At 59.7% G+C, this 57,119-nt stretch carries 52 protein-coding genes and 3 pseudogenes (1 of these 55 running past the window's edge); 34 read left to right on the top strand and 21 right to left on the bottom strand.

What is annotated here, in order from left to right; genetic code table 11:
• Positions 1-1,475: the 5' portion of an ATP-binding cassette domain-containing protein gene (locus KGB06_RS17335; protein ID WP_223517782.1), read on the bottom strand. It extends 436 nt beyond the left edge of the window; 1,475 of the gene's 1,911 nt are visible here — the first part of the coding sequence; it begins with the start codon at positions 1,473-1,475; its stop codon lies off the left edge, out of view.
• 50 nt (positions 1,476-1,525) lie between these two features.
• Here KGB06_RS17335 and KGB06_RS17330 point away from each other — a divergent pair, with 50 nt between their 5' ends.
• Complete coding sequence (locus KGB06_RS17330; protein ID WP_223517781.1) at positions 1,526-1,990, top strand: TIGR02444 family protein; 465 nt, start codon at positions 1,526-1,528, stop codon at positions 1,988-1,990.
• Here KGB06_RS17330 and KGB06_RS17325 read toward each other — a convergent pair.
• Positions 1,987-3,123 carry an AlgP family protein gene (locus KGB06_RS17325; RefSeq protein ID WP_223517780.1) on the bottom strand — a complete coding sequence of 379 codons (1,137 nt, stop codon included), beginning with the start codon at positions 3,121-3,123 and terminating at the stop codon, positions 1,987-1,989. The two genes, KGB06_RS17330 and KGB06_RS17325, sit on opposite strands and share 4 nt — an antisense overlap.
• A 192-nt stretch (positions 3,124-3,315) precedes the next feature.
• On the opposite strand from KGB06_RS17325, the gene KGB06_RS17320 reads away from it, so the two are divergent.
• Positions 3,316-3,981 (top strand): FKBP-type peptidyl-prolyl cis-trans isomerase, encoded by a 666-nt coding sequence (locus tag KGB06_RS17320; RefSeq protein ID WP_223517778.1) that lies wholly within the window; start codon positions 3,316-3,318, stop codon positions 3,979-3,981.
• 58 nt (positions 3,982-4,039) lie between these two features.
• Here KGB06_RS17320 and rsd read toward each other — a convergent pair whose 3' ends face one another.
• From rsd to KGB06_RS30120, 8 genes and pseudogenes are all read right to left on the bottom strand, one after another.
• Positions 4,040-4,498 (bottom strand): sigma D regulator, encoded by a 459-nt coding sequence (rsd, locus tag KGB06_RS17315; RefSeq protein WP_223518192.1) that lies wholly within the window; start codon positions 4,496-4,498, stop codon positions 4,040-4,042.
• Between the two features lie 177 nt (positions 4,499-4,675).
• Positions 4,676-5,227 carry a disulfide bond formation protein B gene (locus KGB06_RS17310; RefSeq protein WP_223517777.1) on the bottom strand — a complete coding sequence of 184 codons (552 nt, stop codon included), beginning with the start codon at positions 5,225-5,227 and terminating at the stop codon, positions 4,676-4,678.
• Between the two features lie 228 nt (positions 5,228-5,455).
• A complete protein-coding gene (locus KGB06_RS17305) occupies positions 5,456-6,694 on the bottom strand; it encodes a heme biosynthesis protein HemY (protein WP_223517776.1) in 1,239 nt (412 codons plus the stop codon).
• Entirely contained in the window at positions 6,691-7,845 is a 1,155-nt protein-coding gene (locus KGB06_RS17300) for a uroporphyrinogen-III C-methyltransferase (protein WP_223517775.1), read from the bottom strand. The genes KGB06_RS17305 and KGB06_RS17300 overlap by 4 nt, the downstream gene beginning before the upstream one ends.
• A gap of 16 nt (positions 7,846-7,861) precedes the next feature.
• Positions 7,862-8,629, bottom strand: coding sequence for a uroporphyrinogen-III synthase (locus KGB06_RS17295; RefSeq protein WP_223517774.1), 768 nt, complete (start codon positions 8,627-8,629; stop codon positions 7,862-7,864).
• A complete protein-coding gene (hemC, locus tag KGB06_RS17290) occupies positions 8,626-9,567 on the bottom strand; it encodes a hydroxymethylbilane synthase (RefSeq protein ID WP_223517773.1) in 942 nt (313 codons plus the stop codon). Before hemC ends, KGB06_RS17295 begins: the two co-directional genes overlap by 4 nt.
• Before the next feature lie 137 nt (positions 9,568-9,704).
• Entirely contained in the window at positions 9,705-10,451 is a 747-nt protein-coding gene (locus KGB06_RS17285) for a LytR/AlgR family response regulator transcription factor (protein ID WP_007942384.1), read from the bottom strand.
• Positions 10,448-10,564 (bottom strand): annotated as a pseudogene (locus KGB06_RS30120) (sensor histidine kinase); the annotation flags it as partial. The pseudogene KGB06_RS30120 and the gene KGB06_RS17285, both read right to left, overlap by 4 nt.
• 346 nt (positions 10,565-10,910) lie before the next feature.
• Between KGB06_RS30120 and argH the strand changes: the two are divergent.
• Complete coding sequence (gene argH / locus KGB06_RS17280; protein ID WP_223517772.1) at positions 10,911-12,305, top strand: argininosuccinate lyase; 1,395 nt, start codon at positions 10,911-10,913, stop codon at positions 12,303-12,305.
• A 136-nt stretch (positions 12,306-12,441) separates the two neighbouring features.
• Here the strand turns inward: argH and KGB06_RS17275 are convergent, their stop codons facing one another.
• The gene (locus tag KGB06_RS17275; protein ID WP_223517770.1) at positions 12,442-13,101 is read right to left on the bottom strand and encodes a glutathione S-transferase family protein; all 660 of its coding nucleotides are present in this window, start codon (positions 13,099-13,101) and stop codon (positions 12,442-12,444) included.
• A 124-nt stretch (positions 13,102-13,225) separates the two neighbouring features.
• On the opposite strand from KGB06_RS17275, the gene KGB06_RS17270 reads away from it, so the two are divergent.
• The 3 genes from KGB06_RS17270 to KGB06_RS17260 all read left to right on the top strand — a co-directional run bounded on the left by KGB06_RS17270 (position 13,226) and on the right by KGB06_RS17260 (position 17,039).
• Positions 13,226-13,522, top strand: a complete 297-nt coding sequence (locus KGB06_RS17270; protein WP_223517769.1) for a hypothetical protein — start codon at positions 13,226-13,228, stop codon at positions 13,520-13,522.
• A 235-nt stretch (positions 13,523-13,757) separates the two neighbouring features.
• Positions 13,758-14,003, top strand: coding sequence for a TIGR02647 family protein (locus KGB06_RS17265; RefSeq protein ID WP_223517767.1), 246 nt, complete (start codon positions 13,758-13,760; stop codon positions 14,001-14,003).
• 192 nt (positions 14,004-14,195) lie between these two features.
• The gene (locus tag KGB06_RS17260; protein ID WP_223517766.1) at positions 14,196-17,039 is read left to right on the top strand and encodes a class I adenylate cyclase; all 2,844 of its coding nucleotides are present in this window, start codon (positions 14,196-14,198) and stop codon (positions 17,037-17,039) included.
• Positions 17,040-17,045: 6 nt separating this feature from the next.
• Here the strand turns inward: KGB06_RS17260 and rnk are convergent, their stop codons facing one another.
• From rnk to cyaY, 3 genes are all read right to left on the bottom strand, one after another.
• On the bottom strand, positions 17,046-17,456 hold the full coding sequence (gene rnk, locus KGB06_RS17255) for a nucleoside diphosphate kinase regulator (protein WP_223517765.1): 411 nt from the start codon (positions 17,454-17,456) through the stop codon (positions 17,046-17,048).
• 220 nt (positions 17,457-17,676) lie between these two features.
• Positions 17,677-17,895 carry a DUF1289 domain-containing protein gene (locus KGB06_RS17250; RefSeq protein WP_223517764.1) on the bottom strand — a complete coding sequence of 73 codons (219 nt, stop codon included), beginning with the start codon at positions 17,893-17,895 and terminating at the stop codon, positions 17,677-17,679.
• A gap of 4 nt (positions 17,896-17,899) precedes the next feature.
• Entirely contained in the window at positions 17,900-18,232 is a 333-nt protein-coding gene (gene cyaY / locus KGB06_RS17245) for an iron donor protein CyaY (RefSeq protein WP_223517763.1), read from the bottom strand.
• A gap of 329 nt (positions 18,233-18,561) precedes the next feature.
• Here cyaY and lptM point away from each other — a divergent pair, with 329 nt between their 5' ends.
• From lptM to KGB06_RS17215, 6 genes are read left to right on the top strand one after another with little or no spacing between them, the layout of a single operon-like run.
• The gene (lptM, locus tag KGB06_RS17240; protein ID WP_223517756.1) at positions 18,562-18,747 is read left to right on the top strand and encodes an LPS translocon maturation chaperone LptM; all 186 of its coding nucleotides are present in this window, start codon (positions 18,562-18,564) and stop codon (positions 18,745-18,747) included.
• Positions 18,748-18,756: 9 nt separating this feature from the next.
• Positions 18,757-20,004: a diaminopimelate decarboxylase gene (lysA, locus tag KGB06_RS17235; RefSeq protein ID WP_223517755.1), complete on the top strand. Its 1,248-nt coding sequence runs from the start codon at positions 18,757-18,759 to the stop codon at positions 20,002-20,004.
• Between the two features lie 4 nt (positions 20,005-20,008).
• Positions 20,009-20,839, top strand: a complete 831-nt coding sequence (dapF, locus tag KGB06_RS17230) for a diaminopimelate epimerase (protein ID WP_223517754.1) — start codon at positions 20,009-20,011, stop codon at positions 20,837-20,839.
• Positions 20,840-20,852: 13 nt separating this feature from the next.
• A complete protein-coding gene (locus KGB06_RS17225; RefSeq protein WP_223517753.1) occupies positions 20,853-21,578 on the top strand; it encodes a DUF484 family protein in 726 nt (241 codons plus the stop codon).
• A 2-nt stretch (positions 21,579-21,580) separates the two neighbouring features.
• Positions 21,581-22,480 carry a tyrosine recombinase XerC gene (gene xerC / locus KGB06_RS17220; protein ID WP_223517751.1) on the top strand — a complete coding sequence of 300 codons (900 nt, stop codon included), beginning with the start codon at positions 21,581-21,583 and terminating at the stop codon, positions 22,478-22,480.
• Entirely contained in the window at positions 22,477-23,181 is a 705-nt protein-coding gene (locus tag KGB06_RS17215; protein ID WP_223517749.1) for an HAD family hydrolase, read from the top strand. Before xerC ends, KGB06_RS17215 begins: the two co-directional genes overlap by 4 nt.
• Positions 23,182-23,396: 215 nt before the next feature.
• Here the strand turns inward: KGB06_RS17215 and sutA are convergent, their stop codons facing one another.
• The 4 genes from sutA to glnK form a co-directional block, all read right to left on the bottom strand.
• A complete protein-coding gene (gene sutA, locus KGB06_RS17210; RefSeq protein ID WP_007942370.1) occupies positions 23,397-23,720 on the bottom strand; it encodes a transcriptional regulator SutA in 324 nt (107 codons plus the stop codon).
• Positions 23,721-23,821: 101 nt separating this feature from the next.
• On the bottom strand, positions 23,822-24,247 hold the full coding sequence (locus tag KGB06_RS17205; RefSeq protein WP_008030499.1) for a secondary thiamine-phosphate synthase enzyme YjbQ: 426 nt from the start codon (positions 24,245-24,247) through the stop codon (positions 23,822-23,824).
• A gap of 213 nt (positions 24,248-24,460) precedes the next feature.
• Positions 24,461-25,798 carry an ammonium transporter gene (locus tag KGB06_RS17200; protein WP_223517748.1) on the bottom strand — a complete coding sequence of 446 codons (1,338 nt, stop codon included), beginning with the start codon at positions 25,796-25,798 and terminating at the stop codon, positions 24,461-24,463.
• Between the two features lie 35 nt (positions 25,799-25,833).
• Positions 25,834-26,172, bottom strand: coding sequence for a P-II family nitrogen regulator (gene glnK, locus KGB06_RS17195; protein WP_002555808.1), 339 nt, complete (start codon positions 26,170-26,172; stop codon positions 25,834-25,836).
• 422 nt (positions 26,173-26,594) lie between these two features.
• Between glnK and KGB06_RS17190 the strand changes: the two genes are divergently transcribed.
• Positions 26,595-26,855, top strand: coding sequence for an accessory factor UbiK family protein (locus tag KGB06_RS17190; protein ID WP_033060695.1), 261 nt, complete (start codon positions 26,595-26,597; stop codon positions 26,853-26,855).
• Positions 26,856-27,024: 169 nt separating this feature from the next.
• On the opposite strand, the gene KGB06_RS17185 is transcribed toward KGB06_RS17190, so the two are convergent.
• Positions 27,025-27,480, bottom strand: coding sequence for a winged helix-turn-helix transcriptional regulator (locus KGB06_RS17185; RefSeq protein ID WP_223517747.1), 456 nt, complete (start codon positions 27,478-27,480; stop codon positions 27,025-27,027).
• 151 nt (positions 27,481-27,631) lie between these two features.
• Here KGB06_RS17185 and KGB06_RS17180 point away from each other — a divergent pair, with 151 nt between their 5' ends.
• The 9 genes from KGB06_RS17180 (at position 27,632) to KGB06_RS17140 (ending at position 37,717) form a co-directional block, all read left to right on the top strand.
• On the top strand, positions 27,632-28,891 hold the full coding sequence (locus tag KGB06_RS17180; protein WP_223517745.1) for an MFS transporter: 1,260 nt from the start codon (positions 27,632-27,634) through the stop codon (positions 28,889-28,891).
• Positions 28,892-28,986: 95 nt separating this feature from the next.
• Positions 28,987-29,283 (top strand): 2Fe-2S iron-sulfur cluster-binding protein, encoded by a 297-nt coding sequence (locus tag KGB06_RS17175; protein ID WP_223517744.1) that lies wholly within the window; start codon positions 28,987-28,989, stop codon positions 29,281-29,283.
• 65 nt (positions 29,284-29,348) lie between these two features.
• A complete protein-coding gene (locus KGB06_RS17170; RefSeq protein ID WP_223517743.1) occupies positions 29,349-30,101 on the top strand; it encodes a hypothetical protein in 753 nt (250 codons plus the stop codon).
• Between the two features lie 15 nt (positions 30,102-30,116).
• Positions 30,117-31,457 carry an acetyl-CoA carboxylase biotin carboxylase subunit family protein gene (locus tag KGB06_RS17165; protein WP_223517742.1) on the top strand — a complete coding sequence of 447 codons (1,341 nt, stop codon included), beginning with the start codon at positions 30,117-30,119 and terminating at the stop codon, positions 31,455-31,457.
• A 66-nt stretch (positions 31,458-31,523) separates the two neighbouring features.
• Positions 31,524-32,855 carry an acetyl-CoA carboxylase biotin carboxylase subunit family protein gene (locus KGB06_RS17160; protein WP_223517740.1) on the top strand — a complete coding sequence of 444 codons (1,332 nt, stop codon included), beginning with the start codon at positions 31,524-31,526 and terminating at the stop codon, positions 32,853-32,855.
• 31 nt (positions 32,856-32,886) lie between these two features.
• Complete coding sequence (locus tag KGB06_RS17155) at positions 32,887-34,116, top strand: acetyl-CoA carboxylase biotin carboxylase subunit family protein (RefSeq protein WP_223517738.1); 1,230 nt, start codon at positions 32,887-32,889, stop codon at positions 34,114-34,116.
• A gap of 31 nt (positions 34,117-34,147) precedes the next feature.
• Positions 34,148-35,044, top strand: a complete 897-nt coding sequence (locus KGB06_RS17150) for an EamA family transporter (protein WP_223517736.1) — start codon at positions 34,148-34,150, stop codon at positions 35,042-35,044.
• A 17-nt stretch (positions 35,045-35,061) separates the two neighbouring features.
• Positions 35,062-36,411: an aminotransferase class V-fold PLP-dependent enzyme gene (locus tag KGB06_RS17145; RefSeq protein ID WP_223517734.1), complete on the top strand. Its 1,350-nt coding sequence runs from the start codon at positions 35,062-35,064 to the stop codon at positions 36,409-36,411.
• A gap of 112 nt (positions 36,412-36,523) precedes the next feature.
• Positions 36,524-37,717, top strand: coding sequence for an MFS transporter (locus KGB06_RS17140; protein WP_223517732.1), 1,194 nt, complete (start codon positions 36,524-36,526; stop codon positions 37,715-37,717).
• 119 nt (positions 37,718-37,836) lie between these two features.
• On the opposite strand, the pseudogene KGB06_RS17135 reads toward KGB06_RS17140, so the two are convergent.
• A pseudogene (locus KGB06_RS17135) lies at positions 37,837-38,075 on the bottom strand (HigA family addiction module antitoxin).
• A 300-nt stretch (positions 38,076-38,375) separates the two neighbouring features.
• Between KGB06_RS17135 and KGB06_RS17130 the strand changes: the two are divergent.
• Entirely contained in the window at positions 38,376-39,869 is a 1,494-nt protein-coding gene (locus tag KGB06_RS17130) for a YifB family Mg chelatase-like AAA ATPase (RefSeq protein WP_223517730.1), read from the top strand.
• Positions 39,870-39,875: 6 nt separating this feature from the next.
• On the opposite strand, the gene KGB06_RS17125 is transcribed toward KGB06_RS17130, so the two are convergent.
• On the bottom strand, positions 39,876-41,087 hold the full coding sequence (locus tag KGB06_RS17125; RefSeq protein WP_223517728.1) for an aldose 1-epimerase family protein: 1,212 nt from the start codon (positions 41,085-41,087) through the stop codon (positions 39,876-39,878).
• A 267-nt stretch (positions 41,088-41,354) separates the two neighbouring features.
• Here KGB06_RS17125 and KGB06_RS17120 point away from each other — a divergent pair, with 267 nt between their 5' ends.
• The 11 genes and pseudogenes from KGB06_RS17120 to KGB06_RS17070 form a co-directional block, all read left to right on the top strand.
• Positions 41,355-42,722, top strand: coding sequence for an SrfA family protein (locus tag KGB06_RS17120; protein WP_223517726.1), 1,368 nt, complete (start codon positions 41,355-41,357; stop codon positions 42,720-42,722).
• A gap of 17 nt (positions 42,723-42,739) precedes the next feature.
• The gene (locus tag KGB06_RS17115; protein WP_223517724.1) at positions 42,740-45,805 is read left to right on the top strand and encodes a virulence factor SrfB; all 3,066 of its coding nucleotides are present in this window, start codon (positions 42,740-42,742) and stop codon (positions 45,803-45,805) included.
• Positions 45,802-48,513, top strand: coding sequence for a putative virulence factor (locus KGB06_RS17110; protein WP_223517722.1), 2,712 nt, complete (start codon positions 45,802-45,804; stop codon positions 48,511-48,513). Before KGB06_RS17115 ends, KGB06_RS17110 begins: the two co-directional genes overlap by 4 nt.
• 3 nt (positions 48,514-48,516) lie before the next feature.
• Positions 48,517-49,539 carry a hypothetical protein gene (locus KGB06_RS17105; RefSeq protein WP_223517720.1) on the top strand — a complete coding sequence of 341 codons (1,023 nt, stop codon included), beginning with the start codon at positions 48,517-48,519 and terminating at the stop codon, positions 49,537-49,539.
• An 11-nt stretch (positions 49,540-49,550) separates the two neighbouring features.
• On the top strand, positions 49,551-51,530 hold the full coding sequence (locus KGB06_RS17100) for a vWA domain-containing protein (RefSeq protein ID WP_411741855.1): 1,980 nt from the start codon (positions 49,551-49,553) through the stop codon (positions 51,528-51,530).
• Positions 51,531-51,540: 10 nt separating this feature from the next.
• On the top strand, positions 51,541-52,242 hold the full coding sequence (locus KGB06_RS17095) for an ABC transporter ATP-binding protein (protein ID WP_223517719.1): 702 nt from the start codon (positions 51,541-51,543) through the stop codon (positions 52,240-52,242).
• On the top strand, positions 52,226-53,449 hold the full coding sequence (locus tag KGB06_RS17090) for an ABC transporter permease (protein ID WP_223517717.1): 1,224 nt from the start codon (positions 52,226-52,228) through the stop codon (positions 53,447-53,449). The genes KGB06_RS17095 and KGB06_RS17090 overlap by 17 nt, the downstream gene beginning before the upstream one ends.
• On the top strand, positions 53,439-54,983 hold the full coding sequence (locus KGB06_RS17085) for an SUMF1/EgtB/PvdO family nonheme iron enzyme (protein WP_223517716.1): 1,545 nt from the start codon (positions 53,439-53,441) through the stop codon (positions 54,981-54,983). Before KGB06_RS17090 ends, KGB06_RS17085 begins: the two co-directional genes overlap by 11 nt.
• A gap of 34 nt (positions 54,984-55,017) precedes the next feature.
• A complete protein-coding gene (locus KGB06_RS17080; RefSeq protein WP_223517715.1) occupies positions 55,018-55,749 on the top strand; it encodes a hypothetical protein in 732 nt (243 codons plus the stop codon).
• A gap of 4 nt (positions 55,750-55,753) precedes the next feature.
• A complete protein-coding gene (locus tag KGB06_RS17075) occupies positions 55,754-56,260 on the top strand; it encodes a hypothetical protein (protein ID WP_223517713.1) in 507 nt (168 codons plus the stop codon).
• A gap of 57 nt (positions 56,261-56,317) precedes the next feature.
• A pseudogene (locus KGB06_RS17070) lies at positions 56,318-57,119 on the top strand (hypothetical protein); the annotation flags it as partial.

Here is a 57,119-nt window from a genome sequence, read left to right as displayed (position 1 = left end):
CTTTTGAGCAAATGACGATCGTGGGAGACCACCAGAACTGCACCACTGAACTCCTGCAGCGCCATGGTCAATGCCAAGCGCATTTCCAGGTCCAGGTGGTTGGTCGGTTCGTCGAGCAGCAGCAGGTTCGGCCGATCCCAAGCGATCAACGCCAGGGCCAGACGCGCCTTTTCGCCACCGGAGAAGTTCAGTACCGGCTCATCGATACGCGCACCCCGGAAGTCAAAACCGCCGAGGAAGTCGCGCAGGGTCTGCTCACGCTCGGTCGGGGCCAGACGCTGCAAGTGCAGCAACGGGCTGGCCTTGGAGTCGAGAGAGTCCAACTGATGCTGGGCGAAGTAACCCACCACGGTATTTTCGCCACGGGTCAGGCGACCGGCCAACGGCTCGAGCTCACCGGCGAGGTTTTTGATCAGCGTCGATTTACCCGCGCCGTTCGGGCCAAGCAAACCGATGCGCGCGCCAGGGGTCAGTTGCAGCTTGACCTTCTCCAGCACGGCTTTGTCGCCATAACCCAAACGGGCATCGGACAGGTCGATCAGCGGGCTGGAGATTTTCTGCGATTCACGGAAAACGAAATCGAACGGCGAATCAACGTGGGCGGCGGACAGTTCTTCCATCCGCTCCAGCGCCTTGATCCGGCTCTGGGCCTGACGGGCCTTGGTGGCCTGGGCCTTGAAGCGGGCGATGTAGCTTTCCATGTGCGCACGTTGCGCCTGCTGCTTCTCGTAAGCCTGCTGTTGCTGGGCCAGACGCTCGGCGCGGGCGCGTTCGAAGGCGCTATAACCACCGCGATACAGCGTGATCTTGCGTTGATCGACGTGAGCCACGTGATCGACCACGGCATCGAGGAAGTCCCGATCGTGGGAAATCAGCAACAAAGTGCCGGGGTAACTTTTAAGCCACTCTTCGAGCCAGATGATGGCGTCGAGGTCCAAGTGGTTGGTCGGTTCGTCGAGCAGCAGCAGGTCCGAGGGGCACATCAAAGCCTGCGCCAGGTTCAGACGCATCCGCCAGCCACCGGAGAAATCTCCTACCGGGCGATCCATCTGCTCGTTGGTGAACCCAAGGCCGGCCAGCAGCTTGCGGGCCCGGGCGTCGGCGGTGTAACCGTCAGCGCTGTCGAGTTCCGAGTGCAGGCGGGCCTGAGCGGCACCGTCATGCACCGCTTCGGCTGCGGCGAGGTCGCGTTGCACCTCACGCAGTCGCAGGTCGCCATCGAGCACGTAGTCGACCGCCAGGCGTTCGAGCGTCTCGATTTCCTGGCGCATGTGGGCGATGCGCCAGTCGGCCGGCAGAAAGCAGTCACCCGAGTCCGGGTGCAGTTCGCCCCGGATCAAGGCGAACAGGCTCGATTTGCCGGCGCCGTTGGCACCGATGAGGCCGGCTTTGTGGCCGGCGTGCAGGGTCAGCTCAGCGTCTTCTAGCAGACGTTGAGGGCCACGCTGTAAAGTCAGGTTCTGAAGTCGAATCATAATGGCGGCGGAGTCTACCAGCTTCGCTCGCAACTGGCGCGAGTAGCACTATGTCCTCTGACCTGTGGAGCTTTTCCCTGACGACTTACGCCCGTCCCGGCGTTGAACGCGCTTGCCTGCAATTGCAGTCGGCAGGCGTCAATGTGTGTTTGCTGCTCTGTGGATCGTGGTTGGGACAACGTGGCGTCGCCTGCAATGAACAGCGATTACAGCGGCTACGCGACGAAGCACAACCTTGGGATGCGGATGTTGTGCAACCGCTGCGCGCATTGCGTATGCAATGGAAAGCCTGCGCGACTGAGGATGCAGAATTGAAAAAGTTGCGCGAACAAGTGAAGGCACTGGAGCTGGAAGCCGAGCGGCATCTGTTGTTGCGACTGGAGCGAACGGCACAGAGTTGGCCGCAGGGTGAGGCGACCGATCTAACGGCCTGGCTGGAAGGTGTGGCGGCAGGCGCCGCCAACCTGGACCGCGACGCGCTGCATCAGCTGCGCGTCGCGGTAACCGGCACTTAGGAAGCGCTGGTTGGGGTGGTGCTGGTGCTCGACGGTGCGGCTGGCGTTGGCGCAGTCGTGGCTGTCGAGGTGGTTGCTGCCGGTGCAGCCGATGCGACTGGCGCTGGAGCCACTGGCTTGGCAGCGGGCGCAGGGGTCGGCTTGGCAAAAGCAGGTTTGGCAGCAGCAGGTTTGGCTACAGGCTTGGTTGCTGGTTTTGCAGCTGGTTTTGCTGCAGCCGGTTTAACGGCTGGTTTCGCTGCGGCAGGTTTGGCGGCGGTGGCCGGCTTGGCGGCAACAGCGGGTTTCGCAGCAGCAGTTCTGGCAGCCGGTTTAGCAGCAGGTTTGGCTGCAGCTTTTACAGCCGGTTTCGCGGCTGGCTTGACCGCAGCTTTTACAGCCGGTTTTGCGGCTGGCTTGGCCGCAGCTTTTACAGCCGGTTTTGCGGCTGGCTTGGCTGCAACTTTTACAGCTGGTTTCGCGGCTGGCTTGGCAGTGGCAGTTCTCGCGGCGGCTGGTTTCGCAGCTGCAGTTTTAGCGGCCGGTTTGGCAGCGGGTTTGGCTGCTGCGGTTCTTGCTGCAGCGGGCTTGGCAGCAGGCGATTTTGCAGCGGGCTTGGCAGCAGCGGTTCTCGCAGCGGCTGGCTTGGCGGCAGGTTTCGCAGCAACTGTTTTAGCGGCAGGTTTAGCCGGTGCTTTTGCAGCAGCGGGTTTGGCAGCGGCTTTCTTGGCAGGTGCCGCAGCAGGCTTGGCCGCGCGCAGGGACAATGCCTTGCCGACAGCCTCTTGGACACGACCGACGCCCTGGGCCAGTTTCAGGCTTTCTTGAGCATCGCGCTTGAGTTGCAGAATGTAGCTGCGGGTTTGCGACTGACGATCTTTGAGGGCATCGAGCAATTCCTCAAGTTCACTCACCGCGCCCTTGGCTTTGGCTTGTGCCTTGGCCTTGCCAGCCGCCGCGGCGTCCTGCAATTTGGTACGGGACTTGTGCAATTTTTCTTGCGCTTTTCCGCGCTGCTTTTCCAGTTTGGCGAGCAGTTTTTCAGCATCAGCCAAAGCTTGTGAACAAGCGTTTTCCAAATGATCGAGCAGGCTGCCCGACAGTTGTTGGAGTAAGTGCAACGGGGTATTTACAGGCTTCTTGGTGGCCGACATGGTTTACCTCCTGGCTGACGTGGGTGCGGCTCATACTAGACCTCTGCTGCTACCGCCGCTAGGGCATGTTGACAGTATCGAAAGCGCTGCGTTGCAACGGATCGACAATCTTCTGCGCTTGCGCAAAACCAGTTCACCTTTGTGCGCATTCACACTGGCATAATCCAGCGCATCTCAGGCTGGAGAGTGCCCATGTCGCGCTACCTTTTTTTATCGCTGTGCGTGTTTTTTTCGGTGGCTCAGGCCGACGAAAAAACTTCCGCAAATAACGCTCACGATCTTGCCTACAGCCTGGGGGCGAGCCTCGGTGAACGCCTGCGCCAGGAGGTTCCCGACCTGCAACTTCAGGCACTGCTGGAAGGCTTGCAACAAGCGTATCAAGGCAAGCCGCTGGCATTGAAAGACGAGCAGATCGAGCAGATCCTGGCCGAGCATGAAGCCCGGATCGCCGAGCAACCGGCACTCCCGCAAAGCGAAGCCGCACTCGAAAAAGAGCAGCGTTTTCTCACTGAAGAAAAAGCCAGGCCGGGCGTTCGCGAATTAGCGGATGGTGTATTGCTGACCGAGCTGACTCCCGGTACGGGGGCCAAGGCTGGCCCTGACGGTAAGGTCCAGGTTTTGTATGTCGGGCGCCTGCCGGATGGCACGGTGTTCGATCAGAACAGTCAGCCGCAGTGGTTCAGTCTCGACAGCGTGATCAGCGGCTGGCGCAGTGCACTGCAAAACATGCCGGTCGGTGCGAAATGGCGGCTGGTGATTCCATCGTCTCAGGCCTATGGCGCGGAGGGTGCCGGCGACCTGATCGCACCGTTCACACCACTCGTGTTTGAAGTCGAATTGCGCGGCGCCACCAGCTGAATCGCAGACACAAAAAACGGCGCGCATAGCGCACCGTTTTTAGCTTGCAGGAAGAGATTCAGGCCTGAACCGAGTCTTCTTGCTTGTGAGCTGTGTGCAGCACTTCGATCAGGCAGTCTTCCAGTTCAAAGCGCTCATGTAACAGTCCGCCGAGTTTCTGGAACTCTTCGGCGACACACTTTCCTGCATCACACAGGTCATTGAACGCCAGCAGCTTCTCGGTGATGACATCGATGCGCGGGTAGATGGTCTCGGCCAGTTCCAGACCACGCTTGTCGTTGAAGGCCTTGGCCTCCCCCGTCAACTGCTCGTAGATCTCGAAGTGTCCGGCAGACACGTAATCGACCAGCACGCCGCAGAACTCCTGCAACGGCTTGCGGTTGTCGCCGAGAGCCTCTGGCTTGGCGCCGAGAGCATCATAGGCTCGAACCAGCTCGTGACGTTCCTGCAACCAACGATCGATCAGCAGATGCACTCCACCCCAACGTTCCTGAGCATTCTGACAACTTTCGAGCATGGTGATCTCTCTTCCCTTGTGGGTCATGCTGCCCTACACCTGTCGCACACTTGAAGGTCAAGTACCGGTCAGGCAGAGCGTCATCGAGCAACATAATTCCAATGACACGTGCGGGCCAGATTATGCCCGCGCGGCTGTGGCTTCAAGGTACGCAGCAGATAAAGTTCATACAAGTGTTTAATCGCTCAATTGCACCCGGTGCGACGACTCGCCGCTGAGCGGTCGCTCACACGCAAGCCAGACGATGTGCAGCAACTGATAAATCCCCAGAATCGTCATCGCTACAAAGAGCAACAGACTCCATTCCGGAACGCTCAGATCGAATAACGTCCAGGAAATCTCGGCACAATCGGCGTCCCCTTGGAACATCTGCGTGACCTGGCATAACCAGGGCATGTTCTCGTACGCCGCTTCCAGGTTGGGCGGACATGTCGATAACTCATGCAAAGGATCACTCTGCAACAAAATCTGCCGCCACGCCGTAATCGTTCCCGCGAGGCTGCAGAAAAATCCGAGCAACCAATACAGGAATGATCCAAAACGCCCGGGCCCTTGCACGGAGGCCGTCAGGCAAACACCCGTTAGTAACACCAGGCAAAGACGCTGCAAAAGGCACAAGCCGCAAGGTCTGAGTCCGACCGCATATTCCAGGTAAAAGGAAACACCCAAGGCCAGGGAGCCTGTAATGAAAATCATGAAAAACAAGGAGCGTGAGCAGGCCAAAGACATGGCTTTTCCGTACCAGTAGAGACAGGTGGTTACGGTAGAGGAAAGCGCGCCAGCCTTTCAAGGCAGGCCGGCACGGACACTTCACCAGAAGTGTAGGGAATTCCCGACAGCGTCGAGAGGAATTGATGTAGTCCACTGTAGGACGATGCCGACAAGGGACTACAAAGCTAAACACGCGGCGACTTTTAAGCCTTCGGAGCGCCCTTTGAGCGCCCCTTGCTCAGCACTTCACGCGTGAGCCAGCGCCGGAAGCGGTGCCGCCAGCAGGCGCTCGTCAAGCATCCCGAGCCCTTCTTGAAACAGCTGATTACTGCGTTCAGTGTCACCCAGTTGCGCCAGCAATCGCGCCAATTCTGCACAGGCTTCCGGATTGCGTTGAACCCGCAGGCTGCTTTCCAGATAATCTCGCGCCTTGCCCCACAAACTGTTTTGCAGACACAAGCGGCCCAATGTCAGCAACAGGCTTGGGTCGCCCGGATGACCTTTGAGCCAGCCCTCGGCAGTCTGTAGCTGCCGAGCCGGATCGCTGCCGCGAACCAGCCCATACAGACGCGCCAGATGGCTGTCGTAATTGCGCTTGAGGGCGGTGCGCAACACCTCTTCCGCTTCGACCTGCGCGCCCAGCTGCCGCAGCTGCTCGGCATAGGCCAGCACCAGTTGAGGCTCCTGGCGCTGAGCCGAGGTGAGCTGCTGCCAAGCGCGACCGAGTGATTGCAAACCGACCTTGCCGTCCTCTTCCTGATGCGCCGCCAGAGACAGGTTTTCGCCCCACGCACGGCGCTCCAGTTCGGCCAGTTCGGCGGGCGGCAGGACTTTATCCTTGCGCAGCTCGGGCAACAGGCGAATCACCGCCGACCAGTCACCCCGCTGCTGCAGCAGGCGCTGTAACTGGCGCAACATCTGGGCGTTATGGGGATGACGTTCATGCATGACCTGAAGCGTTGCCAAGGCGCTGTCGGTGTCGCCACGGTCGGTCTGCAATTGAGCGTGATTCAAGGCAATCGCCAATTCAGCCTGCGGCTGGCGCTCGAGTGCACGCTCCAGCAAGTTGTCGCTTTCTTCGTAATGACCTTGTTCGTTTGCGGCACGAGCAGCGCCCAGGTAAAAGAGCAATGGTTGACGCTCGGCTTCGGCAGCCCGCTGCAAATGACGCTGCGCACTCGCCCAGCGACCTTCTGCCAAATCCAACTGACCGTGCTCGATTGCCACTTGCACCCGACGGCTGCGATTACGGCGCGACCAGGGATTGACCACGCCGCTGGAGGTCATCACCAGCTCAATCAACACCTTGATGCCCCAGAACACCAGCCACAATACCGCGACCAACGCCAGGGTCGCCCACAGGCTCGATTCGTAACGAAAGCTCTTGTAGGCAATCAGCACGTAACCTGCATGCTCGGCAATCGCCAATCCCAGCGCAGCAGCAGCGGCGATCACCAGGAACACGACCACATAGAGGCGTTTCATGGCGTTGCCTCCTGAACGGTATCTGCAGCCGGTTTAGCCATCGGCTTGATCGAGTCTTCGGCGTTGACGTTACGTCGCTCCAGATAACCCTGGACAGCGCTTAGCGTACCGGTCAGATCCGGCGTCACGACCGTGACCCGTTGTTTGCTCAATTCACCCACCTGCTCGAGCATCACTTTGCTCTGGGGATTGTCCGGGTTGAAGTTGCCGGTCAACACATCCCGTGCTTCCGCCAGCGACTGGGTGTAAACCGCTGCCTGGCCATTGAGCGCGGCCCATTGCGCCTGCTCCAGTGCCAGGCTCAGGGCAAGACGCACCTGGCTCAGGCTCTGCCCGGCCAACAGTGGCCGAACATTTTTGTCAGCGTTGAAGTCGATGCGGATGTAGCGAGAGATCTGATCCCACCACTGCGCCCAACGACTGGCACCGTCGCCATCGGCAGTCAGGCCCAGCAGCGAATCACCCCGGTCCTTGTACTCGGGCGCAAGCTCGGTCAGGTCGATCACCTGATCACGCAAAGCGCCCAGTCGCAGGAACAACCCGGTGCGATCCGGCTGCTCGGTGCTGCGCAACGCCACCAGGGTTTTGGCTACTTGCTCGCGAGCGGCGAAGGAGCCCGGATCGTTTTGGTCACGGAGAATTTCGTCGGCACCCTGCACCAGCGCCTGGGCGCTGCTGATGTCCTGCAATGCCGACAGACGCAGGCTGGCCAGCCGCAGCAAGTGCTCGGCCTCGGCCAGACGCCAGTCCTTGCGGCTGGCACCGAGGACGGTTTCCAGGCGCTGGTTCAGGCGCTGTTGATCGCCCTGCAACTGTGTCACCAGACGGGCGCGCGCTTCCAGTTCATCAACGGCAGGCAACTGCTCCAGGCGTGCGCTAATGCGTTGCTCATTGAGCTTGAGGTTTTGCGCCTGATCGTTCAGCGCCTGTACCTGAGCCAGTTGCTGCTGGTTATAGGCCTGCAGGTGACGCACCTGCCAGACGCCCCAACCACCCACCGCAACACCGGCAGCGCCGAGCAACAGCGCGACGATTGCCAGCCCATTGCCTGGGCGCTGCACGGCGGCAGGCGGTGCAGTTTCAACCGGTGCTTCAACCGGCGCATCGAGTACCGACCGGGCGTCATCTTTAGGCAAGGCAGTTTCGCTCACGTATCCATCCTTTGCGTTAGAGAACGGGTTCGGGATGCTCCCGCAACGCCGTCAGCAATGCCGCGGCGCTGGCGCCACGACAATCCACAACTGTTTGGGCCCCGGCAGCACGTGCCAGCTCGGCGACCCTGGGGCTTGGAACAAACAACGGCAACCGCGCCAATTGTGGCCAGGCAGCGCCGGCCAGTTGATGCAGATACTCAAAACCTTGCCCACTGCTGACCACCAGCGCGTTCAAGCGTTCCGCTTCGATCCGGTCAGGCAGTGCCGCCAGCGGGTAGTGAGGCAGGCCGCGGCGGTACAACTCCAGATACTCGACACTAGCACCAAGCTCGCGCAAACGCTCAGCCAGGAGTTCGCGCCCGCCCTCCCCGCGCATGATCAACACTCGCGGATCGGGCCGGATGATAGCCTCGCGCAACTGCGCAAGCTCAAGCAATGCTTCGCTGTCATCACCTTCGGCTGGACAGATCACGTCCAGCCCGCCGTCTTCAAGGATTTGCGCGGTGGCGGCGCCTACACTGAACCACTTCAGCGCAGGGGGATTCGGCCAATACTGGCTGACCAGTTCGACGCCGATTCTGGCCGCGGGTTTACTGACCACGATCACCGCGCAAAAACGATCCAGCCTCTGAATCGCCGCGCACATTGTGTCAGAGACTGGAATCGGCTCGATTTCCAAAAGCGGCAAGCAACTGCTGAATATCCCCGCTTGCGCAAGAATATCGCTCAGTGCCGCGGACTCATCCGCAGGGCGCGTCAGCAGCAAGCGCCAACCCGTCACTCGTGACCTGCCTCGCCATAAACCGCTTTCAGAATATCGTCAGCGCCCTGGCTCAAAAGGTCTTCGGCCACTTGTATGCCCAAGGATTCGGCGTCGGCGCGTGGCGCGCGGGCCTCGGCACTGAGCAACAGACCGCCACTTGGGTCACCGACCAGACCACGCAACCAGATCTGGTCGCCTTCCAGCACGGCATAGCAGGCGATCGGCACCTGGCAACCGCCATTCAAATGTTTGTTAAGCGCACGTTCGGCGGTCACGCGAGTGGCGGTGTCCTGATGATGCAACGGCGCCAACAAGGCATGAATTTCGCTGTCCGCCGTGCGGCATTCGATACCGACTGCGCCCTGGCCACCGGCCGGCAAGCTGTCGTCAACGCTGATCGCCGACGTAATGCGGTCTTCGAAGCCCAGGCGAATCAGGCCAGCGGCGGCGAGGATGATGGCGTCGTATTCACCGGCATCGAGCTTGGCCAGGCGCGTATTGACGTTGCCACGCAGGAAACGGATTTCCAGATCCGGACGGTGGGTCAGCAACTGTGCCTGACGACGCAGGCTGGAGGTACCGACGATGCTGCCCTTTGGCAATTCGTCCAGGCTGGCGTAGGTGTTGGAGACGAAAGCATCGCGCGGGTCTTCACGCTCGCAGATGCAAAACAGGCCGAGGTTTTCGGGGAAGTCCATCGGCACATCTTTCATGGAGTGCACAGCGATGTCGGCTTCGTTGTCCAGCAGCGCGGTTTCCAGTTCTTTGACGAACAGGCCCTTGCCGCCGATTTTCGACAGTGGCGAGTCCAGCAGCTTGTCGCCGCGACTGACCATGGGTACCAACGTCACGAGCAGACCGGGATGGGCCTCTTCCAGACGGGCTTTGACGTGCTCGGCCTGCCATAGGGCCAGGGCACTTTTGCGGGTGGCGATGCGGATTTCGCGAGTGGACATGGATCAATCCGTACTGAATAGATACGGCGGATAATAACAGCTCAGCCAAATCCACTTTGACTTGTATCAGAAACTGCGTGGCCTCCCTGGCCTTGACGTCCTGCAAGCGGGTGTAAAATTCGCCGGTAAATGGCGGTTTAAAGCTGCTGCATCATCTTGCGCACGCCGGCCACATGCCGCCGGCTGACGATCAATGCGTCACCGTTCAAGCCTTTAAGGAACAGCTGGAAATGCCCCAGAGGCGTGCGCTGCAGGCGTTCGATGCGCTCGCGGGCGACCAGAGCGTTGCGGTGGATACGCACGAATCGGTCGCCAAACTCATCCTCAAGGGCCTTCAGCGGCTCATCCAGCAACACTTCGCCGCCTTCGTGGCGCAAGGTCACGTATTTGTGATCGGCAATGAAGTACACCACCTGATCCAACGGGATCAGCTCGATCCCCTTGCGGGTTCGCGCGCTAATGTGGCTACGGGGACCGCTGCCACTTTCGGCGGCGGGGCGTGTCAGGGCAGCGAGCTGGATACGGTTGGGTCGCTCGGCTTTCTTTAATGCTTCGTGAAGATGTTCAGTACGCACTGGTTTCACCACATAGCCTACGGCGCTGGCCTGTAAGGCTTCCACGGCAAATTCATCGGGTCCTGCACAAAACACCACCGCGGGCGGAGTTTCGCGTTCACACAACCGCGCAGCCACTTGCAGGCCATCGAGGCCTGGCATGCGGATATCGAGCAGCACGATATCCGGCTTGTGACTGTCGATAAGAGCCAACGCCTCTTCGCCGTTCGTGGCGCTGGGCTCCAGGACACTGTATCCCTCGAGTTCGCCGACCATTCGGCTCAGGCGCTCGCGGGCCAAGGGTTCGTCATCAACGATCAGGACATTCATATTGCGCTGGATTCCTGCGTGAGTCTCGCACAAGGATAGCGTAGACAGGTGAAGTGACGTCCGTCACCGCGATCCACGCTAAGACTAGCGCGAGGGCCAAAAAGTGCCGCGTAATCGGCGGCTAAATTTTCAACTGCCGCGTGATCGGAGGCTCTGGCCCGCGTTAGCGAGGGATCGCCGTAGGGTTTGCCGATACACAATATGAACACCCCCTCTTCTTATAGTCGGTTGTTGCACCAAGAAGTGCGCGGATACTACTGTCCAACTGTAGACGGTTGCCGGGACGATATTGCTCAATTGACAAATATCGTTGCGCAATTTCGCAAAGACTTACCTTGAGTATGGACCGAGGTATAAGAAAAAAACGTATCGACCAGTGTCAGCGACAGGATTGGCAACCCTGTTATTATCCGCGACAGCTTTCAACGTCACTTTTCTCCAGCCGATACGAGCGAATTCATGAGCACTGACAAGACCAATCAGTCCTGGGGCGGCCGCTTCAGTGAACCCGTCGACGCCTTCGTCGCCCGCTTCACCGCCTCCGTCACTTTCGACCAGCGCCTGTATCGCCACGACATCATGGGCTCGATCGCCCACGCCAGCATGCTGGCCAAGGTCGGCGTGCTGACCGATGCCGAGCGCGACAGCATCATCGATGGCCTGAACACCATCCAGGGTGAAATCGAGGCCGGTCAATTCGACTGGCGCATCGACCTCGAAGACGTGCACATGAACATCGAGGCGCGCCTGACCGATCGCATCGGCGTCACCGGTAAGAAGCTGCACACCGGCCGCAGTCGTAACGATCAGGTTGCCACCGACATTCGCCTGTGGCTGCGTGACGAGATCGACCTGATCCTGGGCGAAATTACCCGCCTGCAAAAAGGCTTGCTGGAGCAGGCCGAGCGCGAAGCCGGTAGCATCATGCCCGGTTTCACCCACCTGCAAACCGCGCAGCCCGTGACCTTCGGGCACCACATGCTGGCCTGGTTCGAAATGCTCAGCCGCGACTACGAGCGTCTGGTCGACTGCCGCAAGCGCACCAACCGCATGCCATTGGGCAGCGCCGCGCTCGCCGGTACCACCTACCCGATCGACCGCGAATACACCGCGCAGCTGCTGGGCTTCGACGCCGTCGGCGGCAACTCGCTGGACAACGTGTCCGATCGTGACTTCGCCATCGAGTTCTGCTCGGCGGCAAGCATCGCGATGATGCACCTGTCGCGCTTCTCCGAAGAACTGGTGCTGTGGACCAGCGCGCAGTTCCAGTTCATCGATCTGCCAGACCGTTTCTGCACCGGCAGCTCGATCATGCCGCAAAAGAAAAACCCCGACGTGCCAGAACTGGTTCGCGGCAAGTCCGGCCGTGTCTTCGGCGCGCTGATGGGCTTGCTGACCTTGATGAAGGGTCAGCCGCTGGCCTACAACAAGGACAACCAGGAAGACAAAGAGCCGCTGTTCGACGCCGCTGATACCTTGCGCGACTCGTTGCGGGCCTTTGCCGACATGATCCCGGCGATCAAACCCAAGCACGCGATGATGCGTGAAGCAGCGCTACGCGGGTTCTCCACCGCCACCGACCTGGCCGACTACCTGGTGCGCCGTGGCCTGCCGTTTCGTGACTGCCACGAAATCGTTGGTCATGCCGTGAAGTACGGTGTGGAAAGTGGTAAAGATCTGGCGGAAATGAGCCTGGAAGAGCTGCGCAAATTCAGCGACCAGATTGATCAGGACGTGTTTGCCGTGCTGACCCTGGAAGGTTCGGTCAATGCGCGCAACCATATCGGCGGCACTGCGCCGGCACAGGTCAAGCTGGCAGTGGTTCGCGGCCAGGCTTTGCTCGCCAGCCGCTAAAAGCTTCGCGAGCAGGCTCGCTCCCACAGGGGATCTTTGGTGTTCACAAAATCTGTGCTCACTGGAGATCTAATGTGGGAGCAAGCCGGCTCCGGGCGGCGTTCCGACGATGACTGACTTCAGAACACTATAAAACCTACTTTTTGGACGCGATCATCGCCATAAACGCTGGCATCGCCGCTTCCTTGTCCGCCGCAATCCGCTGCACATTCGGATTCTCTCCCAGACGCTCCAACAGCGCCTTGGCCGCTGGCATCTCGGCCAACAAATCCAGGCCAAACAGTTTCTGCCCCACCGCACACGCCAACGGCACGCTATATAGGAAATAAACGTCGGCAATGCTCAGGCTGTCGCCCGCCACATAAGGGGCGAACTTGCCGTGCCGGGCCAACGAGGCAAACCCCAGCAGCAACTCGGTTTGGGTCCTTTCCTTGATCGCCTCCGGCACCTGCATGCCAAAAAACGCCTCGCCGTAGCACATGCGTCCCGGTAACTCGATGTACAGCTCGATTTCCTTGGCCAGCGCCAGCACCTGGGCACGCTCGAAATGATCGCTCGGCAACAGCGGCGTGCCTTGCTGGCTTTGTTCGATGTATTCAAGAATCACCGCGGTTTCGTTGATGAAACCTTGCTCGGTGTGCAGCACTGGCACCTTGCCGCGCGGGCTGACGGCCAGTGCTTGCGGGGTGGTGCCGCCATAAAACGGCACCTCTTCGAACGACAGCCCCTTCTCCAGCAGTGCCAGTTTCACCATGTTGTAGTAGTTGCTGACGCAAAATCCATAAAGCTTGAGCATCACATAGCCTCCAGGCCGTGCGGGGTTGGCAGTCCTGTTTTATAGAACGCCCGGGCGATTCTTGCCAGCAGCATCACAGCGCTGAATGCAGGTAAACTGGCCGCCTTAACTTGAGGAGCCTGCCATGAGCGAGCCAACCCCCGGCATCAACAACGACGAAATCGACGAAGAAGAGTTCGCCGAAAACACCCTGATCGAAGCCATCGAAAACCAGATCGAAAGCGACAATCCGCCTGCGGCCAAGGCAACTTTCAACAAGCTGACGCTGGTCGGTTACGAGCGCGAGGAAATCCTCAACCTGATGGCCCACGTTTTAGCGGTAGAAATCGACGCGATCCTCGAAGAAGACCGCGCGTTCAATACTGAATGGTACGAAACTGCGCTGCGTGCGCTGCCGGAATTGCCACCGGAAAAGAAGTAAGCCAGAAGCCGGCAGGAGCAAGGCTTGCCTACGATGAACGATGACACGATTCATCTGACAGATCGCGGTGCGACAATCGCGGGCAAGCCTTGCTCCTACAGCACCCCGCTGCCGCACCACTGCCGGGGAATGCTTCCCGAGGTGAAAAAACCCTGATGCAGGCACTGGACATGCCGCACAAGTGGGCTCACCTTAGAGGCGCTGTCGTCCAATTCCTAGAAAGTCTGGAGTCCTTATGTCGCTTACCCCTGAGTTGGTTGCCGAACTGGAAGTCCTCGCACTCTTCAACCTGGACAGTTCCCAGGAAGGTTTGAAAATTCATCAGACCGCTGCCCCGAAACACATCGCCGCTGCCAAACGCCTTTTCGAAAAAGACCTGATCGACCAGCCCGATGGCGGTTATCTGACCAGCCTGGGGCGTGACGCCGCGCAAAATGTGCAAACAGTGCTGACCATCCTGAGCGTCGAAGAAACTGCCTGAAGTTCACCGCATCGCCCACGGAAACCCCAGCGACGGGATTTCCGCGGGCAAACCCGGTGACCCGCCGTCGACCCTCGATATAAATCTGACGTCAAAATCCAAATTCAGCTTAAAAGTGCCAGGCCCGAGGCGCTAAACTGCCCCTCATCTGCCGACCCCACTTCCGAGCCTCGCGAGCCGGTTTGAGCTGACATGACCCGCACCCATGAAATCCGCCCTGATCTGGACGAGGGAATCGACCGCAAGGTTCTCAGCCAACTGCGTGCACGCTTTCTAAAGCTTAATGAAGGTCGCATGGCCCGGGCCATGGAAGGGTTGTCGACCCGCCAGCAAACGGTGCTGACACTGCTACCGCTGTTTTTCCACGTTAATCATCCGTTATTGCCGGGGTATGTTTCCGGCAGCACGCCGGCCGGGCTGTCGAACTTCGAGCCGGATGCCAATGCCCTCGCTGAAGCGCAACGCCTGACCCGCTCGTTCTCTTACAAACCGCGCCACGGCAGCAATCCGCCGCGACCGATCCACGGCCTGTTCCTGATGGGTAGCCTTGGCACGCTGGCTCAAGCCGATCAAAGCGACATGGACGTTTGGGTCTGTCATGCGCCGGACCTCAGCGAAAGCGAACTCGCCGAGCTGCGTAAAAAGTGCCAGCTACTGGAGATCTGGGCCGCCAGCCAGGGTGCCGAGGCGCATTTCTTCCTGATCGACCCAACGCGCTTCGTTCTTGGCGAGCGTGACTCCCGGTTGAGTTCCGAAGACTGCGGCACCACCCAGCACTACTTGCTGCTGGACGAGTTCTACCGCACCGCCATCTGGCTGGCGGGCCGCACACCCATCTGGTGGCTAGTGCCGGTCTACGAAGAATCAGCCTACGACCGATATACCCACACGCTCCTGTCCAAACGCTTCATTCGTGCCGATGAAAGCCTGGACCTGGGGCATCTGGCCTACATTCCTCCCGGCGAATTCATCGGCGCCGGGCTCTGGCAGTTGTTCAAGGGCATCGAGTCGCCCTACAAGTCGGTGCTCAAACTGCTGCTGACCGAGGTCTACGCCAGCGAACACCCGAAGGTTCATTGCCTGAGCCTGCGTTTCAAGCAAGCCGTATTCGCCAATCAACTGGACCTCGACGAGCTGGACCCTTACATCGTGGTCTACCGGCGCATCGAGGAATACCTCATGACTCGGGGCGAACCGGAACGGCTGGAATTGGTGCGCCGCGCGCTGTACTTGAAGGTCAATCGCAAACTCACCGGCAACAGCCGCACTCAAAGTTGGCAACGCTCATTGCTTGAGCGGCTGGCTCAGGAATGGGGCTGGGATCAACGGCAACTGGCGCTGCTCGATAGCCGCAGCCAATGGAAAGTGCGCCAGGTCAGCGCCGAACGCCGCGCGCTGGTCAACGAACTGAATTACAGCTACCGCTTCCTGACCCAGTTCGCCCGCACTGAACGCACCGCCAGCCTGATCAACAAGCGCGACCTCAACGTGTTGGGTCGCCGGCTGTATGCGGCTTTTGAGCGCAAGGCCGACAAGGTCGAATTCATCAACCCGGGCATCGCCCCGGACCTGGCCGAAGACACGCTGACGCTGGTGCAGGCACCCAACAAGAAAGAGCCGGGGCAAACCCAATGGGGTTTGTACAACGGCAGCCTGACTGCTCAGGAGTGGGAGCATTTCGCGCCGATCAAGCGCAGCCGCCAACTACTGGAACTCCTGACCTGGTGCCACCGCAATGGCGTGATCGACAGCAGCACGCGGCTCGCCCTGCACCCCGGAACCAGCGACCTGAGCGAGTTCGAACTGTTCAACCTCCTCGGCAGCCTGCAACAGAGCATCGCGCTACCCCTGCCTACCGTCGCAGAGGAGCCTTTGCTGCGCGCCAGCGTACCGAGCGAGGTGCTGATTCTGGTGAACGTTGGCGTCGATCCGCTCAAGCACCATCGCGACTTGAACATCCTGATGACCACCGAGCGCACCGACTCCCTGAGCTATGCCGGGGTCCGCGAGAACCTGGTGCTGACACTGGACCAGGTCACGCTCAACAGCTGGAACGAAGTGCTGGTCAGCCGCTACGACGGCCCTCACGCATTGCTCGACTGCCTGAGCGCTTATCTCAACAATCTGCCGAGCAGACCACAGCAGCCCAAACTACGGGTTCGCTGTTTCTGCCATAACCGTGCGCAGTTCATTGCCCGACGGGTTGAAGAGGTGATCGACACCGCGCAGAACCTGCTGCTGAGCAACCTCAATCACCGTTACCTGATACAGGTCCAACAGCACTATCACGTGCTGGAGTTGGTGCCAGGCCAGGTTCATCACGTCGCCATCGCCACCTTGCCGGCGCTGATCGATTACCTGGGGGAGGAACTGGCAGAGTACAGCCCGCTGCACCTGGACCCGATGGCGCTGGAAGACCACGACCTCGCGCTGATCCTGCCGATGGGTCAGCCCGAGTGCATTCAGGTGTTCTACAGAATCAACGAGGATCAGGCCGACCTCTACGTTCTGGATGAATTCAATGCGCTGTGGCAACAACGCTTGCCCTATCACGACGAACAAAGTCTGTTGGTGCCGCTGCAACGTTTCCTGCAATCGATCCAATATCGGCGCGATGCCTTGTTGCCGATGGACGCCGCGCAGCCCTTGAGCCTGGACACGCTGTATTACCAACTGCTGCCGTCCGGCCCCGGGCGGGCGCGCCGGGTTGAAGTGCGGCCAGCGCCGCAAACGCCAGTCAACAAGCCGTTCTACGACGTGCAGGCGATCATCGGCAAAGCCGCACCGGGCAAGGTGCAGGTAACGTTGTATTGCAATCAGCGAGAGTTTTCAGAGCTGGAGCATGGCGACCAACTGTTCAGCGTGGTCGCGCAAGAAATCGTCGAGCAGCGTCGCGAAACGGAACGTTATCGCTGCTACATCACCGACCTGGACCTCTCGGGCCTGATCGGTGACGGTCAGAGTTCCAGCAATCTGTACCTGCGCTATAAGGCCGACCTGGAGCGCTCGTTAAACGAGGCGCTCGAACAGGTCTGAGGAGCGTTATTCCGGGAAATCGCCGCCATTGGCCGGCTGTGATTCGACTTCCAGCAACGTCAGCTTGAGAGTCTTGCCGCCCGGAGCCGGCCAGTCGATGTGCTGACCGACCTTGAGACCCAGCAACGCACTGCCGACCGGCGCCAGAATGGAAATCTTGCCTTCGTCGGCGTTGGCATTCTTGGGATAAACCAAGGTCAAGTGATAGTCCTTGCCACTGCTTTCTTCACGGCAATGCACACGGGAGTTCATGGTCACGACATCGGCAGGCACTTCGTCGTGACCGACCACGGCATCGGCGCGATCCAGTTCGGTTTGCAGCGCAATAACGCCCGGCAGCGTGTCATCCAGGCTGTCGATAAGGCGCTCCAGACGTTGCACGTCCAGACGAGTAAGGGTGATGGAAGGTGCGGTCATGATTGAGGCAGACTCCTTTCTTCTGCGCAGAAAAAGCAAAACCCCGCCAGAAAAAGACGGGGTTTTCACGGAGCCTCGATGGGTTGAGGCGTTTCTGGACACTATCACAGCTCAATAAATATACAAGTCAGGCGCGACCACGGTGCCGACAGGTGGAAATTGTAAATGACACAGAGAGACCTTGTGGGAGCGAGCCTGCTCGCTCCCACAAGGTTATGCGTCAGACGCAAGATTTGCGCTGGACCGCCTGCGCACAAATAACGCGCCGCCGTTCATCATCCGCCGAGCGCCATTCGCGGATGTCTTCGACATGGCGAAAACACCCCAGGCAAACCTTTTGCTCGTCCAGCCGGCACACACCGCTGCACGGCGAAGGCACCGCCGGGCTGACATTGCTGTAGAGCGGCTTGGGCGGGCGAACGACGGCAGGCTCGGTCACGATCTCACAGACCTTCGAAATCGAGTTCGACGTCAGCTTGCTGCTTGACGATGCGCTCCAGCATTTCGCCCAGTTGCTCTTCGCTCTTGTCGCACATCCAGCGCTCGCTCTCTTCGTCATAGTCGAAGTGGAAACCACCGGACACAGCTGCCAGCCACAGCTGACGCAGCGGTTCCTGTCGACTGAAGATCAACTGGCTGCCGTTTTCGAATTTCACGCTCAGCACACCGGCCGAGCTCTCCAGATCAATATCCAGGCCACTTTCGTCGAAAATATCTTCCAGCGTCTGCTGGGTGGCATCGACCAGATCGTGGAAACGGGCTTCGGTCAAACTCATTGCGGCAACCTCAAAAAGTGTCTGTTCTCGCTCAAGCGCCGCAAGATACGGGCGAGCCCCAGTGATTGCAAAGGATAACGACCCAGCGTCGATATCGATACGGTAAGCACTGTACTTGTGGGAGCGAGCCTGCTCGCGAAGAGGCCGGCACATTCAATATCTTTGTTGACTGAACTATCGCTTTCGCGGGCAAGCCCGCTCCTACAGGGATTGTGCATGGCTGACCAGCATCGTGCGAAGCCCCGCCGGACGGGAGCCCCATCGCATAGGCAAGCTGTCGGGTGGCCGGTATACTCCGGCGCAATTAACGCATTTTCAAGGATTTCGCCATGAAGCGCCTGATCTCGTCCTTTGCTGCGCTCGCTTCGCTCGTCGCTTTTGCCTGCTTATTATCGGCCTGTGGTCAAAAAGGCCCGCTGTATTTGCCAGACGAAAACCTGGACCCTGTCGAGCAGGCCAAGTCGTCGCAGCAGCAGCCTGCATCCAAAGCACACAAGCACGACGTCTACCAATAAGGGAACGACATGGACGCTTTTAATTACCGTGGCGGTGAGCTGTTCGCGGAAGGTGTGGCCCTGTCTGCCATCGCCGAACGTTTCGGCACACCGACCTACGTCTACTCCCGCGCGCACATCGAAGCTCAGTATCTGGCATACGCCGATGCACTGACCGGCATGCCGCATCTGGTTTGCTTTGCAGTCAAGGCCAACTCCAACCTGGGTGTGCTGAATGTCCTGGCGCGTTTGGGTGCCGGTTTTGACATCGTCTCCCGCGGCGAGCTGGAGCGTGTTCTGGCCGCTGGCGGCAGCGCTGACAAGATCGTGTTCTCCGGTGTCGGCAAGACCCGTGACGACATGCGTCGCGCCCTGGAAGTCGGCGTGCACTGCTTTAACGTCGAATCCACCGATGAGCTGGAACGCCTGCAAGTGGTTGCCGCCGAGCTGGGCGTTCGCGCACCGATCTCGCTGCGCGTGAACCCGGACGTTGATGCCGGCACGCACCCGTACATTTCCACCGGTCTCAAAGAGAACAAGTTCGGCATCGCCATTGCTGACGCGGAAGACGTGTACATCCGTGCCGCGCAGTTGCCGAACCTGGAAATCGTCGGCGTCGATTGCCACATCGGTTCGCAACTGACCACCCTGCCCCCGTTCATCGATGCCCTCGACCGCCTGCTGGGCCTGGTCGACCGCCTCGGCGATTGCGGCATCTACCTGCGCCACATCGATCTCGGTGGTGGTTTGGGCGTGCGTTACCGTGATGAGGAGCCGCCATTGGCTGGCGACTACATCAAGGCTGTGCGCGAGCGTCTCGACGGGCGTGACCTGGCGCTGGTGTTTGAACCGGGTCGCTTCATCGTGGCCAACGCCGGCGTGCTGCTGACGCAAGTCGAATACCTCAAGCACACCGAACACAAAGACTTCGCCATCGTCGACGCGGCCATGAACGACTTGATCCGCCCGGCGCTGTATCAGGCCTGGATGGACGTCACCGCTGTGCGCCCGCGTGATACGGCGGCTCGTGCCTACGACATCGTCGGCCCGATCTGCGAAACCGGCGACTTCCTGGCCAAGGACCGTCAGCTGGCCCTGGAAGAAGGCGATCTGCTGGCTGTGCATTCGGCCGGCGCCTATGGGTTTGTCATGAGTTCCAACTACAACACCCGCGGCCGCGCCGCTGAAGTGTTGGTGGACGGTGATCAGGCAGTTGAAGTGCGTCGCCGTGAGACGGTAGCCGAGTTGTTTGCTGGCGAAAGCCTGCTGCCGGAGTAACCCCATGCTGCTGCGTTTTACCAAGATGCACGGCCTGGGCAATGACTTCATGGTCCTCGACCTGGTCAGCCAGCACGCGCATATTCTGCCCAAGCACGCCAAGCAATGGGGCGACCGGCACACTGGTATCGGTTTTGACCAGCTGCTGATCGTCGAAGCGCCGAGCAACCCGGACGTGGATTTCCGTTATCGGATCTTCAATTCCGACGGCTCCGAAGTGGAACAGTGCGGCAACGGTGCGCGCTGTTTCGCCCGCTTCGTACTCGACAAACGCCTGACCGCAAAACGGCAGATACGCGTCGAAACCAAAAGCGGCATCATCGAACTCGATGTGCGTAGCGACGGCCAGATCAGCGTCAACATGGGCGCACCGCGCCTGGTGCCGGCCGACATTCCGTTTGTTGCCCCGGAACAGGCACTGAGCTATCCGGTTGACGTCGATGGCACCCCGGTCGAACTGGCCGCCGTGTCCATGGGCAACCCCCATGCCGTGCTGCGGGTCAGCGACATCAACAATGCGCCGGTGCATGAACTGGGTCCAAAAATCGAACACCACCCGCGCTTCCCGGCGCGGGTCAATGTCGGTTTTCTCCAGGTCATCGACCGGAGCCGTGCGCAGTTGCGCGTCTGGGAACGCGGTGCCGGGGAAACCCAGGCCTGCGGAACCGGTGCCTGTGCAGCCGCAGTGGCCGCAATCAGCCAGGGGTGGATGGATTCGCCGCTATTGATCGACCTGCCTGGCGGGCGTTTGTCCATTGAGTGGGCAGGCCCAGGCCAACCGGTCATGATGACCGGCCCGGCAGTACGCGTGTATGAAGGACAAGTGCGTCTTTAAGTGAGCGAAATCCATGACCGATAAGCCCCAGGTTCCCGCCCTGCAGCCCGACGAAGCCCCTTGCGAAAGCCTTGAGGCGGCGGCGATTGCCGCGTACCTGGAGGCTCATCCGGATTTCTTCATCGACCACGAAGAACTGCTCCCGGCCATGCGTATTCCGCACCGTCGAGGTGACACCATTTCGCTGGTCGAACGGCAGATGACCATCCTGCGCGACCGCAACATTGAGCTGCGTCATCGCCTCTCGCACTTGATGGACGTGGCCCGCGATAACGACCGACTTTTCGATAAGACCCGCCGCCTTATTCTCGCGCTGATGGACGCCACCAGCCTGGAAGACGTGGTGATCAGCGTCGAAGACAGCTTGCGCCAGGACTTTCAGGTGCCCTTTGTCAGCCTGATTCTGCTGGGTGACAACCCGATGCCGGTGGGTCGCTGGGCCACTCACGCCGAAGCGCAAACGGCCATCGGCGGCTTGCTTACGGAAGACAAAAGCATCAGCGGCAGCCTGCGTGAACACGAACTGGACTTCCTGTTCGGCGAAGAACAGCGCAAGCAAATCGGCTCCACCGCCGTCGTCGCGATCAGCCACCAAGGTATTCACGGCATCCTGGCCATCGCCAGCCGTGATCCGCAACACTACAAAAGCTCGGTCGGCACCCTGTTCCTGAGTTACATCGCCGAAGTCATGGGCCGCGTGCTGCCACGGGTCAACACCTCCCTGCGCTCGGTACGCTGAGCATGGAACGGCAACTGGACGCTTACTGCGAACACCTGCGCAGTGAGCGACAGGTGTCGCCTCACACGCTGTACGCCTACCGCCGCGACCTCGACAAGGTGCTGGGCTGGTGCGCCAAACAGAACATCGACAGCTGGGCCGCCCTGGACATCCAGCGCCTGCGCAGCCTGATAGCCCGCCTGCATTCACAAGGTCAATCATCCCGCAGCCTCGCGCGGCTGCTATCGGCGGTGCGCGGGCTTTATCACTATCTGAATCGCGAAGGTCTGTGCGACCACGACCCGGCCAATGGCCTGGCGCCGCCCAAGGGTGAGCGTCGCCTGCCGAAAACCCTCGACACCGACCGCGCACTGCAACTGCTGGAAGGCGCAGTCGAGGATGATTTCCTGGCGCGGCGGGATCAGGCGATTCTGGAGTTGTTCTACTCCTCTGGCCTGCGCCTTTCAGAACTGACCGGGCTCAATCTGGATCAGTTGGATCTGGCCGACGGCATGGTTCAAGTGCTGGGCAAGGGCAGCAAAACCCGTCTGCTGCCGGTTGGCAAAAAGGCGCGCGAAGCGCTGGAACTGTGGTTACCGCTGCGGGCCATGACCAACCCGGCGGACGACGCCGTGTTCGTCAGCCAGCAAGGCCGGCGCCTCGGCCCACGAGCCATTCAGGTGCGGGTCAAGTCTGCGGGTGAGCGCGAGCTGGGGCAAAATCTGCACCCGCACATGCTGCGGCACTCCTTTGCCAGTCACTTGCTGGAATCCTCGCAAGACTTGCGCGCGGTGCAGGAATTGCTCGGCCACTCAGACATCAAGACCACCCAGATCTACACCCACCTGGACTTCCAGCACCTGGCCACGGTTTACGACAGCGCCCATCCACGGGCCAAACGCATTAAAGGCGATGACTCATGACCATCCAATTGATCACCTTCGACCTCGACGACACCCTGTGGGACACCGCCCCGGTGATCCTCAGCGCCGAAGCCGTACTGCGTGAATGGCTGACCGAGCATGCGCCGAACCTTGGGGGCGTGCCTGTAGAGCATTTGTGGGCCATTCGAGAGCGGATCCTGAGCAGCGAGCCGGGTCTCAAGCACCGCATCAGCGCGTTGCGCCGTCGGGTGTTGTTCCATGCGCTGGAAGAGGCCGGTTACGACCACGGCCAGGCAACCGAACTCGCCGAAAAAAGCTTTGAAGTGTTTTTGCATGCGCGGCATCAGATCGAAGTGTTCCCCGAAGTCGAGCCGACCCTGATAACACTGGCCAAGCACTACGCCTTGGGCGTGATCACCAACGGCAACGCCGATGTACGCCGGTTAGGGCTGGCGGATTACTTCAAGTTTGCGCTGTGCGCCGAAGATATCGGCATCGCCAAACCGGACGCACGCTTGTTTCATGAGGCGTTGCAACGGGGTGGGGCGACGGCGGAAACGGCCGTGCACATCGGCGATCATCCGGGCGATGACATTGCCGGGGCGCAGCAGGCAGGGTTGCGGGCGGTCTGGTTTAACCCGCAAGGCAAGTTGTGGGAAGCTGATCGCCTGCCTGACGCGGAGATTCGCAGCCTGACCGAATTGCCGGCGTTGTTGGCCCTCTGGAATTCCCAGCACTGACCGCAATCCACACACCGCCCGTGTAGGAGCCGAGCTTGCTCGCGATGGCTGCATAACATTCAGAATTTATATCGACTGGCGCACCACAATCGTCGGAACGCCGCCCGGAGCAAGCTCAGCTCCTACAGGGTTGCGTCAGGCCCCAAGGCTTTTGTTCCGCCCATGAAAAAGCCCGCAGCGACGGCGGGCTTTTTCAGCAAGCAAGTGGCAGGCGCTTAGATAGGCCGGCTGCCGTACTTGTTATCAGGCTTCTTGGGAGGGTCGGCGACCACATTGGCCTCCACTTCCTGCACCTTACCGCCTTTGGCCAAAAACTCTTCCATGGCCCGCGCGAGTGCATCGCGTTCCTTGTTCTTGGCTTCAACGCTCGGCAGCTCATCGACCGACACCGCAGCCTTGGCTTTGCCTTTGGCGGTCGGAACAGGCGCTTCACCACCATCGTCTTCAGCGACGTCTTCGGCCGCTGCTTCCAGACCTTCTTCGGTTTCGTCGTCGTCGCCTACTTCGAGGTCGTCGTTTTCCAGATCATCGTCGCTCATGTTCTACCTCATGACTTGCGAAAAGCAGATTAGTTATAGCCCAGCTTCACCGTCTGTCGACAGTCGCCGGAAAAATTCAATAACCGCCGGTGACCAGCGGTTCATGCCTCTTCACCGTGCACGGTGGCGAGGACTTTACGGGCACCGCCAAAATCACGGTGCTCGCCCAGATAAACACCTTGCCAGGTCCCCAGCGCCAGTCGGCCTGCCGAGATCGGCAAACTGAGCTGACAGCCAAGCACGCTGGCCTTGAAGTGCGCCGGGAGGTCGTCCAGGCCTTCGTCGTTATGCTCATAGCCGTCTGTTCCTTGTGGGATCAGACGATTGAAAAATCGTTCGAAGTCGCGACGTACCGCCGGATCGGCGTTCTCGTTGATGGTCAACGACGCCGAGGTATGCTGCAGCCACAAATGCAACAGACCGACCCGACACGCCTTGAGTTCAGGCAAGCCGGCGAGTAACTCGTCCGTTACCAGATGAAAGCCCCGGGGCCGAGCCCGCAGGGTAATCAGAGTCTGTTGCCACATACAGTTCTCCGCACCTTCGGGGCGCATTCTAGCGCGCTCTGGGAAAAAACAAAGGCCCTAATATTCCTTCAATGATGTAAGCCATTGGCCGCAGAAAAACGCCCGTCGTAAACGCCCCTGAACGTGTACGAAAAAACCTTTCAGCAGTTCCTTCACTGACAAACACCAGACAAAAAAATGCCCGGCAAGCCGGGCAAGTTTTTTATGCGCGTCTTACAAGTTGTAGCCGCGCTCGTTATGAAGTGCCAGGTCGATGCCGACAGCCTCTTCTTCTTCCGTGATCCGCAGGCCCATGACGGCGTCCAGGACCTTGAGAATGATGAAGGTGACGATCGCGGTGTAGATCACCGTGAAGCCCACGCCTTTGCACTGGATCCAGACTTGTGCGGCAATGTCGGTGACGGTGCCGAAGCCACCCAGGGATGGCGCAGCGAACACGCCAGTCAGGATCGCGCCGAGGATACCGCCGATACCGTGTACACCGAACGCGTCCAGGGAATCGTCATAACCGAGTTTGCGTTTCAGGGTCGTGGCGCAGAAGAAGCACACCACGCCGGCCGCCAGGCCGATGACCAGCGCGCCCATCGGGCCCACGGTGCCAGCGGCTGGCGTGATTGCCACCAGACCGGCGACAACACCCGAGGCGATACCCAGTGCACTTGGTTTGCCGTGAGTGATCCACTCGGCGAACATCCAGCCCAGTGCCGCAGCGCCGGTTGCGATCTGGGTCACCAGCATCGCCATGCCGGCCGTGCCGTTGGCCGCAGCAGCGGAGCCGGCGTTGAAGCCGAACCAGCCGACCCACAACATCGCGGCGCCCATCAGGGTGTAACCGAGGTTGTGCGGAGCCATCGGGGTGGTCGGGAAGCCTTTGCGCTTGCCCAGTACCAGGCAGGCAATCAGTCCGGCCACACCGGCGTTGATGTGCACCACGGTGCCGCCGGCGAAGTCGAGCACGCCCCAGTCCCACAACAGGCCGCCGTTACCGGACCAGACCATGTGTGCAATCGGTGCGTAAACCAGGGTGAACCACACGCCCATGAAGATCAGCATGGCGGAGAACTTCATCCGCTCGGCGAAGGCACCGACGATCAGCGCAGGGGTGATGATGGCGAAGGTCATCTGGAAGGTGATGAACACCGCCTCAGGGAACAGCGCCGCAGGACCGGTCAGGCTCGATGGCGTGACGCCGGCGAGGAATGCCTTGCCCATGCCGCCGACGAACGAATTGAAGTTGACGACGCCCTGCTCCATGCCAGTCGTGTCGAACGCGATGCTGTAGCCATAAATGACCCACAGGACGCTGATCAGACCAGTAATGGCGAAGCACTGCATCATCACGGAAAGAATGTTTTTGGACCGCACCATGCCGCCGTAGAACAGCGCGAGGCCAGGAATGGTCATGAACAGCACAAGGGCTGTCGAGGTCATCATCCAGGCGGTATCGCCGGAGTTTAGGACTGGGGCCGCCACTTCGTCTGCCGCCATAGCCAAGCCGGGCATTACGAGGGACAACAGGGCTCCTAGCCCTGCGAATTTACGCAGAGTCATATTGTTTTCTCCTGGGGCGTTGGGTTTGTGGCGGCTTAGATTGCGTCGGTATCGGTTTCGCCGGTACGGATGCGAATCGCCTGTTCCAGATTGACCACGAAGATCTTGCCGTCACCGATCTTGCCGGTGTTGGCCGCCTTGGTTATCGCCTCGATAACCCGATCCAGATCCTTGTCGTCAATGGCGACATCGATCTTCACCTTAGGCAGAAAATCGACCACGTATTCCGCGCCGCGATACAGCTCGGTGTGACCCTTCTGCCGACCGAAGCCTTTGACTTCAGTAACAGTAATGCCCTGCACGCCGATCTCGGACAGCGACTCGCGCACGTCGTCCAGTTTGAACGGCTTGATGATGGCAGTGACTAGCTTCATGAAAACTCTCTCCCGAATTGGTGGACTTGCCCCAGGAAAACAAACCCGTCTCAAGTCTAAGCGCAGTGCCTGGCTTTGTAACGCATCGTCGGCCTTGAATGCCCGTCCGACTCCAGCTAACCACCCCGTACGAAACACTTCCCCCCTGTTTCGCCTGGCGCACTGCATTCGACACAGCGACTGCATCAGTGCATGGGTTGATAGTCACTAAGCAGAAAGCTTGCCATCTCAACAAAACCCATTGAATTCAATCTCTTGGCCAATACCACAAGCCACCGCCCTGAATTACCCGGGAACTAACGCACAACAACGGTGCGCCGCCGTCCGTCCGCATGCGCGAAAAACGTGCACTAGCTGGCTACCGGAATTGACTATAGACACTGCGTGATACACTGCCCGCCAATGTTTCCAGGACCTTTCCCATGCTCGCGCCCAAAGACTTCCTAGACGCCCTGACGGGCACCGCCTCCCGCCTCTTCAGCGGCGAAACCCCGCTGCCGAAAAGCGAAATCGAAAGCCAGTTCAAGGCGCTGTTGCAGAGCGGCTTCAGCAAGCTCGACCTGGTGAGCCGTGAAGAGTTTGATAGCCAGATGGTCGTGCTCGCACGCACCCGGGCACGACTGGAGAGTCTTGAGGCGAAGGTGGCAGAGCTGGAAGCGAAGCTCAATCCGCCAACCGAGTAACACCACCGCTCCCACTTTGAAACCCGATCTAATGTGGGATCGGTGGTGCGGCGATCCGACTTGCCGCATGTTCAAGAGCTGATGACGCGATCTCGATACCCTCGCGGCACATCGCTGTACCGCGAGCACAATCGACAGTCACCCGCAGTCCAGTACCCAGCCGCGACTATCAAGCATCGCGCTTGACCACGCGCCGGTGGCAATCTGCCGGGGTCAATATCTTGCCCGCTCTGGAACGAACCGTGATGATCTCGACCGGTTCCGACAGATCGTTGTCCAGCAGCACCGAATAACGCTCGCCCTTGCTGAAGAGGAAGCGCTCACCCCACTGGCGCATGCTGACCACTATGGGAAACACGGCGCGCCCCATCTCGCTCAAAACATACTCCTTGTAGGCACTGCCGTCGGATGCCGGCTGGATTTCGAATACGCCCAACTCGACCAACATCTTGAGTTTTACCGTAAGGATGTTTCTGGCGAGGCCAAGACGCTTCTGGAATTCACTGAAGCGGCGAACATCATCGAAAGCGTCGCGGATGATCATCAGCACCCAACGATCTCCGATAGCTTCAAGCGTGCGGGCCACAGGGCATTCACTTTGTGCCAGTAGCTGCTGTCTGGCCATGTCTCTCCAAATTTGAGGGATAGATCGTTTAAAAAAAGTCCTAACGTCAGACGAAAATATTTTGTAAAAGTAGTTGTAGATTAAAACTAGTTTTGTTAAAAATCAACGCATCGGTTTTGTTTAGAAACCACTTGGTTCCAAGGATGGAATGATGTCGCTGAACCCTCTAAAGCCTTCGAAAATGGGCGTAGAAGCCGAAATATCAGCTGGCGGAGGCACCACCCTGCCCCCTCAGGGACGTGCAGCCACCGGCTTAAGTCGTTACCAGACATTTCTCTTCGCCATCACCTGCGCCATGGCCGTGGCCAATGTCTATTTCGCACAACCGTTGCTGGAGTCCATGGCAGCCAGCCTCTCGGTTGCACCCGGCACTATTGGCGTGGTGGTCACTGCTACTCAAGCCGGATATGCGGTGGGGCTGCTTTTCATCGTCCCTCTGGGCGATCTGCTGAACCGCAAGAGACTGATTCTGACGCAGATGCTGCTGTCGTCCGTGGCTTTGTGCGCAGTAGGACTGGCCCAGGATTGGGGCATGCTGCTCGGCGCAATGGTGCTGGTCGGCTTGATGGCCGTCGTGGTTCAAGTGGTGGTCGCCTACGCTGCCACACTGGCGAGCCCGGACCAGCGCGGTCAAGCCATCGGAACGGTGACCAGTGGGGTAGTGCTGGGCATTCTGCTCGCCCGCTTCGTCTCCGGCGCGGTGGCCGACCTGGCCGGGTGGCGAGGCGTGTACTTCATGTCGGCAGCCTTGATGATCGGCATGGCGTTGGTGCTGTATCGAACCATGCCGGCATCGACAACGCCGCCAGCCAAAGGCAGCTACTGGCAGTTACTGCGTTCGGTCTTCCAGTTGTATCTGACCGAACCCACGCTACGAGTCAGAGGCACCTTCGCCCTGCTCATATTCGCTGCATTCAGCGTGTTGTGGACCGCAATGGTCCTTCCGCTTAGCGCGCCTCCGCTATCGCTGTCACATACCCAGATCGGCCTGTTCGGTCTCGCGGGAGTGGCGGGCGCACTAGCAGCGGCACGGGCCGGACGACTGGCCGACCAAGGCTTCGGCAATCGCACGACAGGCATTGCTCTGGCGTTATTGACTTTGTCCTGGCTGCCAACCGCGTTTGTTGAAAGCTCATTGCTGGCCATGGTGGTAGGAGTGGTACTGCTGGACTTCGCCGTGCAAGCGGTGCATGTGACCAACCAAAGCCTGATCTTCGCCGCACGGCCCGATGCACAAAGCCGCCTGGTGGGCGCCTATATGTGCTTCTACTCGGTGGGTAGCGGTGCGGGCGCCATAGCTGCAACTTACACTTATGCCAACTTTGGCTGGGTGAGCGTTTGCCTGTTGGGGGCTGCCATTAGTGGAATAGCGTTGTTGTATTGGTTGTATCTTGAGCTGACTCACCGATAACTTCAAAATTAACCAAGCCCCTCTCCATAGTTTATAAACTCTGGCGTAAAACTGTGTGCCTGCCACACGAATTTTAATATTGACATGAGGCATGTATGGCACTGCACACATTAACAATTACTTCGCATCAACTTGAATTCCAGCTACCGGTCAATGCGCCCTTCACGGACATAGAGTACGAAGCCGGAGGGAAAAACGTGATTCCTCTGGGGTGTCGCGTAGGGGCGTGTGGCGCCTGTCTGATCAGGGTTACATCAGGTATCGAGGCGTTGAATCCTCGGGATGACGATGAAGAGGCTTTTATCGAGGTTCTGGGTTACAGCGGCGAAGAATACCGGCTGGCCTGTCAATGCTTGATAAGAGGTGAAGTGGCCATTGATGTTATGGGCTAACCGTTGCAATTGAACTGTGGTTGTAATTAAAGCGTTTTAAACAAACTAAAAATAGAGGCTTGATTATGCTTAACCGTGTAAAGAATGTTGGCTATGGTGATCGCACTCCTTTTCTCAACGCCGCTGGCTCGGTGAATCTGCGCGCAGAAATCGACAAGATCATCGACGGGCAAGTAGAGCAATGGTACGAAACCGTACCTCAAGCCGCTCACCTGGAAGGCAAGGACGTAAACAGCCTGTACTACAAGCGTCATCTGATCGAAACCGCATGGCGTATCCGTCTGCTGCGGGTTGCCGAAGCAAAAGCGCTAGTGGAAGTGGCTAAGGTCAGCCCGGAAGCTGCGCAGATCTGGGCTCACTACGAGCAGGAAGAGATGCTCCACGACGACTTGTTCATTCAGGACCTGGAGCGTGTAGGCGTCAGCCGCGAGGAGTTCCTCGCCACCGAACCTTACCTGTCCACCAAACTGCTGGCCGGTTTCTTCTCTTACCTGCTGGACCATGAAGGACCGCTCGGCGTGGTCGCTTATTCCTACCTGGTCGAGTACGTCAACGTGAAGCTTGAACCGCGCAAGCTCGAAGCGCTCAAGTCTTCGATCGGCGAGACCAAGATTGTTGGCCAGGTTTCCCACTCGCATACCGACATCAATGATGACCACCCGGGTGAAGTCTGGGCGGCACTGCGCTTCCTGATCAAGGGCGAGCAGGACATCAATGCGCTGAAACGCTACCTCGAAGAGCACCAGAAGATCCTCGCGATGTACTTCAGCGAGCTGTACATCAACACCCTGGCCAAGCCGCAAGACAAGGCAGCTTAAGCCATGGAGCAGGCAATGAATTCAAACCGACCCGGTGTTCTGATCCTGAGCCACTGCGGCTTTTCTTTCCTGGAGGACTTGAAGGAGGAGCTGCATCGACGGCAGCTCCGGTGTTTCGTGCTGTCTTCATTGCCGCTCCCAGAACATGTGCCGTCCAGGCTGGAACAGATTCAGACCTGGACGGACCGGCTTTACACCACCGACTCTCACCAGTTGAGGCTCGAGGATGTACAGAATGCACTGCAGACCCTGCGCAAGTCGGGCGAGCAGGTCACGTGCTGCATCAGTGTATGGGAAGGCTATCGCCACCTGATGGCGGCGGCCAACGCTTCGCTCGGGACTTATGACATTGATGCCGGGCAGGCACTGGCACTGCGTAACAAGCTCAATGTGCGCAACCGACTCGCCGAGGCGGGCTTGTCGCAGGCTAACGCCCACGCGCTGACTGCACCTGTGCTGGAATTGCTGAAGGCGCAGGATCAGCGCTATTTCATCAAACCGATTCATGGGATTGCTTCCTACGCTGCATTTCCCATGCGCGAAGACACTACGTGGAATGCACTCGAAGCTCTGCGTCTGGCCTCTGCCGAAGACACGGTGTACGCGTCTGCGTTCAACGATGGACTGGCGTTCATGGCGGAGAATTACATCCCCGGCCACGAATTCAGTTTCGAGACTCTGCTGGTCGATGGTCAGGTCCATGTCGTGGCCATCCATGAAAAATACGAAGTGACCGAGACCGCCGAGACGGTGCTGGAGGACAGTTGCACCACGCCCCCGGTAAGCCTCGACCAGGCCCAGATCGTTGCAGGTCTGCACTGGCTCGAAAATGTACTGGGCTGCATGGAGCTCAAGTGGGGCTGCTATCACGTGGAAGCGCGCTTCACCGGGGAGCACTGGGACCTGATCGAAATCAATCCGCGAGTCGGCGGCAGCCTGATTTCTCACAGCGTCGAGGCTGTCACCCTCGGTCACAGCATGCTTTCACTGTGGTTGGACCTTCTGCTGGCCAGCCAGGACGATGCGCAGCCACGCAAAGAACTCGTGCAGCGCCTGGCTCAGTATGGCTGGCGTGCGGATGGCACCAGCGCACAGTCCGTGGCGACATTCTTTCGGGTGTATTTCGCGAAGCCGGGAACGCTGAGTTCAGTGACGTTGAACGAGTTGCCGCTCGCCCCGGTCGTGAAGCACATCCTTTTGAAAGCAGGCGATGTGATTCCTGCGCATGCCCGTGAAGTGTTCCTGGGTCAATTGTTGTGGACGTTCGAACGTGCCAGTCAGGCATCGGAGCTTAAACACCTGGCCAGCATTTCCGCTACAGCGCTGGATATCCGGTATCAGGCCCAAAGCCATTAAAAAATCGGCGAGCAATCGCCTGGAACATCACTGCTGTCCATGCCCCCCCGGATGAGGATGACGAACATGCCGCTGCGAGCGCCTGTATTGCTAATTGTGGACTACAACCTGAGCCGGATCGGCGATGTCCTGCACATGCGCGACTATGCGCGCAAACAGTGGGGTGCGCAGACCTGGCTGGTCAGGGCCAACCCCCAGGACCATGACAAGGACATCAGCGACAGAGTGATCGATGCCGATCCGCTGGATCCTGATTTCATCAGTCATGCACTGAGACAGCTGGGCGATGACGCTGCCAGGATCACAGCTGGAATGGTCTTTTCCGACAACGCGGTGGCCAGCGGTGCAGCGCTGCTTGAACGGCTCGGGCTGCCAGTGGACGAGGCAGAACTTGCGCTTGGAGCGTTTGACAAACTGGTGTACCGCATCGCCGAAAATCGCATCCGTCCCCTGCTGAACCAGCAGGGGGTGATGTTGCCGGACTTCGTGCGGATCGATTGTTTGAACGATGTGCGCAATTTTGCCGTCCGCCAGGAGCGCGGTTTCGTGATCAAACCCGCTTGCGAAGGCAACAACCGCGGCGTGGTGATGGTAGCGCCGGGAGGTGACTGTGAGCAGGCCTTTTCGGAAGTGGCGCCTTATCTTGACAAGGGCGTGCTGGCAGAGGCTTTCATCACGTTCACTCGCGAATACTCCTATGACGGGCTGGGGAGTCTGTGGTTCGTCACGGAGAAAGTCAGCGCTACCGGGCGCTACCCCGTGGAAGTGGCGCAGATCCTGCCTGCCCGCCTGAGCGAGGAAGAGCAACGTGCCATTCGAGTGGCGGGCGAGCACGTCAATCGACTGGTCGGCCAGCGCATCGGTCCGTTTCACAACGAAATCAAGCTCAGCGATACCGGCTACAAGACTGCAGTGATCGAGCCGAACCGTCGTCCCGGCGGCATGAAGATCTGGACGCTGGCGCAAGCCGTTCATGGTCTTGACCTGTATGCGGCCTGGGTTGACTCGGTCTTTGCCGGGCAAGTGCCGGATGTGCTGCCAGCCGCCACCTGCAGCGCCGCGACGGTGATGTTCGGTGTGCCTCGCGATGTGACGATCGACGTGGCCGAGCTGGGCGATATACAGGCACTGGTCCACCACGCGCTGGCCCTGGCGGCGCGGGCGTTGATCCTGACGAAGGAAAATATCGCCCTCATCGAGTGCGCGTGGATCGCTAGCGAGTCACGGCTGATCCATGCAATCCCCCGAGACAACAGCGACTTCGTGGCCCACGCATGCGTCGCGCTGCATGACCCGAGCGTCGACATCCGCGATCTGGTGAAGGTGCTGCGCGAGCAGTGGCTGGTCGTACTGGACCGCAGCCTGGCGTCCGAGCGTCTGTTCAAGGTTGCGTCCTGACCCCTATCTTTTACGCTTCGAGACCATTTTCATGAAAATTCTCATCCTTCATCGGGTGCCCTACCCGCGCATCGAGTATCACCGTGGCATCGACCATGAACTGCACGATGTCACGTACTTGGGAAAACAATCGGCGATCGATACGCTGCCGCCAGGACTGCGCTGCAACAGCGTAGTCCGGCCGGGGTCGGCCAGCGCCTACGATGAAGCGCTGCAGTGGCTGGCACAGTTTCCACAACGCTTTGACCGGATCATCTCGATGTCCGAGTACGAATTGCTCGACGCTGCGCGCCTGCGCGAAGCGCTGAATGTCGAAGGTGCTTCGCTGGAGATGGTGAACCTGGCGCGCAACAAGCTGGACATGAAAGCGGCGGTTCAGGCCCGACAGCTGCGAGTACCAAGCTTCATGTCGCTTGATCGCTACCTGGCACTTCAGGGCCGGGTACCGTGGCACGGGGCCACCGTGCTCAAGCCACACAGTGGCGCATCGAGCATGGATGTCAGCATTCACCAGCAGCCGGCTCGAACCTTTGATGAGATCAGTCGCAAGATCAGCGACCTGTCCTTGTGCATCGAAGATTTTCAGGTCGAAGAATACATCAGTGGTCCCATCCGCCATTTCGACGGCCTGGTACAGAACGGCCGGATCCTCACCATGCTTTCCAGCCAATATGTAGGTACGTGCCTGGACTACATGGAGCGCGGCCATCCTCTGGGCTCCTGGCACCTGGAGACCACCGCGCAGATGCAGGTATGGGTCAGCGCTGCGCTGGAAGCGGTGCAGATCCGCAATGGCGCGTTCCATCTGGAAGCCATCATGGAGGGTGACGAACCGGTGTTCCTTGAGGTGGGTAACCGGGTGGGTGGCGCCGATGTGGTAGCGACCTATGAGTTGGCCACCGGCATCCACATGCCGTCGCTGGAGTTGCGCATCCACATTGAGGGCGAACTGGACATCGCGCATCTGACCAAGCAGCAGCCAAACCTGGGCTTCGGCTGGTTTGTATTCCCTGGGCACACTCACCCCGAGCGGATCTATCAAGGACTGCACGGCGCAGACGAACTGCGTGAAAACCCATTCGTCGTGCAGTGGAACGAACTGCAACCGGGCGCGCTCCTGCCGGGGCACGTGACTTATTCGGCCTTCGAGGCACCGCTGGCAGGCATCGTCAAGACAGCAGACCCGCAACAGACCCAGGCCTGGATGCAAGCGCTGTTTTCCCGAGTGAGCCTCGCCGAAAACCTGACTTCCGTAGCGTGACATTGCCCACCCTTATCAAGGCGACTCATCAATGAAACCACTGCACGTAGTGTTGGCTGTACTGATCACGGCAATCTGGGGTGTCAATTTCTCAGTGATCAAACTGGGACTGGCCACCGTAGATCCGTTCATCCTGGCGGGCATCCGCTTCAGTCTCTGTGCGTTACCGGCGATCTTCTTCATCCGCAAGCCCGATGTGCCGTGGCGCTACATCATCGGATACGGACTGGTGTTCGGCATCGGACTGTGGGGCATAGTAAACCTGGGCATCAAGGCCGGACTCTCGGCAGGCATCGCCTCGCTGGTGCTGCAGTTCAGCGCGTTCTTCACCATCCTGCTGGGCGGGTGGGTATTCAAGGAGGCGCTGACCCGCTTTCAGGTGCTGGGCATGTTGATCGCATTCGGCGGGCTCTTGTGCATCATCATGATCAGCGATGGCTCGGTCAGCCTGCCTGGCGTGCTTCTGGTACTGGTTGGCGCGGCCTCATGGAGCGTAGCCAATATCATCAACAAGAAGGCCAGCACCAAGGATGTCTTTGGTTTTCTGGTCTGGTCCAGCGCCTTCGCGCCGATTCCGTTGTTCGCCCTCGACTACGCGGTGAACGGCAGCGCCGGCTATACCACGTTCGTCAATCAGGTCGACACGACCGCCGTGCTGTCGATTCTGTTTCAGGTCTACCCCAATACCCTGTTCGCCTACTGGATATGGAACTCGCTGCTCAAGACCTATCCGGTTTCGACGGTAGCGCCACTGTCGTTGTTGGTGCCGATCTTCGGCATGCTCGGTTCTGTTTTCGTATTCAACGAAAGTGTGCCGCCGAGCAAAGTACTGGCGGTGGTTCTGATCGTGCTCGGCCTGGCCGTCGGCCTCTATGGACAGCGCATTTTCAATGCTATGTTCGCGCGTCCTGCGCGCACTTCAATATGAATCGACAGGGAGTTGGTATGAGTCTGGGAAGACGTGAATTCGTGGGTGCGGCTGTTGGCGCGACCCTGGTTGGAGGCAGCATGATCGCAGGCGTGGCGGGTGCACAGGTGGGTAACAAACCTGTTCAGGATGATTTGGTAGCAGCGCTGGACCCCAACGACTGGGCGTCCGTGCGGGCGCAGTTCAAGCTGTCGCCAGAGTTCGTACACATTTCCAACTTCTTTCTGGCCTCCAACCCCAAGCCCGTGCGCGACGCGATGGCCCGCCACCGGCAGGCATTCGATGAAAACCCCTATACCTACCTGGAGGACAATATGTTCGCCAGACCCGAGGACATGGTTTGGCGCAAGGTCTGCGCAACGGCGGCAGACTATACCGGTGGACGGGCTGAGGACATCGCACTGACAACCAGTACCACGCAGGGCCTGGCGCTGGTCTACAACGGTCTCAAACTGGCACCAGACCAGGAAATCCTGACGACAAACCACGAGTGGTACACCCACGACGAGGCCATGCGCCTGGCTGTCGTCAAATGGGGCGGGAGCGTGAGACGGATTGACCTTTACGAACGGCCCGAGGATGTCAGTGTTGACGCAATCGTCGGCCGAATTGAAGCAGCCATCAGGCCCTCGACCCGGATCCTCGCAATGACCTGGGTGCATTCGGGTACCGGCGTGCGTTTACCGCTGAAGGAGATCGGGGCACTCGTGGCGCGAGTCAATCAGGATCGCGCCGAGGCAGACAGAATCATCTATGTGATCGACGGCGTACACGGCTTCGGTTGTTCCGAGGCGCAGATTGCCAGCCTGGGTTGCGACTTTTTCTGCGCAGGGACGCACAAGTGGATCCTTGGCCCGCACGGTACGGGCCTGGTCTGGGCTCGTGAAGGTCAATGGGCACAGATCATGCCGACCATTCCTACCATCATGGCAGCCGAGCCCGCTAATGCGTGGCGACAACAGCGCGATCCTCAGGGAGATACACAGGCTGCCTGGGTCAGTCCCGGAGGATTCCTGGCGTTCGAAAACCAGTGGGGCGTGATCGAGGCATTCGAGTTCATCAAGCAGATCGGCCGCAAGCGCATTGCTGACCGCGTCGCTGAACTCAATGGACAGCTGAAGGAAGGATTGTCGAAGCTGCCCGGTGTGCACCTGCACACGCCCCAGTCTGCGCAGTTTTCCGCGGGAATCGTCTGCTGTGATGTAAAAGGCCGGGACCCTAAAGAGGTGGTGGCCAAGCTGAAGGCGCAGAAGATCATCGCCAGTGCCACGCCCTACCGCCATTCGACGGTGCGGTTCTCGGCCGGGATCATCAACACGCCGCAAGACATCGACAGGACCCTCAGAGTGATGCGCACTCTGGTCTGACGCCCAGTCCTGGTCGACGTCAGCCTCATGCACTTGCACAACGCTAGTGCAATCGCTGGCGTCAGCCATTCAATCAAGAATCGCCGCGTACTCAAGGGCAAGGATCGATTACATGAATGAACGACAAGTCATGATGAAAAGCACTTCAAAAGAGCTGGCCATGTTCCTGGTCTGCTCGACGGTTTATCGACTGTTTTCCGGCGCGCTGCTGGTCTCGTTGACGTGGACCATCCTCAATCAGAACGAAGGCGATTACCTGCCGTTGGCGCTGGCCATTTTCTGCTCGTTCATACCGGCCTTTGTCACGCCCGTGATGATCAAGCGCCTGTCGAGCCGAATGAACGGTCGCCAGATGAGCAGCTGGTTTCTGATGTGCCTGACCGGCCTCGCCCTGGTATCGGGAGTGTCCAGAGACTTCACGATCGGCCTGCTGATCACCAATCTGTTTGTCTGGCTGATGATCATGGCGCTCGAGGCCAGTCTGGATATGTGGTTCACCCAGATTCAACGTGGCATGGATGAAACGAAGGTGCGCCGGATCAGCGGTGCAACCACTGCCACCAGCCAGGCAGCCCTGATGATTGGCCCTTTGCTCGCGGCGGGCCTGATGCCGATTCTGACCGGTATGGGTTTTTCAATTCTGCTGTGCGCCGGCTTCTTGTTGGTTGCAGCCATCTGTTACACGCGCGACAGTCTACCGGTGCTGGCGCAGGAGGCTGGCGAAGCAGCCGCTCCAGCCAGGCTTCCGCTGACGTTGTTTGTGCCGATGGTACTGATCTGGCCAATCCTCGGGGCGTTCAACTTTATGCTGCCCGTCTATGTGTCGAGCCACGGCTGGGCGCTGTTTGAACTTGGTGTGCTCGATGCGGTGTTCGGCATGGGCATGGCGCTGATCGGGGTACTGGTCATCATTGCCAATACCGGTCGTAACCTGTTGGCTTATCTCTCAGCCCTGATCGCGCTTGCGGTGATTTCCACGTCTATGTGGTTGCTGATGCCAGACACTTTGATACTGAAAGCACTGAGCCTGTTGATTCTCGGTATGGCTTTCGGCGGTGCGCGGGTGCATATCCGTGTCGCCATCGCCTGCCGCTATAGCGAGGCCGCGGTGGGCGCGTATGTCAGCCGGGCGAATGCCTTGGCCACGCCGGTGCTGCTGTTGATCCTCAGCCTGCAATTGGCAATGATCGAGAACGCCTGGCTGCTTCCTTTCCTGCTGGTCACATTGACCGTCACTCTGTTGCTGCAGACATCGGCGACCCGCTTTGCCCGAGGGCATACGCGCGTCGAAACAGTGGGCGCCTGAAAAGTCGCCCTGCATTTCATCTGACAGCTTCGGGAAGGGAGTTTCGAGATATACGCGCGGGTAATGTGTAGCCCTTGCCGAGGTTCCCCGGGGCTCGGCCCGCGCCGTGGTTTGAGCCACTAACGGGGCATCCGGTCAGTTTCGGCGATCTGCACATCGTGGTTTGATTGCAGATTCAGCCAGAATTCGGGCGTGGTGTTCAGGTGAATGGAAAGCTTCTTGGCCAGATCAAGGCTGACGCCTACGCTCTGCGCCACCAACTCACGCATTTCACAGCCACCGTAATACCCAACGGCTCAAGAAACTCCTTTTCAAGGATTTCGCCGGGATGAATCGGCCGCATTCCATTTGTATGCATTTCCCCTCCTGAGGGCTTGATCTGCTGTGAGCATAAGCAGCGCCCTCTAGCGCACAAGAGCGTCCGTGTGCTTTAGCCGACGTCCTTGATGCTTCTCGGCTCAGTCCTACAAATACTAATGTCTATGCAGCCAATACCAGCCCCGACGCAACCTATGCAGCTGCCGAAGGCTGCGCCAGCTGCTACATATCATGCGAACCAGCAATATCTTGCGAAGGTTTCCCTCCTCTCCGGCCAGACTCCACGACTACCCTTCAAAAATCCGCAGGAAGCGGCCCCCGTACAGCTCAAGGAACGACCATGTCCCTCTCCATCGTCCACAGCCGCGCCCAGATTGGCGTGGATGCGCCTGCCGTCACCGTTGAAGTCCACTTGGCCAACGGTTTGCCCTCGCTGACCATGGTCGGTTTGCCGGAGGCGGCGGTGAAGGAAAGCAAGGATCGGGTGCGCAGCGCGATCATCAATTCGGGGCTGCAATTCCCGGCGCGGCGCATCACGCTGAATCTCGCCCCTGCGGATTTGCCGAAGGACGGTGGCCGGTTTGATCTGGCGATTGCCTTGGGGATTCTATCCGCCAGCGTGCAGGTGCCGACGTTGACGCTGGACGATGTGGAATGCCTTGGGGAGTTGGCGCTTTCAGGCGCGGTGAGGGCAGTTCGGGGTGTATTGCCGGCAGCACTGGCAGCGCGCAAGGCTGGACGGTCGCTGATGGTGCCGCGCGCAAATGCCGAGGAAGCGTGCCTGGCCTCGGGCTTGAAGGTGATTGCAGTAGATCATCTGCTGCAAGCGGTGGCGCACTTCAACGGTCACACGCCCATCGAACCTTACGTGTCGAATGGCCTGCTGTACGCCAGCAAACCCTATCCCGACTTGAATGAAGTCCAGGGCCAGCTCTCGGCCAAACGCGCCTTGCTGATTGCGGCAGCGGGCGCTCATAACCTGTTGTTCAGCGGTCCGCCCGGTACCGGAAAAACACTGCTGGCCAGCCGTTTGCCAGGGCTGTTGCCGCCGCTGGCGGAAAGCGAAGCACTGGAGGTGGCGGCGATTCAATCGGTCGCCTGTTGCGCGCCGCTGAGTCATTGGCCGCAACGACCGTTCCGCCAGCCTCATCACTCGGCATCCGGCCCGGCATTGGTAGGCGGCGGTTCGAAACCGCAACCTGGCGAAATCACCCTCGCCCATCACGGCGTTCTATTCCTCGATGAACTCCCGGAATTCGATCGCAAGGTGCTGGAGGTTTTGAGGGAACCGCTGGAATCCGGCCACATCGTGATTTCCCGCGCCAAGGATCGCGTCAGGTTTCCGGCCCGCTTTCAATTAGTGGCCGCGATGAACCCGTGCCCCTGTGGATATCTTGGCGAACCCAGCGGCAAATGCAGTTGTACGCCGGACATGGTCCAGCGTTACCGCAACAAACTGTCGGGGCCGTTACTGGATCGAATCGACCTGCACCTGACCGTCGCTCGGGAAGCCACGGCGTTGAATCCTGCTCTGAAACCCGGTGACGACACCGCTACCGCCGCAGTACTGGTTGCCGACGCACGAGAGCGACAACAAAAACGCCAGGGCTGCGCGAACGCTTTCCTTGATCTGCCGGGCCTGCGCAAACACTGCAAGTTATCCACAACCGACGAGACCTGGCTGGAAACGGCGTGTGAGCGGTTGACCTTGTCGCTACGAGCGGCCCATCGACTGCTCAAAGTCGCACGCACTTTGGCGGACCTTGAACAAGTCGACGCTATCACTCGCGAGCACTTGGCCGAGGCGCTTCAATACCGGCCAACCACAAACTAGCCGGGATTATTCTTTGCCGAGGTCCACCAACGGTGTAGGCCTCACCTCAGTCTCCCGTCCACCTTGAATATCACTCACCCGCTTCAGAGCCTTATCCACAGCCCCCTTATCCGCCAGCAAGCTGTACCTGATCTGAAACTGCTTCTGCTCTTTAACCCCAATCGTCGGCACCAAGCCAATCGGCCGCTGATAACGACGGTTGTAAGAAAAACTCGTCCCCGGCTCCAACCCGGTCACATATCCCTGCCCTTGCGTATCGGTGTTCTTCCACAACGAAAATACGGGCAACTGCTGAGTATTAAACCCAACCGACACCCCAAGGCTCCCAGCCTTGTTATGCAACACGGTCAACGTGTCCCCTTTGGCATCGCCATAAGGCACAACGTTATAAACCGTTTCGTCATAGTCCTTGGTCGGCGCGCGATATGTCTGCCAATCCGCCAGATCCCCTTTGGCCTTGTCGTTGAACGGCGACACCTGTTTGACCGGCGCCACAAATCGGGCGCCCTGTTCAAGGAACGGCGTACTGAAGTTACTGTGGTAAAGCGCCTGGTATTCCTTCGGATAATCACCGTTGTTGGTCAGGGTGTCATTGAGGACAAACGCGACGCTTCCGGGCTCAGTGACCAGCTCAGTCATCACCGAGAAATCGACTTTCTTGAACGCCTGCTCTTTGAGTTCGCCACGCAGGCTGATCGCGTAAGGCGGTTTTTCATCAATATGCAGCGTGACTTTGCTGGCCGGGATGTTGGCGGCGCGGCCATGCAGGGTCAGCAGTTCGCCGTTGTCCATGCCAGGATGGCCGACCCATTCGTAGCCGCAGCGAGTGACGAGTTCGTTGAAGCCTTCCAGCCAGCCCAGACCGCCACGACCGTTGAGTTCAATGAAGGACGGATTGACCACGTCCTTGACCGGCGAATCCCAGCCCATGCGCACATTACCGACCGACGCCTGCAGGACGTTCATCCCACGAGTCGGCACCACCGAGAGTTTCATCGTGCCGTTATCGATGTCGACGATGCTGACGCCCTCTTGCCGACCGCCGTGCAAGGTACGAAGGGTCACGGAGAAGGGTTGGTCGGTCTTCACACCGAGTTGCTGGCTGGTGATCTGCCAGTTTTGCGCGGCTTTGTCGCTGTCGAGCAGGACGAAATCCCAGGCCATGGCGTGGGAGGCGGACAGCGCGCCAAGGGCGACGAGGAGTTTGAGCGGGGTCATGGGGAAAGCCTTTCTTGGAGTTGTGCATTTTTTATAGCGCTGATGAAACGATTCAGCAAGCTTAAAAAAACTTACACCCGAGCCTTCCCAAGCCAATTAAAATTGACCTTATGCAACCTCCGCACGCTTACGTTAGTCTCATAAGGTTTGAACCTCCTGCAGATTGACGGCGATATCATGATGACATTAAGGTCGCCCGCTTAATGCAGGAGCAAGCACAGACATCTTTGTCTGTCATTTTTGCGCAACGGATCGTATGGAGTTTGAATGCGCGGGGCACTATTACGCAGCGGTAAGAGCGGGTCATTCACTGCCCTCGGCGAAACAGGTCAACCGGTCTACCGGGCAGCCCTGCAATTGCGCGAAGCCATTCGCCGCAAGAATCCCGATTTGGTCGATCATCTGGCCATCCCTCAAAGCGATGAACTCGGCAACCAGATCGATTGGTACAGCGCCCTCGACGGCGATGTGATTCCGTGGAGCAGCGCGACCGAAGAAGAACGCGCCCCTGCCCGCCGCCAGCTTGAAGCCCTGAAGACCGCGCTCGAAGAATTGAGCCAGCGTTTCCTGGGCACTGATTCCGGCGAACAGCAGCAAGGCGACAAAGCCGTGTTCGGCAAGTTGCTCAAGCGCGTCATTCATATCCCTGACGAAAACTTCGTGTACCTGGTGCAAGGCAAACCGGTGCTGACCTTTTGGGGTTTCGAGCACGCAGGTACCGACCTCAATCGCGATCCCCTGCACTGCCTCTATCAGGTTCCGCCGCTGCCACCCGTAGTCGAAGCGCCTGTTGTTGCGCCCATCGTGCCGGTGGTGGCTCGTCCGTGGTGGCGGCGCTGGTGGTGGCTGTTGCTGCTGCCGCTCCTGCTGCTGCTTTTGTGGCTGTTGCTCGGCCTGCGCGGTTGCGTCCCGATTCCGTTGGTGGCGGTAGATTTGCTGCCTAAGGGCGTCGTGCCGGTGGAGAAACAATTGGAAGAGCCACCACGGACCGGCAATGTCACGACGCTCAATGGCGTCCCCGTGACCGGCACTGTCGTAGGTACCACCAACGGCACCGGCGCCGACACTGCAGTGACCGGAACACAGGGTGTGGAAGCGCCGGACGTCGAGGGTAACGAGGCTGACGCAGCGCCCGCCGACTTGACCAAAGACCCAGCCAAAGACCCGGCAGCCGAAAACAAAACCGTGCCACCCGAAAACAAAACCGCGCCGCCGGATGTCACATCGCCCGAAGCAGAAAAATCCGCCGCCGCAAAAACCGGCCCGCCCCTGAGCATCCCGCCAGACGCCGCCGACGGTGCCGCCAAGTTTCTCGATGGTCAGTACAGCGCAGGCGCCGGGATACAGGACCGCCGGACCGGCAAGCCGCTGCGTCTGGAATACCAGCTCAAGGACGGTAAGGGCCAAGTCACCGTACACCAGGCCGACGGCTCGAAATGTAGCGGGCCGGTGAGCGCTACTATGAAGGGTGGCAGCCTGGCCATCGACAGCCAGGGCCAGGCCGTTTGCGGCGACGGCAGCACTTACGACATGCCCAAGATCAACTGCCGCAAAGGGGCGACCACGGTCGCGGACTGCACCGGCGGTTACGGAAAAGATCAATTCCCCATGTCCATGCGGCACGTGGGCGAATAAAAACGGAATAACCTGACATGTTGCCTGAAGTCACACAATTCGAAGACACCGTCACGCTGGTCAGCGACACCGGCATCCAGTTCATGGATTTCGCCCTGCGCCTGGATCCCCGCAAGGAACCGGCGGGCGAGTTCGCACCGATGATCAGCGGGCTGATCTGCCGCTTGGCGTACAACGAAGAGAAAGACTTCTTTTTCTACGAGCCCGAACCGGAAAAGGTCGAAAAGGCCAAACCTGCGTTCAGCGTCGACATGAAAAGCAGCCTCGATTTGCTCGACGGTATCTGGCTGCCGACCCCGTTTTTCCGCTTCATGCCGCCACATCGCTTCGATGAAGGCCCGACCAACTGGTCGCGCATGCGTCTGGCGAAACTGGCGACACCCGACATCGACGGCAACACCCACCGCCTGACGATGGCGTTCGACAGCCGCGTCATGCCCAAGCGTGACGGCACTGCTTACCTGGCGCCAAACGAAGAAGACATCAGCTCCGGCGTGTCTTTCAAACTGGCGACCAAGGCCAGCGAAACCCGCTGGTTCCTGGCGCAGCCGTGGGTCAACGAGTGGCTGCTCGAAGTGTTCAACGAGGGCAATGCCCACCGTTCGCGCGCAGAGCTGGACATCGATATCCGCGCCAACTATCACCTGGCGCACTACCTCAACTTGCTCAGCCTGTTGAGCAAACCGTCGGCGGCCCAACAATCGACGGCCCGGGCGAAAGTTGAAATCCCCGAGCTGAAAGTGGTCGCCAACGACAGCAATGGCCTGGTCAAACCGATTCCGGTGGACCTGGTGCTGGACGTCGGCAACTCGCGCACCTGCGGCATCCTGATCGAAAACCACGGTCAGGCCGGCTCCGGGCTGAAGCAGAACTACGTGCTGGAACTGCGCGACCTGATCACCCCCGAACACACCTACAATCTGCCGTTCGAAAGCCGCGTGGAATTCGCCCAGGCGTACTTCGGCAAGGACCACTGCTCAGTCAAGAGCGGCCGTCACGATGCGTTCCAATGGGCGACGATTGCCCGTGTCGGCAATGAGGCCAGCCGTCTGGCCAGCCGTCGTCGCGGCACCGAAGGCTCCACTGGCCTGTCCAGCCCGAAACGCTATCTGTGGGACGAAAACGCCTATGGTCACGGCTGGCGTTTCAACTGCTCGTACATCAAGACCGATAACGAGCCGTACGCCACCGCCGCGCCGTTCTCGCATCTGATCAACGAAACCGGCGAGGCGCTATACAGTCTCGAAGAAGACGATCGTCTGCCGGTGTTCATGCCGCGTTATTCACGCAGCTCGCTAATGACCTTCATGCTCGCCGAAGTGCTGGCCCAGGCGCTGTCGCAAATCAACAGCCCGGCCCAACGCTCACGTCAGGGGCACACCCGCGTGCCGCGCCAGCTCAACAGCATTACCCTGACCGTGCCGCCGGGCATGCCGCAGGCCGAGCGCAGCATCCTCAACGAACGCATGCTGCAAGCCATCGGCCTGGTGTGGAAAAGCCTCGGCTGGCATGCCGGCGAAGAAGATCCACATCAGGATCAGGCCGTCAGCCCGCGCACGCCGATCCCGAGTATCCGCGTGGAATGGGACGAAGCGTCCTGCGGCCAGTTGGTGTACCTGTACACCGAGGTCAACGAGAACTTCGCCGGTCATCCGGAGGAGTTTTTTGACACCATCGCCCGGCCGGACAAGACCGACCGCCAACGCATCACCCTCGCGACCATCGACATCGGCGGCGGCACCACCGACCTGGTGATCACCGACTATCGCCTTGACCGCGCGGGTAATACCGGCAGCGGCAGCAACGTGCACATCGTGCCCGAACAGCGTTTTCGCGATGGCTTCAAAGTGGCCGGCGACGACATCCTGCTGGACGTGATTCAGGACTTCATCCTGCCGAGTTTCGAAAAAGCCTTGCAGAACGCCGGCGTGAAAGCCCCGGATTCGCTGATGTCACGGCTGTGTGGCGATGAATCGGTCAGCGCCCAGGACATGATCCTGCGTCAGCAATTGAACCTCCAGGTGTTCGCCCCGCTGGGCCTGGCGCTGCTCAAGGCGTACGAGCATTACGATCCGCAGGTCCCGCAAGAAGTCACCCCGCAAAGCTACCGCCAATTGCTCGGTGACAACGCGATCAGCAAGACCGTGCTCGACTACGTCAACGCCGCCGTGCGTCGCGATGTCGGCAGTCAGAGTGGTTTCGACCTGTATGCCGCGCCGATCAGCTTCGACCTGCAAAAGCTCCACGCCGCGTTCCTCAACGACCAGATCAACATCACCAAAATCCTTGGTGCGCTGTGTGAAGTGGTCGCGCAGTACCCGTGCGATGTCTTGCTGCTGACCGGCCGCCCTTCGCGCCTGCCCGGCATCCAGGCGTTCATTCGCAAGGTGTTGCCGCTGCCACCGGGGCGCATTCTGGCGCTTCAAAACTACCGCACCGGCGGCTGGTATCCGTTCCACAAGAACGGCCGGATCGACGACCCGAAAAGCACCGCATCGGTCGGCGCCATGCTCTGCCTGTTGTGCGCCAACCACAGCGTGCCGAACTTCTACTTCCGGGCATCGGCGCTCAAGCCGTATTCGACGGTCAAGCACATCGGCGTCATCGACCTGAACAACGTGATCAAGGATGCTGACGTGCTGTACCGCGACATCCAGTCCGAAGACTACAAAATCAAGCTGCCTGAAATTGGCGTTGGCGACGCCGCCGACACGCCGCAGCTGGAAATGCGCGGCGATCTGCGCCTCGGTTTCCGCCAGTTGGCCGCTGACCGCTGGGCCGCCTCGCCGCTGTACACCTTGCGGTTCACCAAGGCGGGTCGGGAGAAGTTTTCCCGGGCAATCGGTGAAAACGGCAGCGCGCCGCTGCTCAAGGTGCGGTTTGAGGTCAAACCGGCAGACAAATACACGCGCAAGCAGGATCTGGTCAGCGACCGCCTCTCGGTCCGCGACATCGAATCCAACAGCAACAACGTCAACTTCAACCCGCGCAGCGACCTCGAGCTGGAACTCAACACCATGCTCGACGCCGGCCTGAGCGAGACCAAGTACTGGCTCGACAGTGGAAGTGTGAAACGCAAATGAAAGACCTGACCCCCGATCAAACTCAGCTCTCTGCCAGTTGGGCCGCTGTTTATGAAGGCGCCGGTCAGGCGCTGGACTGGATCAGCCAAACGCGCGGCAATGCGCCGCGTCTGGACAGCGAAGCCGACAACCTGAACATCCGCCTGCACCGCGCCCGCAACCTGGCCCAAAGCCTCGGTCGCGTGGCCTGCACGCCGATGACCATTGGCTTTTTCGGCTTGTCCCAGGCCGGCAAGTCCTACCTGATTTCGGCCCTCGCCGCCGGTCAGAACGGCAAACTGGAAACCGATTTCGGCGGCCAGCACCTGGACTTCATCAAGCACATCAACCCGGTGGGTGGTGGCAAGGAAGCCACCGGCCTGGTAACGCGCTTCAGCCGTCGGGCGACGGAAAGTCAGGACAAGGACTTCCCGGTAGAACTCACGTTGTTCAAGGAAATCGAGCTGGCAAAGATTCTCGCCAACGCCTGGTTCAAGGATTTTGACCTTGAACGGATTTCCTACGAGATCGACGAAGAGCGCATCCAGCGCGTGCTCAAACCGTTCGAAGGCCGCGAAACCGGGCCGCTGCAAACGGGGGTCAATGCTGACGATCTGGTGTCGCTGTGGGATTACCTGCGCGACAACTTCCGCAACTCGGTGAAGAAGCTTGAGCACCTGTACTGGCCCAAAGCGTTGCAATTGGCGCCACGCCTGAATTTCCAGGAACGGGCCGAGCTGTTTTCGATTCTCTGGGGCGAGCAAAGCGAGTTGACGCGCGTGTACCAGCAACTGGCCGGCGCGTTGCACAAACTGGGCCTGCCCGAGACCGTGTTCGCACCGTTGAAGGCCTTGGTGAGTTTCGAAAACGACACCTACAGCCAGCGCGACAGCATCATGAACGTCGACATCCTCGAACGCTTCGGCAGCCCGCTGGACTTGCCGATCGATGTTCGACCACTGGTTGGCGATCGCCTGCAAAACAGTCAGGCGATTGCGGTCGCGCAACTGGCGGCACTGACCGCCGAAATGACCTTCCGCCTGATCGAAGCGCCGGTGGATGACATCGTCAATCAGGTCGACCTGCTGGATTTCCCCGGTTATCGCGGGCGCCAGAAACTGCACGAGATCGCCGATTCCAACGACCCGCAATCCACCGCCAAGGACAACTCCGTTTCCCAGCTGATCCTGCGCGGCAAGGTCGCCTACCTGTTCGAACGCTACACCGACAACCAGGAAATGAACGCGCTGGTGGTCTGCACCGGCTCGACCAAGCAGAGCGACGTCAACGACGTGGGCCCGGTACTCACCCGCTGGATCGAAAAGACACAGGGCGCCGACTCGGCCGCTCGCAGCAAGCGCGATACCGGTCTGATCTGGGCGCTGACCATGCTCGATCTGCGCATTACCAACTCCCTCAGCCTGACACCGGATCAGTACGACGAGAGCTGGAACGGCATGGTCAAGCTGACCATGCTGGAGCGCTTCGGCAGCCTGAGCTGGATGAACGACTGGGCCGGCACACCGTTTCAGAACACCTATCTGGTGCGCAAACCGCGTATGGACGCGGCGTTCATCGGGCAGGACGCGACCGGTGCGGAAACCGGCCTCAATGCCATCTATCAGGAACGTGTCAGCGCGCTGGGCACCAGCTTCGCCAGCAACGCTCTGGTGTGCAAACACATCAAGAACCCGGCCAACGCCTGGGCAGAAATGCTGCGCAACGATGACGGTGGCATCAGCCACTTCAGCGGCAGTTTCAAAGGCGTGGCCAATATCGAATTCAAATTGCAGCGCATTCGCGAGCAATTGAGCGAGTGCCTCGAAGGCCTGACCACTCATGGTCTCAGCACTTGGTACCACGCAGACGGGGACGGTGCCGCAGCCGCCAAGAAAGCCAAGGCGCAAATGATTTTGACGGGCCTGGGCCGTCGCCCTGCGGTGCTTGGCGAATTGATCGATCAACTCGACATGCCGAGTGAAGAGGTGCGCGACCTGTACCTCAGCGGCGTGTACGAAACCGATGACGAGCCGGCCGTGAACGACGAACCGACTGCCCCGACACCGAGCCAGAGCCTGTATGGCAACGACGCCGGTTTCGATTTCGACTTCAGTGACGACCTGAGCCACGATGCGCCAGTCAGCAGCAAAACCGGCACCCCGGCGCCCGAACTGCAAAGCAACGAGCACCGTTTTGCCAAAGCGGCATTCAAGGCCTGGATCGCGCACCTGCGTGAACTGACCACCCGGCAAAGCCTGCTCAACCTGCTGGGGCTGGAAAAGGCCTTGCTGGAAGCGGTGGTCGATGAACTGATCACCGCCGGCTATCGCCAGGACTTGCCGGGGCAACTGAGCCGCGCCGTCCTCAAACGTGCACAGAGTGGCGCGCGGCGCGATCAACTGGTCGAACGCCAGGTACTGGAAGTGCAACGTGTGCTGCGCGATTTCGTGTCCTGGTTCGGCTACCTCCAGAAGCCGGTGAGCGAGCGTCCGAACAGTCGCGCCGGTGCCAAGGAGCCGTTGTTTTCGTTCTACACCGACATTAGTCCGGGACAAGTCCCCGTGCTGCCGGCGCAACCGGCGAATCAGGCGCAGCGGTATCTAGGCGACTGGCTCTCGGGCTTGGCCTACATCACGCAGGACAATGCCGGCCATGGTGCCGGACGTGAAATCACCCCTGAACAGAACGAACGGCTGGGCCAAGTGCTCACAGCCTTCGCAGCGAGATAAGCAATGCCAATTCGTGTCGACCTGCTCGCGTTAGAGCCCAATGTGCCTGGCCAGGCCCGCCTCACTGTGAAGAAATGGCAGGGTGGCGAGGAACAGCTGGAGTTTTCCATTCAGCGCAACCAGGACGGTTTTTACCTTCAGGACCACAAGGCCTGGAGCAACAATCCATTCTGGTTCAAGGTCTCGCGTTTCAACCTCACGGCCAACGGCGAAGCTTTGGAAACGCAGGTCGGCCCGGACGTGGTCGACCCGCTGCTGGAAGGCGGCGCCAACTCGCAATTCCAGATCGAACTGCGCGAACAGAACCACGGTCATGCCGATAAAGGTGTGGTTCGCCCGGGCGTTGGTTTGCTGCCGTCCACGGCCGGCGGCCAGACACGCTCGACTTACGGCGGTGCCGAACTGACGGCACCGAGCGCACCGGCACCGGAGATCCCGGAGATCCCGGAGATGCCTGAACTGATCCTGTCCACCGCCGAGCCAGAAGTGGAGTTGGAGTCGGTACTCACCGAGCCCGACTACACGCCGCCTCCCGCACCGGTGAAGAAAAGCAACAAAGGCCTGATCGGTCTGTTGATTGTCGTGTTGTTGCTGGCAGCGGGCGCCGGATTCTGGTTCTACAAACGCACCCCGGCCCCTGCGGTTGCAGCCACTGCCGCCGCACCCGCCGGCGCCGACGCTCAAGCCTGCACCCTCGACAGCATGAACAGCCTGCCCGAGTTGACCTTCGTCCAGACCTGCATCAAGGCAGCACCCGACAGTGCCAAGTTGCTGGAGATCATCAACCAGGCCAAGGCCGGTAAACACTGCGGCGTCGCCCAGCGTCTGTACGCCAACCGTGCCCAGGCCGGTGACGCGCTGATCGCCAACGCCTATGCCCGCGAATACGACCCTAAATACCTGAAGGCCAGCGAGTGCTTCCCGACCGCGGACAACGCCACCGCCGCTTATTGGTATGAAACCATCCTCACCCAGGACCCGAACAACGCCGAAGCCAAGCAGCGCTTCGAGGAGTTGCAGAAGTGATGCGCTCGCCCATGAGTCGATTCCTGCTGAGCGGTGCCGCATTACTGGCGCTGTGCATCAGCCCGCTGTCCCAGGCCGAAGACAAACCGCTGATCCAGGCCGGTAAAAAGACCCTGTTCCAACGCGTGCTGACCACGCCCGGCTGCAAAATAAGCCCGAAGGCGGGCGGTGCCGAAGGTGACGCACAACCAGTCTTTAGCCGCTTTTATGTGTACGAGCGCGCGCAAGCAAACAACGCCGAGTGGCTGAAAGTCGGCCCCGACAGCTACGGCAAAACCATTGGCTGGCTGCCTGCCAGCTGCACCACCGACTGGAAGATGCAACTGACGCTGGCCTTCACCAACCCGGCCAACCGCGACCGATTGCTGTTTTTCAAGGACCGCGCCACCGTCGAAGGCATCCTTGATGCGCCGGACCCGGTCAGCAAAGTCGCGCCGCTGCGGGCCACGCTGAAAAAGGGCCAGCAAGCACCGGGCGTACTGGCTGAAGAGCCGGAATACTTCGTCGACCTGCAAAAGCAGTTCTACCTGCTGCCGGTGCTCAGTGGCGAAGAAGTCATGACCGAAAGCGGTTTCCGCACGCGCCTGCTCAACGTCGCCTCCGTCAGCAAGCCGGATGACAAGAACGCCAAGGGCGGTGCTGCAAACAGCCCTGCCGGCAGCAAGGAAGCCGAAGACAAAAAGGCCAACCAGCTGAAGGAATTCAGTGCGGCCGTGGTATTTGTCATCGACTCGACGATCTCGATGGACCCCTACATCGACCGCACCCGCGAGGCGATCCGCAAGGTTTACCAGAAGATCGAAGCGCAGAATCTCGGCAAGCAGGTCAAATTCGGCCTGGTGGCTTTCCGCTCCAACACCCAGGCGGTGCCGGGGCTGGAATACACCACCAAGATGTACGCCGACCCGACGAAGGTGAAAGACAGCGCCGACTTTTTCGCCAAGATCGCCGACCTCAAACAAGCCACCGTGTCGAGCAGCAGCTTTGATGAAGACTCGTTTGCCGGCGTAATGGAGAGCATCGACAAGGTCGACTGGAGCCAGTTCGGCGCGCGCTACGTGGTGTTGATCACCGACGCGGGTGCCATCGAAGGCGACGACAAACTGTCGAAGACCGGTTTGAGCGCCGCGCAGGTGCGTATGGAAGCCGCCAACCCGGGCGTGGCGATTTACACCCTGCACTTGAAAACCCCGGCCGGGGCCAAGGACCACGCCAAGGCCGAGGCGCAGTACAAGAACCTGTCGACCTACCCGGGCACCAACACCTCGCTGTATTACCCGGTGAACGCCGGCGATGTGCAGGAATTCGGGCGCAAGGTCGACGCACTGGCCGCGGCGATCACTACACAAGTCAAAGCCGCCTACATGGGCGAAGACGCCATCGGCAGTGCGGCGAACGCCAAGCAGGACCCGGCCGAGAAGAAAATGCTCGAAGACGCGGCGCTGATCGGCCACGCCATGCAACTCGCCTATCTCGGCGAGAAAACCAACAGCAAGGCCCCGCCAGTGTTCAAGGCGTGGATCACCGACCGCGACCTGATCAAGCAGAACATCCCGACCACCGACGTGCGGGTGCTACTGACCAAGTCACAGCTCAGCGACTTGAGTGACGTGATGAAGCAGATTCTCGATGCCGCCAACGAAGGCCTGATTTCACCCACGGAAATGTTCGATCGCCTGCGCTCGGTGGCGGCGACCATGGGCGCCGATCCCAATCAGCTCAAGCAGAACGGCAACGCCAAACTGGCGGACATGCACGTCCTCGGCGAGTACCTCGAAGACCTGCCTTATCACAGTGAAGTGCTGAATCTGGATGAAGAGACCTGGAAGAGCTGGGACGGTCTGGCGCAAGAGAAATTCATCCGCACGCTGAACACCAAACTGCGGCATTACCAGCGTTACAACGCCGATGTCGACCGTTGGGTGGCTTTAGCCAAAGACAGTGATGCGCGGGACAACGTATACCCCGTGCCACTGGAAATGATGCCTTAACGAGACGCCGATGCTTGATATCAAGAACCTGCTGGTGCGCCGTGGTGAAGGCGCACAGGCTCATCACGTGCGATTGCCGCACTTGCAGGTCGGCGCCGGGGAAATCCTCGCCATCACCGGCGAGAGCGGCAGCGGCAAAAGCACGTTGCTCGAAGCCATCGGCCTGTTGCTCGCGCCGGTGGAACTCGAGCGCTTCCGGCTGGGCCCGACGCACGCTCAGGATATCGCCCAACTGCTGGCCACTGACGACCAGCCTGCTCTTGCAGCGGTGCGTTCACGGCATCTGGGATTCATTTTGCAGAGCGGCGGCTTGCTGCCGTTCCTGAGCGTGCGTGACAACATCAGCCTGCCGCGCCGTTTGCTCGGGATGCCGGCAAAGAGCGAGCACATCGACCACGCCGTTGACGTGTTGCGCCTGCAAGGGCTGCTGGATAAACAACCTCAGGCCTTGTCGATCGGCGAACGCCAGCGCGTGGCCTGCGTTCGGGCAATTGCCCATGAACCGCTGCTGCTGTTGGCCGACGAGCCGACCGCCGCGCTAGACCCTCACAGTGCCCGGCGTTTGTTCGAGTTGCTGCTGAGCCTGGTGTCGAGCATGGGTTTGAGTGCACTCGTTGTGTCCCATGACTGGGCCTTGCTGAAGGATTTCGGCTTGCCGCGTCTCGGCGCTATCAGCCATCAGGGAGAGACTCTGTTTGAACCGATGGACTGATCGCTTGCACCTGCTGGGTTCACTGGCGCTGCAAGACCTCTGGCACGACCGCAAGGTCTCGCTGTGCATCGCCGCCTCCCTGGTGGCGGTGATCGCGCCGTTGTTGCTGCTGTTCGGGCTCAAACACGGGGTGGTCAGCCAGCTGCAGGACGAACTGCTGCGCGACCCGCGCAACCTTGAAGTGAAGATGCTCAGCAACGGCAACTACGACACGGCCTGGATCGAGCGTTTACGCCTGCGCCCCGAGACCGGTTTTGCCCTCGGCCAGACCCGCTCGCTCAATACCCAGGCTGACCTGCTGATCGGCATGCAACGGTTTGTCGAAGGTGCGGAAATCATCGCCACCGAACCCGGCGACCCACAACTGAACCTGGCGTCACTCAACCCCGTCGGCAATCAAGTGATCCTCAGCGCCAGTGCAGCGCAACGCTTGCAGGCCAAGGCCGGCGACAGCGTGCAGATGCGGGCCTTGCGCCGCCTGGAAGGTGTCAATGAACGCGGCGAGATGACGCTGACGGTACTGGCCGTGCTCGACGGAGCCCGTTTCGGTCGCGCTGCCGGGTTTGTCGCCCCGCCGCTGCTGCTGGATCTGGAGCGCTTTCGTGACGGTTATCAGGTCAGTGGGTTCGGTGTGACCACCGGCAAGCCTCAGGGTGATCTGCAACCGCTGTATGCCCGCGCCCGCGTGTATGCGCGCGACATCGATCAGGTCGCGCCGCTGGAACACTGGCTCAACGAACAACACATCGAAACCTCGAGCCGACTGGCCGACATCGACAACGTCAAAGCCATCAACCATGTGCTGGGGCTGATCTTCGGTGTGATCGCCATGGCGGCGCTGATCGGCTGCGTGGCGTCGATGGTCGGCGCGTTCCTGGCCAACATCGACCGCAAACGCAAAAGCCTGGCGGTCCTGCGTCTGCTGGGCTTCAAACGCAGGGCCGTCGGCGGTTTCGTGGTCCTGCAAGCGCTATTGCTGAGCCTGGCCGGCTACGTGGGCGGGCTGGGGTTTTATGCCGTGGGCAGTCATTTGTTCGACTACCTGCTCGGCAGCAGCCAGGCCACCGGCACCTTCGTTTGCCACATCACTGTCTGGCATGGCCTGGCCGCCCTGCTCCTGACCTTTTTGGTCGCTGCACTGGTGGCCGTGATCGGCGCCCTGCGGGCCATCAACATCCAACCTGCGGAGAGTCTGCGTGAGCTATAAACGTTTTGGCTTGCTGTTACCCCTGAGCCTCGGCTACTTGCTCGACGCCTCGGCGGCGGGCTGGGAAGAGAAGTATTACAACCCGATGCCCGAGGCTAGCGACGTCGTGCTGCCGATGCCCTGTGAAGGCTCGATGGTGTTTCGCAAGGTGTTCATTCCGGTGGCCGGTCCGCTGGATGACTACCCGATCAACATCGGTCAGGACGGTGCGGAATACGGCTACGTCGAACAGACCCGTCCGACCTTTATCGCAGGCAGCTTTACCGGGGCCAAGAACGACAAATCCCGCTACTACCTGATGGCCAAGTACGAGATGAGTCAACTGCAATACGCCGCGCTGACCGAAGCAACCTGCCCCACCGCCGCCACCAAGATGCGCTTGCCGCAAACGGCGGTGAGCTGGGTGCAAGCCATCGACGCCGCCGACAAGTACAACTTGTGGCTGCGCAAAAACGCCGCCGGCAAGCTGCCCAAGGAAGACGGCGCCCAAGGCTTCCTGCGCCTGCCCACCGAAGTCGAGTGGGAGTTCGCCGCGCGCGGCGGGCTGGAAGTCGGTGCCGCTGAATTCCGCGACACGCACTACCCGATGCCAGAAGGCATCAACGCCTACGAGTGGTTCGCCGGGGCGCAATCGTCCAACGGCAAAGTGCAATTGACCGGACTGCAAAAGCCCAACCCGCTGGGCCTGCATGACATGCTCGGTAACGTCGACGAAATGATGTTCGAGCCGTTTCGCCTGAACAAACTCGACCGCCAGCACGGTCAGGCCGGCGGCTACGTCGTCCGTGGCGGCAACTACCTGACCGCTCAGGCCGACCTGCGTACGGCATTGCGTAAGGAAGAGCCGTATTACAACGCCGAAGGCCAGGTGAAAAACAAGACCACCGGCCTGCGACTGGTGCTGGTCTCACCGACCCTCACCTCTCGCGAGCGGGTCGCCAGCATCGAAAGCAGCTGGAAGAAACTCGGCACCGGCAGCAAGGAAGCCGAATCCGCCGACAAAGGCACCGTACAATCCCTGAACAACCTCGCCTCGGGCGTCGAAGACAAAGCGCTCAAGGAAAAACTCCAGGCCCTGGAAAACCAGCTGCGCGCCAGCAACCAGCAGCAGGAAGAAACCCGCGACCAGGCGATCCGCGCCAGCCTCAACCTGGGTGCATTCCTGTGCACCAAAATGCTCGACGACGGTCAATACGTGGACTTCCTGCAAAAGAACTACAAGCTCAACTGCGAAAGCGCAGACAAAGATGCCAGTTGCGACATGCGTAAAGGCAAGCTCGACGAGCAAAAGGATCGCCTGCACAAACTTAGCCGTTACTACGCCAGCAGCCTGGTGGAATCGGCTACCTTGTACGGCCAGCCACTGCTTGAAACGCAAGTCCCGGTAATGGAAGAAATCATCAGCCGCAACAAACAGCTGCAAGACCTCAAACCTTACTTGCGCACCCACTGGGCCAATCAGAAGGCGTTCCTGCAAAAGCAGAAAATCGATACTGAAGCCTGGTTGAACAGCTGCAAAACCGTCACTCAATAACAACGCGTCAACACCGTTACCTAGGAGTTTCACCATGTCGCGCAGCCTTTGGACTCGCTTCAAGCTACAGATCGCTTTCGTGGTCGCCGGCAGCCTGCTAATGACCGGTTGCGCCAACACCGGCAGCTCTATGCTCGGCGAAGGCGACGGTGCCGACCCGCGCCTGACCCAGGGCAATGACGCAGAGTTCTTCAGCAAATCCGGATACCAGGCCTGCGCCGTCGGCGCCGGTGTCGGCATCCTCGCTTGCGCACTGTCCAACAGCAACAACAAAACCGTGTGTGTCATCGCCGCCGGTATTACCGCATGTGGCGTGGCCATGGGCGCCAACTATTACCTGGATCAACGTCGCAGCGAATACGCCGACACCACCACCCGTTTGGCGAAGATGAACAGCGACGTCCAACAAGACACGCAGAACGTGATCGCCCGTACCGCGACCGCTCAACAAGTGATCAATGATGACCAGGCGCAAATCGCCCAGATCAAAAAGGACATCGCCAACAAGAAAGTCGACAAGAGCAAGGCTCAGGCACAAATCGCCGGGATCGATTCGGACATCGCGCGCCTGCGTAAAGACCTTGCCAACATGCGCACCAAAGTCACCGAGTACAGCAAAGTGGCAGACGCCGAACGCGCACAAGGCACCAGCGCCGAGATGAAGCAGGTAGACATGAACATTCAGAAAATGAACCAGAAAGTCGTCAGCCTGCAGAAGGAAGTCGACGCTCTGTACAGCCAACGCTCCGCAATCACCCTGGGCTAAGCACATGACGCTAAGACAACTGATGGTCATCACTGCCGCCCTGGCCCTGAGCGGTTGCGCGGCCAAGCCTGGCGAATGCGATGCGACCAATCGCGACAGCAGCATGCTGACCAAGATGAACTGCGACTACTCCGGTGGTTACAGCGATCAGGTCAAGCAGAATGAACAGGCCCTGAGCGAGTCCCGTCAGCAAAACGCAATGTTCCGTCAGGTGTACGAGAACATTCAGGCCCAACAACTCAGCACCAAAACCGATCTGGCCAGCCAGCAGAAATCCCAGGTGGCGCTGAATCAGTCGCTGACGCAACTGCTGAACTCGCTCAAGACCCGGCGTGGCAATGAAGCCCAGGTGCAGAAGCAGATTGCCGACCTCGAACGGCAGCTCAAGGCTTCGCAAGCGGCGCCAACGACCAAATCAACGCCCGCAACGCTGGCGGCCAAGCAGCAAGAGCTGAAGACGTTGCAGAAGAAGGTCAATCAGCTGCAATTCAGCCTCGGCTACGAAGAGTAACTTTTCACCCCGCAGGGCATCCCGACGGATGCCTGCACTTTTTCAGGAATCGTCGTCATGCAGCGGGTCATCAGGGATGCGCAAGCCACATCGGAGGGGATGAGTGCGCTGCAAGCCAAAGTCGCCCTCATCCAGAAACACTTTCCGCCGACCGTCGCCAGTCTGTTTGCTATCCCGCGGATGGGCAGCGGCGACGTGCTGGAATGGTGGACCGAACTGGGTGGCCAACCCACGCCCTATGCCGACCTCAACGAGGACGCGCAACGACGTTTGCTGGAAACCTATGAAGTGCGTCAGACGTCCCTCGGACAGCTGGCGGATGAACTGCAAAAACGCGGTCAACCGACGGTAGCGGATGACCTACGCAGCCTGCTCGGCACGCCTGAGCTGGACAAACTCTACAGCCTCAACGGTGAGCCATTGGTGGTGCGCTGGAACCAGCGTCCGCCCAAACCGATCGTGCCTCCGGTAGTTCCGATGGTGCCGGTGGTACCGCCGTCGCGTCGTGGCTGGTGGATCGCGGCGGCTTTGCTCGCGCTGCTGTTGCTTCTTCTGGCGCTGTGGCTCTGGTGGTTCCTGCACCGTGAACCGGTTGTCGTGGTTCCGCCTGTAGCGCCAGCGCCGCCGGTGGTGACGCCGGTTGAGAAACCGGTTGAGAAACCAATCGAGCCTGTCCCCGAGCCTGTCGTGGAACCGGAACCTGTTCCGGCACCGGAACCCACACCAGAACCGGTACCGGAGCCCAAGCCGGTCCCGCCACCAAAGCCGGCACCGGAACCCAAGCCGATCCCGCCACCTAAACCAGTTCCACCACCAAAACCGGTAGTGGCTGCCCCACCTCCACCTCCAGCCCCGCCAC

Source organism: Pseudomonas sp. GL-B-19, assembly GCF_019956415.1.
Classification (GTDB): Bacteria; Pseudomonadota; Gammaproteobacteria; order Pseudomonadales; family Pseudomonadaceae; genus Aquipseudomonas.
This window is presented reverse-complemented; position numbering and strand designations above follow the sequence as displayed.

Excerpts from the sequence above, each read along its gene's own strand:
- KGB06_RS17330 (WP_223517781.1), top strand. The coding sequence starts at position 1,526 with ATGTCCTCTGACCTGTGGAGCTTTTCCCTGACGACTTACGCCCGTCCC.
- KGB06_RS17325 (WP_223517780.1), bottom strand. The coding sequence starts at position 3,123 with ATGTCGGCCACCAAGAAGCCTGTAAATACCCCGTTGCACTTACTCCAA.
- KGB06_RS17320 (WP_223517778.1), top strand. The coding sequence starts at position 3,316 with ATGTCGCGCTACCTTTTTTTATCGCTGTGCGTGTTTTTTTCGGTGGCT.
- rsd (WP_223518192.1), bottom strand. The coding sequence starts at position 4,498 with ATGCTCGAAAGTTGTCAGAATGCTCAGGAACGTTGGGGTGGAGTGCAT.
- KGB06_RS17310 (WP_223517777.1), bottom strand. The coding sequence starts at position 5,227 with ATGTCTTTGGCCTGCTCACGCTCCTTGTTTTTCATGATTTTCATTACA.
- KGB06_RS17305 (WP_223517776.1), bottom strand. The coding sequence starts at position 6,694 with ATGAAACGCCTCTATGTGGTCGTGTTCCTGGTGATCGCCGCTGCTGCT.
- hemC (WP_223517773.1), bottom strand. The coding sequence starts at position 9,567 with ATGTCCACTCGCGAAATCCGCATCGCCACCCGCAAAAGTGCCCTGGCC.
- KGB06_RS17285 (WP_007942384.1), bottom strand. The coding sequence starts at position 10,451 with ATGAATGTCCTGATCGTTGATGACGAACCCTTGGCCCGCGAGCGCCTG.
- argH (WP_223517772.1), top strand. The coding sequence starts at position 10,911 with ATGAGCACTGACAAGACCAATCAGTCCTGGGGCGGCCGCTTCAGTGAA.
- KGB06_RS17275 (WP_223517770.1), bottom strand. The coding sequence starts at position 13,101 with ATGCTCAAGCTTTATGGATTTTGCGTCAGCAACTACTACAACATGGTG.
- KGB06_RS17270 (WP_223517769.1), top strand. The coding sequence starts at position 13,226 with ATGAGCGAGCCAACCCCCGGCATCAACAACGACGAAATCGACGAAGAA.
- KGB06_RS17265 (WP_223517767.1), top strand. The coding sequence starts at position 13,758 with ATGTCGCTTACCCCTGAGTTGGTTGCCGAACTGGAAGTCCTCGCACTC.
- KGB06_RS17260 (WP_223517766.1), top strand. The coding sequence starts at position 14,196 with ATGACCCGCACCCATGAAATCCGCCCTGATCTGGACGAGGGAATCGAC.
- rnk (WP_223517765.1), bottom strand. The coding sequence starts at position 17,456 with ATGACCGCACCTTCCATCACCCTTACTCGTCTGGACGTGCAACGTCTG.
- cyaY (WP_223517763.1), bottom strand. The coding sequence starts at position 18,232 with ATGAGTTTGACCGAAGCCCGTTTCCACGATCTGGTCGATGCCACCCAG.
- lptM (WP_223517756.1), top strand. The coding sequence starts at position 18,562 with ATGAAGCGCCTGATCTCGTCCTTTGCTGCGCTCGCTTCGCTCGTCGCT.
- lysA (WP_223517755.1), top strand. The coding sequence starts at position 18,757 with ATGGACGCTTTTAATTACCGTGGCGGTGAGCTGTTCGCGGAAGGTGTG.
- dapF (WP_223517754.1), top strand. The coding sequence starts at position 20,009 with ATGCTGCTGCGTTTTACCAAGATGCACGGCCTGGGCAATGACTTCATG.
- KGB06_RS17225 (WP_223517753.1), top strand. The coding sequence starts at position 20,853 with ATGACCGATAAGCCCCAGGTTCCCGCCCTGCAGCCCGACGAAGCCCCT.
- xerC (WP_223517751.1), top strand. The coding sequence starts at position 21,581 with ATGGAACGGCAACTGGACGCTTACTGCGAACACCTGCGCAGTGAGCGA.
- KGB06_RS17215 (WP_223517749.1), top strand. The coding sequence starts at position 22,477 with ATGACCATCCAATTGATCACCTTCGACCTCGACGACACCCTGTGGGAC.
- sutA (WP_007942370.1), bottom strand. The coding sequence starts at position 23,720 with ATGAGCGACGATGATCTGGAAAACGACGACCTCGAAGTAGGCGACGAC.
- KGB06_RS17205 (WP_008030499.1), bottom strand. The coding sequence starts at position 24,247 with ATGTGGCAACAGACTCTGATTACCCTGCGGGCTCGGCCCCGGGGCTTT.
- KGB06_RS17200 (WP_223517748.1), bottom strand. The coding sequence starts at position 25,798 with ATGACTCTGCGTAAATTCGCAGGGCTAGGAGCCCTGTTGTCCCTCGTA.
- glnK (WP_002555808.1), bottom strand. The coding sequence starts at position 26,172 with ATGAAGCTAGTCACTGCCATCATCAAGCCGTTCAAACTGGACGACGTG.
- KGB06_RS17190 (WP_033060695.1), top strand. The coding sequence starts at position 26,595 with ATGCTCGCGCCCAAAGACTTCCTAGACGCCCTGACGGGCACCGCCTCC.
- KGB06_RS17185 (WP_223517747.1), bottom strand. The coding sequence starts at position 27,480 with ATGGCCAGACAGCAGCTACTGGCACAAAGTGAATGCCCTGTGGCCCGC.
- KGB06_RS17180 (WP_223517745.1), top strand. The coding sequence starts at position 27,632 with ATGTCGCTGAACCCTCTAAAGCCTTCGAAAATGGGCGTAGAAGCCGAA.
- KGB06_RS17175 (WP_223517744.1), top strand. The coding sequence starts at position 28,987 with ATGGCACTGCACACATTAACAATTACTTCGCATCAACTTGAATTCCAG.
- KGB06_RS17170 (WP_223517743.1), top strand. The coding sequence starts at position 29,349 with ATGCTTAACCGTGTAAAGAATGTTGGCTATGGTGATCGCACTCCTTTT.
- KGB06_RS17165 (WP_223517742.1), top strand. The coding sequence starts at position 30,117 with ATGAATTCAAACCGACCCGGTGTTCTGATCCTGAGCCACTGCGGCTTT.
- KGB06_RS17160 (WP_223517740.1), top strand. The coding sequence starts at position 31,524 with ATGCCGCTGCGAGCGCCTGTATTGCTAATTGTGGACTACAACCTGAGC.
- KGB06_RS17155 (WP_223517738.1), top strand. The coding sequence starts at position 32,887 with ATGAAAATTCTCATCCTTCATCGGGTGCCCTACCCGCGCATCGAGTAT.
- KGB06_RS17150 (WP_223517736.1), top strand. The coding sequence starts at position 34,148 with ATGAAACCACTGCACGTAGTGTTGGCTGTACTGATCACGGCAATCTGG.
- KGB06_RS17145 (WP_223517734.1), top strand. The coding sequence starts at position 35,062 with ATGAGTCTGGGAAGACGTGAATTCGTGGGTGCGGCTGTTGGCGCGACC.
- KGB06_RS17140 (WP_223517732.1), top strand. The coding sequence starts at position 36,524 with ATGAATGAACGACAAGTCATGATGAAAAGCACTTCAAAAGAGCTGGCC.
- KGB06_RS17130 (WP_223517730.1), top strand. The coding sequence starts at position 38,376 with ATGTCCCTCTCCATCGTCCACAGCCGCGCCCAGATTGGCGTGGATGCG.
- KGB06_RS17125 (WP_223517728.1), bottom strand. The coding sequence starts at position 41,087 with ATGACCCCGCTCAAACTCCTCGTCGCCCTTGGCGCGCTGTCCGCCTCC.
- KGB06_RS17120 (WP_223517726.1), top strand. The coding sequence starts at position 41,355 with ATGCGCGGGGCACTATTACGCAGCGGTAAGAGCGGGTCATTCACTGCC.
- KGB06_RS17115 (WP_223517724.1), top strand. The coding sequence starts at position 42,740 with ATGTTGCCTGAAGTCACACAATTCGAAGACACCGTCACGCTGGTCAGC.
- KGB06_RS17110 (WP_223517722.1), top strand. The coding sequence starts at position 45,802 with ATGAAAGACCTGACCCCCGATCAAACTCAGCTCTCTGCCAGTTGGGCC.
- KGB06_RS17105 (WP_223517720.1), top strand. The coding sequence starts at position 48,517 with ATGCCAATTCGTGTCGACCTGCTCGCGTTAGAGCCCAATGTGCCTGGC.
- KGB06_RS17100 (WP_411741855.1), top strand. The coding sequence starts at position 49,551 with ATGAGTCGATTCCTGCTGAGCGGTGCCGCATTACTGGCGCTGTGCATC.
- KGB06_RS17095 (WP_223517719.1), top strand. The coding sequence starts at position 51,541 with ATGCTTGATATCAAGAACCTGCTGGTGCGCCGTGGTGAAGGCGCACAG.
- KGB06_RS17080 (WP_223517715.1), top strand. The coding sequence starts at position 55,018 with ATGTCGCGCAGCCTTTGGACTCGCTTCAAGCTACAGATCGCTTTCGTG.
- KGB06_RS17075 (WP_223517713.1), top strand. The coding sequence starts at position 55,754 with ATGACGCTAAGACAACTGATGGTCATCACTGCCGCCCTGGCCCTGAGC.